Genomic DNA, 56247 nt, shown 5'->3' with positions numbered 1-56247 from the left:
CGCGCGAGGCGGATCGCGGTCATCGTCGCCTCGGTGCCGGTCGACACCAGGCGCACGCGCTCGATCGGGCGCAGACCGGTCGTCGAGCGAGCGAAATGAGACGAAACGTCGTGAACCGGCGAGTTCGCGTCGGTTCGGCGCGTTTCGTCTCGCTCGTTCCTCGCTCGCTCAACGACCGGGGGGTTGGAGGGGCGCGTTTCGTCTGGCTCGTTCGTCGCTCGCTCAACGACCGGGGGGTTGGTGGGGCGTGTTTCGTCTCGCTCGTTCCTCGCTCGCTCACCGACCGGGGGGGTGCGGGCGACACGGCCGGCGATGAGCTCGGCCAGCTCGGTCTCGCCCGGTGTGCTCGCGCCGAAGCCGAGGCCGTGGGCCGCGGCATCCTGCACCGCCTTCACGACGGCGGGATGCGCGTGCCCGAGGATCGCCGGACCCCACGAGCCGACGAGGTCGACGTACTCGCGGCCCTCGACGTCGGTCACATACGGACCCGACGCCGACACGAAGAAGCGGGGGGTCTCGTGCACGGAGCCGAACGCGCGCACCGGCGAGTTCACCCCGCCGGGCATGGCACCGCGGGCGCGGGCGAATTCCTGCGCGTTGGTCGTCATCGGATCCACTCCGCGAGTTCGAGAGCCCAGTAGGTGAGCACGGCGTCGGCACCGGCGCGGCGGATGCCGATCACCGACTCCTCGATCGCACGCCGCCGGTCGATCCAGCCGTTCGCCGCGGCGGCCTCGATCATCGCGTACTCGCCCGACACCTGGTACGCCCAGACGGGGACGGGGCTCGTGGCCGCGGCATCCGACAGCACGTCGAGGTAGCTCATCGCGGGCTTGACCATCACGATGTCGGCGCCCTCGGCGAGGTCGAGGTCGAGCTCGCGCGCGCCCTCGCGGCGGTTCGCGGGGTCCTGCTGGTACGTGCGGCGGTCGCCCTCGAGCGACGACTGCACCGCCTCGCGGAAGGGGCCGTAGAAGGCGGAGGCGTACTTGGCGGCGTAGCCCAGGATCGGGGTGTTCGCGTAGCCGGCGTCATCGAGCGCATCGCGCACGGCGGCGACCTGGCCGTCCATCATGCCCGAGAGGCCCAGCAGCTGCGAGCCCGCCTCGGCCTGCGCCACGCCCATGTCGCGGTAGCGCTCGAGCGTGGCGTCGTTGTCGACGTAGCCGTTCCCATCGAGCACGCCGCAGTGGCCGTGGTCGGTGAACTCGTCGAGGCAGAGGTCGGTCTGCACGACGAGCGCGTCGCCGGCCTCGGCGGCCGCGATGCGGGTGGCGACGTTCAGGATGCCGTCGGGATCGGTCGCACCGGAGCCCGTGGCGTCCTTGTGCTCGGGCACGCCGAACAGCATGATGCCGCCGATGCCGGCGGTCGCGGCATCCGTCACCGCCTTCTTCAGGCTCTCGGTCGTGTGCTGCACGACGCCCGGCATCGATGAGATCGGCACGGGCTCGGCAGCGCCCTCGCGCACGAACATCGGGAGGATCAGCTCGGCCGGGTGCAGCCGCGTCTCGGCGACGAGCCGCCGCATCGCCGGGGTGGCGCGCAGGCGGCGGGGGCGGTCAGTCGGGGCGTACGTCACGGGCGTTCTCCCGTCAGGCCGGCGGCGCCGGCGTCGAGCAGTTCACGGGCGACGGATGCCGCGACCTCGCGCGGCGGGTCGCCCTCGTCCTCGGGCCACGTGGTGGCATGGGAGGAGGTCAGGGCGGTGGCGCCGTCGAGGCTGTACACGCGTGCCGACAGCAGCAGGAGTCCCGCGTCGACGACGGCGCGCGCGCCGACGGGCGCGGAGCATCCGGCCTCGAGCAGGGCGAGGACCTCTCGCTCGGCCTCCACCGCAGCACGGGTCTCGGCGTGATCGAGCGCGCTGACGAGGTCCTCCTCGCCACGGCGCACCTCGATCGCGAGGGCGCCCTGGCCGGGGGCGGTCGGCCAGGAGTCGGCGTCGAGGTAGTCGGTCACGACCTCGGTGCGGCCGATGCGGCGCAGGCCCGCGGCGGCGAGGATGACGGCATCCAGCTCTCCGCCGGCCACTTTGCCGAGCCGGGTGTCGACGTTGCCGCGGATGTCGACGACCTCGAGATCAGGACGCCGGGAGCGCAGCTGGGCCATGCGCCGGGGCGAACCGGTGCCCACCCGTGCGCCGGCGGGGAGCGTGGCGAGGGTGAGCCCGTCGCGCGCGCAGAGGGCGTCGCGGGGGTCTTCCCGGGCCGGGATCGCGGCGACGACGAGCTGGTCGTGCGGCGCGGTCGGGAGGTCCTTGAGCGAGTGCACGATGACATCGCACTGCCCGGCCAGCAGCGCGTCGCGCAGCGCTCCGGTGAAGAGCCCCGTGCCGCCGGCGCGGGAGAGCGGCTCGTTCGAGCGGTCGCCGTCGGTGGTGATCGTGACGAGCTCGGTGGTCACGCCCGTCGCGTCGGCCAGGTCGTCCGCGACCATGCCCGTCTGCGCGAGCGCGAGCGTGCTGCCGCGCGTGCCGATGCGCAGGGTGGTCACGAGAGCACCTCGGAGATCTCGTCGAGTCCGATGCGGCGGCCGGTGTAGAACGGCACCTCCTCGCGCACGTGGCGGCGCGCCTCGGTCTGGCGGAGGTCACGCATGAGATCGACCAGCTCGACGAGCTCGGGAGCCTCGAGCGCGAGGATCCACTCGTAGTCGCCGAGGGCGAACGACGCCACGGTGTTGCTCAGCACGCTGCGGTGCGCCGCACCCTTACGGCCGTGGTCGGCGAGCATCTGGCGGCGCTCCTCGTCGGGCAGGATGTACCAGTCGTACGAGCGCACGAACGGGTACACGGTGAGCCACGTCGCGGGATCCTTGTCGCGCATGAACGCGGGCAGGTGGCTGGCGGTGAACTCGGCGTCGCGATGCACGCCCATCGCGTTCCACACCGGCAGGAGCGAGGCGAGCGGCTCGGCGCGGCGCAGCGTCCGCAGGGCGGACTGCAGGACTTCGGGCGCGACACCGGTGCCGGTGAGCCAGATCATGAGGTCGGCGTCGGCGCGCAGACCCGAGACGTCGTAGAACCCGCGGACGGTGACTCCGGATGCCTCGACCTCGGCGACCGCGGCCGTCAGATCGCCGGCCGGCGCAGGGCGCTGGGGATCGCGTCGGAACACAGCCCACAAGGTGTAGCCGAGGGTTTCCGTGGAGGGGCTCGCCGAGACATCGGTCATGCTCCTATCCTTTCACTCCTCGCGCGGAGCGTTTCCGGTGGCGCCGTTCCCGGCATCCATCGAGGGCTCGGCGTGCCGGCAGCCGTGAGCCCGCGCGCCGCGTGTCACGAGATCAGGTGATGCGGCGGGTGCAGGACGTTTCGCTGCGAATCGTCCTGCGCTCGTGAAATCACCTGATCCGGTGACGGCGCGGGCGGGGCCGCGGTCGACCGCCTGCGAGCAGCGGAGGGTTGCGCCGACGCGCCGCGTGTCTCGAGATCAGGTGATGCGGCGGGTGCAGGACGTTTCGCTGCGAATCGTCCTGCGCTCGTGAAATCACCTGATCCGGTGACGGCGCCAGCGGGGCGGTGGGGGCTCAGCGGGCGAGCAGGCCGGCGGCGGTGCGCTCGGCATGGGCGATCAGGCCGGCGAGGCCCGACCCGGCGACGGTCTCGCCGACGACGGTGAGCCCGGCGGACGGGGTCGCGGCGGCGGGCCGCACCCACGAGACGTGTGCGGCGTCGACGACCACCGGCAGCGGCACGCCGAGGAGCGTCTCGGCGTCGGCGCGCGCGGCGGCGACGGGATCGGCGGGGGGGGCGTCGTACGAGAGACGGAGCACGTGACGGCCGGCGGCGGCGTCCCGCAGCCACGCCCACTTCGCTGTGGCGTGGGTCAGGGCGCGCGCGCCCACCGGTGCTCCTGCGGCGACGAGCAGCCCGGTGCCGCGGGGTGCGGCATCCAGTTCGTCCTGCTCCACGACGAGGGTCACGAGGTCGATGCGTCGCCCTGGGGCGGCGGGCGCCGCGAGGCTGGGCGCCGCGACGACCACCGTGCCGTCGAGCGTCGCGAGGTCGTCGACGAGGGTGCGGAGGCGGATGTCGCCGCCGAGGCGCGCGAGATCCTCGGCGAGCGCCGGCACGATGCGGTTGACACCCCCGCGGATGCCGGCGACCGCCGCGCCCGGGGGAGCGGCGGCGCGCAGCTGAGCGACGGCGCCGCCGAGCGATCCGGCGCTCGTGAGGGCGTCGGGGAGCCCGGGATGCGCGCGGGTGACGGGCAGCTCGTCGGGATGCTGCGAGTGCACGCCGTGCACCACTGGTGCCACGAGCAGGTCGAGCATGTCGTCGCCGTAGCGCTCGCGGACGAGGGCGCCGAGTGTCGACGGCACCGTTCCCAGCGGGCGAGCGTCGAGCCCGACTGCCCGCTCCGCGGCGGGTCTGCCGATCACGCGCACCACGTCGTCGGCGAGCGGGTCGGACGGGATGCCGAGCAGCGCGGTCGCCGGCAGCGGCACCGCGTCGCCGATCGCGGGCTGGAGCCACGCCGGTCCCGGCGCGGGAGCCACGATGTCGTCGGCGAGGCCCAGCTCCGCGAGGAGGACCGCGACGACCCCGCCGCGGACGGCGAAGCTCTCGGCGCCGGCATCCAGCGCGATCCCGCCCACTTCGTGCCGCGCCACCGTCCCGCCGAGGCGATCGGATGCCTCGAACAGGGTCACCGCAGCGCCCGCGGCCGCGAGCCGGCGGGCGACGACCAGGCCCGCGACGCCGCCGCCGACGACAGAGAAGCGTCCGGGCGCCGTGGACTCAGCCATGCGCGTGGACGAACTCCACGATGCGCGTGAGCACGGTCGGGTCGGTGTCGGGCGGAACGCCGTGGCCGAGGTTCAGCACGTGGGCGCGGGCCGCACGGCCGCGTTCCAGCACGTCGAGGATGTGGGCTTCGAGCACCGGCCAGGGGGCGCGCAGGAGCGCCGGGTCGATGTTGCCCTGCACCGAGACGTCCGGGCCGAGGCGCCGGACGGCCTCGTCGAGGGGGAGGCGCCAGTCGACGCCGACCGTGTCCACGCCCACGTCGCGCATCGCGGCGAGCAGCTCGCCGGTGCCGACCCCGAAGTGCACGAGGGGCACGCCGAGGTCGCGCACCGGCTCGAGGGCGCGCGCCGAGAAGGGCGCGACGTGATGCGTGTAGTCGGAGAGGCTGAGGGAGCCCGCCCATGAGTCGAAGAGCTGCCCGGCGGACGCGCCCGCCTCGATCTGTGCGGCGAGGAACGCACCGGTGATCTCGGCGCACCACGTCAGCAGTGCCGACCACGTCGCGGGGTCGGAGTGCATGAGCGCGCGGGTCCTGAGCTGCTCCTTCGACGGCCCGCCCTCGACGAGGTACGACGCCAGCGTGTAGGGGGCGCCCGCGAAGCCGATGAGCGGCGTCGAGCCGAGTTCCGCGACGGTGAGGGCGACCGCTTCACGGATGGGCGCGAGCGCTTCGGGGTCCAGTGGAGGCAGGGCCGCGACATCCGCCGCCGTCCTCACCGGGTTCTCGAGAACCGGACCGCGCCCCGCGACGATGTGCACGTCGACGCCCGACAGGCGCACCGGGATCACGATGTCGCTGAAGAAGATGCCCGCATCCACGCCGTGGCGACGTACGGGCTGCAGCGTGATCTCGCTGGCGAGCTCGGGGTTCAGGCAGGCGTCCAGCATGTCGGTGCCCACGCGCAGCTCGCGATACTCGGGCAGGGAGCGCCCCGCCTGGCGCATGAACCACACCGGCGTCCTGGCCGGCCGCTCACCGCGATACGCACGTATCAGCGGCGGGGGATCGTTTCTCTGAAGAACGGAAGGGTGAGAGACATGCAAAGACACACGTTAAGATTAGGCTCGTGCTCCTCTGTCTGACCGCGAACCATCGGAACGCGAGCCTCGACATCCTGGAGCGTCTCTCTGTGGGAGCGCCCACGGCGACGCGCGCTCTCGTGGATGACGAGCTCTTCGTCTCCGGCGCCGTCGTGCTCGCGACGTGCAACCGGTTCGAGGCCTATCTCGACATCGACGAGCCGCTCACCGGCGGCGAGGCCGTCGCGGTCGAGTCGGTCGTCGAGGCGATGGCCGCGGCATCCGACGTCTCCGTCGACCTGCTGCGCGCGTCCGTCGCGGTGCACCAGGGAGCGGATGCCGCAGCCCACCTGTTCGCCGTCACCAGCGGACTCGAGTCGATGGTCGTCGGCGAGGACGAGATCTCGGGCCAGGTGCGCCGTGCCCTCGACGCCGCCCGCGCGGACGGCATGACCAGCAGCGAGCTCGAGCGCCTGTTCCAGAAGGCCACCCACACCAGCCGCGGCGTGCGCAACCGCACGCAGCTGCGCGGCGCGCACCGTTCGCTCGTGCGCCTCGCCCTCGAACTCGCCTCCAGCCGCATCGCCGACTGGGCCGCCGCCCGCGTCGTGCTCGTCGGCACGGGACGATATGCCTCGCGCACCGTCGACGCGCTGCGCGCCCGCGGCGCCGGCGACATCCACGTCTTCTCTCCGTCGGGTCGCGCGCCGGCGTTCGCGACGCAGCACGGGCTCATCCCGGTGTCGGACTTCGCCGCCGCCGCGGCCGAGGCCGACGTCGTCATCACCTGCACGGCCGACGCCGTGGTGCACGCCGACGCCTTCGTGCCCGGACACCGGGTGCTCGTGATCGACCTGGGTCTTCCCCGCAACGTCGACCCCGCCGTGGGCGCCGTCGAAGCCGTCGAGCTGCTCGACCTCGAGACCATTCGCCTGCACGCTCCGCTCCAGGAGTTCAGCGCTCATGCCGATGCGCGGGCGATCGTCGGCGACGCCGCGACCGAGTTCCACGCCGACCGCCTCGCCGGGCCGGCGATCAGCGCCCTGCGCGGAGACGTGCTGAAGATCGTCGACGACGAGATCGCACGGGCGCGCTCGCGCGGCGCCGGCGACGACGTCGAGGCGGCCCTTCGTCACCTGGCCGGCGTGCTGCTGCACCAGCCGTCGGTGCGGATCCGCGAACTCGCCGTCGAAGGACGCATCGACGAGGCGCGCACGGCGCTCGAACTGCTCCACGGCCTGTCGATCGACACGCCGGGTGTCGCGGACGCCGAAGACGACGACGACCTCTGGGCCAGCGCCTGATCCGACTTGTGCGGAGCGCGTGCTGCGCTTCGTCTCGCCGGCGCTCGCTCAGCGACCGGCGACTGGTGTGCGCTTCGTCTCGCCGGCGCTCGCTCAGCGACCGGGAGCGCGGTAACCGGCGAGCCGGGTGAGGACTCAGGCGAGCTCGTGGAGGAGGAAGGCGCCGAGGAACCCGATCGTCGCCCACAGCCCGGTGAGCGCGCGCTGCTCGTCGAACGCCTCGGGGATCATCGTGTTGCAGACCATCGCCAGCAGGCCGCCGGCGGCGATCGTCGTGATCAGCGCGATGACATCCGGTGACGCCGACTGGAACAGCACATACCCGGAGACCGAAGCGACCACCGTCACCAGGGCGATCCCGAGCCATAGCAGAGCGACGAACCGGCCGTGGCGGCCGCCGCGTTTCAGAGCCGCCGTCGACCCCAGACCCTCGGGGATGTTGCTGATCGCGATCGCCGCAACGATGGGGATGCTGATCCCTCCCTGCAGGACCGACAACCCCATCACGATCGACTCCGGGATGCCGTCGATCAAGGCACCGATCGCGATCACGACGCCGGCACTGCCCGCCGCCCCCGCGGCGCGCCGCGCCGCGATGTTGGCGGGCACCTCGCTGAGAGGTGCAGGACGTCGGGGCGCACCGCGCGTGATGGCATCACTCGCGAGTGCATCGGCCGCGGGCGTGCGGGTTGCGCGTGCATCGGCTGCGGGCGCACCGTCGGCGCGGGCTGCTCCCGCGGGCGCGCCGGCCGTGCGTGCACCGGCCGGGCGAGAACCCGTCTTATGCTTCCTCGGGCGAGAGACGAGCTGATCCGCGACGATGTAGAGGATCGCACCGCCGAGGAAGCCGACGGTCGTCGGGACCAGCCCGCCGTCCTCGGCCGCCTCCTCGACGAGTTCGAACGCGAGCGTCGAGATGAGCACCCCCGCGCCGAGCGCCATGATGCCTGCGACGAGGCGCTGCGGGATGTCGACGAACCAGGCGACCGCAGCGCCGACGAGGAGCGTCCCGCCACCGATGCGACCGCTGAGCGCTGCGAGCCACACGCCATCCATGGCGCCAACCTAGTCGCCGCGATCCGGGAACGAGCGAGGCGCGACGAACGCACGCGACGCGCTCGCCCGCCGATGACCCCGGACCGGCTCAGACGGTCGCGGCCTCCCGAGCTCGCAGGTCCTTGCGGAGGATCTTGCCGGAACTCGACTTGGGGATCGCCTCGGTGAACTCGACGCGACGGACCTTCTTGTGCGGGGCCACCTGCTCCGCGACGAACGCCATGACCTCCTCCTCGGTGAGCCCCGAGTCGGGCGCGGGCACGATGAAGGCCTTGGGGATCTCCTGCTTGTCCTCATCCAGGACACCGATGACCGCGGCATCCATCACCTTCGGGTGACTGAGGAGCAGTGCCTCGAGCTCGGCCGGGGCGATCTGGTAGCCCTTGTACTTGATGAGCTCCTTCACGCGATCGACGATCGAGAAGTATCCGCCGTCGTGGTACACCGCGACGTCGCCGGTGTGGAGGTAGCCGTCGGCATCGAGGGTCTCGGCCGTCGCCTCGGGCTGGTTGAGGTAGCCGAGCATCACGTTGGGTCCCTTGACCCACAGCTCGCCCGGCTTCGTCACGCCGTCGGCGCCGACCTCGGTGATCTCCTCACCCGTCTCGGGATCGACCAGCTTGTTGAGCGTGTTCGGCAGCATCACGCCGACCGAGCTCACCGGGATGTCGTAGCGATCCGTGGGCATCGCGTGCGAGACGGGGCTCAGCTCGCTCATGCCGTACCCCTGCATCATGCGGGCGTTGATGCGACGACCCGCGGTCTCGGCCGTCTCGCCGTCGAGCGGCGCAGCCCCCGAGAAGACCGTGTGCACGCTCGAGATGTCGAACTGGTCGACGATCGGGTGCTTGGCCAGCGCGACCGCGATCGGCGGCGCGATGTAGAGGTAGGTGCACTGGAACTTCTGGATGTTCGTGAGGAACTCGGCGAGGTCGAACTTCGGCATCGTCACGAGGCTTGCCCGCTGACGCAGCGCGAGATTGAGGAGCACCGTCATGCCGTAGATATGGAAGAAGGGCAGCACCGCCAGCACGCGGTCGTTCTCACTGAGATCGAGCGCCACGCGGCACTGCGCGACGTTCGCGACGAGGTTGCGATGCGAGAGCATCACGCCCTTCGGGATGCCGGTCGTGCCCGACGAGTAGGGCAGCACGGCGACATGCGTTGCGGGGTCGAACGACACCTCGGGAGCCGGCGCCGCCTCGGAGAGCAGTTGACGCAGGTTCGGGTGCCCCGCGGCGCCGTCGAGCACGATGACACGCTCGTGCGGGATGCCGACCGCCTCGGCGGCGGTCGCGGCCTGGGGGAGCAGCGGGCTGACGGTGATGAGCCACGTAGCCCCGGCATCCCTCAGCTGCTTCTCGATCTCGCCCGCCGTGTAGAGCGAGTTCACGGTCGTCACGGTCGCACCCGCACGCAGGATGCCGTGGAAGACCGTCGCGAACGCCGGAACGTTCGGGCACAACAGGCCGACCACCGTGTGGACCTCGACGCCACGGGCCGCGAGGGCGCCCGCGAACAGATCGATCTGCCCACGAAGTGCGCCATACGTGGTCTCGGCGCCCGTGGACGGATCGATGAGCGCGACGCGGCCCAGATCCTCGTCCGTCAGGCTCGCGAAGAGGTAGTCGTAGATGCTGAGCTCGGGGATCTCGACATCGGGGCGGGGGCTGGTGAACACCGGATCTCCTTTGATCGGGCGGCGTGAAGTCGCCGTGGGCGGGCCATGGCCGCGCCGTGCGACCATCATGTCACCCCGATCGCAGATCCTGGTACGCGATTCCGCGATGCGTGGAACGCAGTGTCAAGCCGGTGCACCCGACCGCCATCGCCGCGACGGCCGGGTGCCGCCTGCCTCAGTGGGCGAGAGCGGGCTGACGGCCGCCTGCGGCGAGCCGCTCGGCGGCGAGACCCTCTGCCGCCTCGAGCGGGGTGACCCCACGCGACTCGGCCTCGTCGAAGATCCGCCGCACGGTGTCGCCGATCTGGCCGACCCGCTCCATGATCTCGGTGCGGGAGCCGAGCTGCTTCGCCTCGAGGTCGAGATAGATCACACCGCCCGCATTCACCACGAAGTCGGGGGCATACAGGATGCCGCGCCCGGCCAGTCGCCCCGCACCGCTGTGGTCGGCGAGCGGGTTGTTCGCGGGTCCGCACACGGCCTTCGCGTCGAGCGCGTCGATGACCTCCTCCGTGAGCAGGCCGCCGATGCCGGCCGGTACGAACACATCGGCGGGTACGAGGTGCTCCTCGCCCGGGCTGACCCAGTCGGCGCCGAGCTCGGCCGCCAGATCGCGCTTGGCCGGATTGACATCGGTCACGGTGAGACGCGCACCCTCGGCCGACAGCCGCACGGCGAGGCGGCTGCCCACCTGACCGAGGCCCGAGATCGTGATGCGGCGGCCCTCGACGTCGGCGGTGCCGGCGACGCGCTCGAGCGTCGCGCGGAGGGATTCGTAGACCCCGAGGCTCGTAGGCCCGGCGGGCTCGCCCGAGCCGCCGACGGCGTCGGGCAGCCCGACGACGTGCTCCGTGCGCTCGCTGACGACGAGCATGTCGTCGGTCGTCGAGCCGACGTCCTCGGCGGTGCGGTACAGACCGTGCAGCGATTCGACCGCGTCGCCGAGGTCGAGGAAGGCGGCGCGACGCCGGTCGCCGTCGAGCGTCGTGCCGGGCGGAAGGGCGATGACGGACTTGCCGCCACCCGCGTCGAGACCGGCCGCGGCGTTCTTGAGCGTCATGGCGGCCGACAGCCGCAGCGCGTCGCCGAGCGCGTCGCTCCAGTGCGGATACGTCCAGAGGCGTGCGCCGCCGAGAGCCGAGCCGAGCACAGACGAGTGCAGGGCGACGGTGATGAACAGGCCGCTGCGCCGTCCGGTGATCACCTCCACCCGCTCGTGTGCGAAATCGGGCAGGGGCAGAGTGGGCACGGTGTGCGTCATCGCGATACTTCCTTCGGCGGGCCTCGTGGGCAGTGCGCTGCGGACGACGCGGCGTTGCGCCATCCACCCCCATTGGACACCGGTTCGTCGGATTGTTCAAGCCTGCCGTCGGCGAGTGGGCAGAATGCGCGGTCGGTTCGCAGCACGCTGCGCAGGTATCAGCAGAGTGCTCGCCGTCGATAGCATCGATGGATGCCCGACGCCTACACCCACGGTCATCACGAGAGCGTCCTGCGGTCGCACCGCTGGCGCACCGCGGAGAACTCCGCCGCCTACCTGCTGCCGCACCTGCGGCCCGGCGTCTCGGTGCTCGACGTGGGGAGCGGACCGGGCTCGATCACGGCGGACCTCGCGACGCGGGTGGCGCCCGGACGCGTCGTCGGGACGGATGCCTCGGCCGACGTGGTCGCGCAGGCGGCCGCCGATCACGCGGCTCCCGGCCTGTCGTTCGAGGTCGGCGACGCCTACGGCCTGCCGTATGAGGACGGCGAGTTCGACGTCGTGCACGCCCATCAGGTGCTGCAGCATGTCGACCGGCCCATCGACATGCTGCGCGAGCTCGGCCGCGTCGCCGGTGCCGACGGACTCGTCGCCGCGCGCGACGTCGACTACGAGGGCGTGATCTGGTATCCGCTCATCCCGGCGCTCGAGGAATGGCTCGCGCTCTACCTCACGACCCACCGGAGCGTCGCGGGTGAGCCCGCCGCCGGTCGTCGCCTGAAGGCGTGGGCGCGCGACGCCGGGCTCACCGACATCCGCGCCACGGCGTCGCTGTGGCTGTTCGAGGACGACTCCGACCGCGCCTGGTGGGGCGGGATGTGGGCCGACCGCGTGCTGCAGTCGGCGTTCGCCGACTCGGCGCGCGCGACGGGCGCCGACGACGCGCAGCTGCAGCGCATCTCGGACGGCTGGCGGGAGTGGGCCGCGACCGAAGACGGCTGGCTGCTCATGCCGCACGGCGAGATCCTCGCCTACGGGCCGCGTCGTTAGGCTGAGCCGATGACGACGCCCGCCTCGCTTCCTGTCCGCAGCCGTCTCGTCCACGATGCGATCCGTGCCGTCGGCATCACCGGCGACATCGTGGTGCTCCCGGATGCCGCATCCACCGCAGCCCTGGCGGCCGCGGCGCTCGGAGTCGAGGTGGGCGCGATCGCCAACAGCCTGGTGTTCTTCTGCGACGGCGCACCCCTCCTCGTCATGACCAGCGGCGCCCACCGCGTCGACACGGCCGCGCTCGCCGAGCGGCTCGGCCTCGGAAAGATCCAGCGTGCGACCCCCGAGCAGGTACGCGAGGCCACCGGTCAGGCGATCGGCGGTGTCGCTCCCACGGGGCATCCGTCGCCGCTGCGCACCATCGTCGACGAAGACCTTGCCCGCCACCCCGAGATCTGGGCGGCCGGAGGCACCCCGCACACCGTCTTCCCGATGACGTATGACGAACTCGTGCGCCTCACGGACGGGACGGTCGCCAAGGTCGACTGAGCGCGCGCCAGGCCTTCACCCCCGCAGAATCTCGCGGCAGACGATCGCCGCCGCTGCCTACGGCGTGCGGCTCACGGCATCCGTGGCGCCTTCCGTCTTCGGTGTCGGGCGATCCGCCGCGCGGGGCAGCCACAGCAGCGCGATCACGCCGCTTAGCAGGTACAGGCATCCCTGCGCCTCCAGCAGCGGAAGCAGCCCGATCGCGCCGTCGGACAGAGCTCCCAGCAGGATGCCGAGCGCCTGCCCGACGGCGCTGACCAGCCCGACCGCAGCGAACACGGCGCCTCGCTGACGGGGCTCCGACTGCTCCTGCAGCACGCTCATCAGGCCGGCGATCATGATCACCCCCGGCGCCCCGACAGCCGCGAACAGCAGGACGTAGGGCCAGATCTCGGTGGTGACCGTCGGAAGATTCCAGGTGACGAGGGAGAGGACGCCGAACGCGAACAGGCTGGCCGCGGTGAGCGCCCGCGGCGACGATCCGCGGGCGATGAACCCGAGGACGACGCCCGCGAGGACCGCGCCGACCGCCTGGATGCCGCGCAGCAGGCCCACGTCGGCATCCGACCCCCGCAACGGGCCGAGCGCGAACAGCACGAAGAGCACGAGGAACATGCCCTGGGCGACGCTCGAGACGAGGATCACCGCGAACGCGCCGCGCAGCCGCGGGATGCGCAGCGCCTCCACCAGACCGACCGGTCGCGCGCCGGCGGTGTCGGGGCGGGCGGCATCCACGGGCGCGTCGGCACTGCCGGCGTCATGCACGGCTGCCTTCACCGCGGGGAGCGTCGCGATGAGCACCGCCGAGACGATGTACGTGATGGCATCGGCGGCGACGATCAGGCCCAGGTCCCCGACGGCGAGAAGGATGCCGCCGAGCGGGCCGCCGATGAGCCTGCCGAGGTTCTGGTTCAGGCCGATCAGTGCATTGGCCGAGACCAGCCGCTCGGTGTCGACGAGATCGGGCAGCAGCGTGTTCTTCGCCGGCTCGAACAGCGTGCTGAGCGAAGCGTGCACGAAGATGACGGCGTACGCCAGCGGAAGGTCGGCGACCTCGTTCACCCAGAGGAGGGGGAGGAGCGCGAGGGCCTGGCCGATGTTGACCGCGACCATGATCCAACGGCGGTCGAACCGGCCGATGAGCCGGGCGGCGAGCGGCGCCAGCACGACCGCGGGCACGAGCTCCAGCAGGAACGCGATGGACGTGCCGAGCGCCGAGCCGGTGAGCTGGAACACGACGAGCGGAAGCGCGATGAACAGCAGCCAGTCGCCGGTGTCGGAGATGAGCCCGGCCGCCCACAGCCGGCGGAACGCGGGAATCGCGAAGGCGGTGCGGGAGGTCATTTCGCGGCCTCGCCGAAGGTCGGGCGCGGGAACGCCAGCAGCGAGAGATTCGCGATAGCGGCGTCTTCGGGAGCGTCCTGCCGCGTCGCCGCGATGTAGGGACGGACGATGGCGTCGATGCGCTCGACGATGGACCGCAGCTCGTCCGGGCTGACCTGCAGACCGTACTGGGCGTGGGCGTCGACATCTCGCCACGGACCCTCGATGCGGTCACGGCGCCGCACATGCTCGCGGGCCAGCTGGTAGTCGAGCTGGATGGAGGCCTCGAGCATCGCCGTCGCGCTGGCGACGACCGACGGGTCGTCGGAGTCGAGATCGAGGCTCAGGCCGGTGATGGTCGCACGCCACGGGCGCTCGCGGCCGTCGTCGGACTCGACCGGCTCGACCAGACCGTGCTTGGCCAGCACGCGGAGGTGATAGCTGCAGTTCGAAGGGTTGTCGTCGACCGCTCGCGCGCACTCCGAGGCGGTCGCCGCACCGTGCGACATCAGGAAGCTCAGCAGGTCGAGGCGCACCGGGTGGGCGAGGGCGTCGAGGGCCGCCGGGTCGGTGATCGTGCGTCTGATCTCGGGGTCGGCCATCATCGTCCAATCTGAAAGGTCGTTTCAGATTATGCGCTTCGGTGGAGAGATCTGCAAGAGCCTTTCAGAGTTTTGGTCTCGCGGGACGTGCGCCGCGGATCCGCCGGCCGAGTTCCGTCGCCATGGGGGCGACGAGAGCGGCGAACGCCGCCGGGTCGCGCTCGCCCTCGGCGGGATAGGTGACCGCGATCGCCGCGATCGGCCAGCCGACGTGGTCGAGTACGGCGACGCCGACCGACCCGAGCCCGAGCGTCACCTCGCCGTCCTCGAAGGCCCAGCCCTGCACCCGCACCTCGCGCAGCAGCTCGCGCAGCTCGCTGGGCCGACGAGGGCCGCGGCCGGTGCGATCGGCGAAGGCCGCGGCATCCGGGAAGAGTGCCCGCACCTGCTCGCGAGGAAGCGCCGCGAGCATCGCCCGGCCCGTCGCGGTGAGGTGCGCGGGCAGGCGGACGCCGACGTCCGTCACGAGCGCGGGCCTGCGCGGTGCGCGCTCCTCGACGATGTACAGCACGTCGCGGCCGTGCATCACGGCGAGGTGCGCGCTCTCGCCGGCGCGATCGACGAGATCGGCGAGCACCGGGCGTCCGAGACGGGCGAGCGGCTCCTGCCGCGAGTACCCTCCGGCGAGCTCGAACGCGGCAAGGCCCAGGCCCCAGCGCCGCTCCTCCGGGAGGTGCACCACGAAATGGTGCTCCTGCAGAGTGGCGAGCAGGTGATACACGCTCGAGCGCGGGATGCCGAGCGCCGTCGCGATCACGCTCGCCGGCGCCGGTCCGCGCTGACGTGCGAGGAACGTCAGGATCCGCAGCGTCTGGTCGGCGGCGGGCACCTGCGGGCGTGCGGAGGCCGCGGGCTGCCCGTCGGGCGAGGAACCTTCACTGTCTGGCATGACAGACACAGGATGACACGGTCTGCTGTCGCGCGGCAGTCCCGCGGTGTGGAATCGGAGCATGACCACCGTCACGCCCCCTCCCGCGAGCGACACCGCTGCCGTCACCCGCGTTGCGGTCACCGTCGGCGCGGCGCCCCTCAGCCCCGCGGACGTCGTCGCCGTCGCCCGGCACGGCGCGCACGTCGTCGTGTCGCCCGAAGCTCTCGCTCGCGTCGCGGCCGCCCGCGCCCTCGTGGAAGGACTCGCCGACGACCCCGAGCCGCACTACGGCATCTCGACGGGCTTCGGCGCGCTCGCCACCACTTTCATCGCCGCCGAGCGCCGCGTGCAGCTGCAGGCGAGCCTGATCCGTTCGCACGCCGCCGGCACGGGACCCGAGGTCGAGCGCGAGGTCGTGCGCGCCCTCATGCTGCTGCGGCTGCAGACCCTCGCCACCGGCCACACCGGCGTGCGCCCGGTCGTCGTCGAGACCTACGCGGGCATGCTCAACGCCGGCATCACCCCGATCGTCCGCGAGTACGGCTCGCTCGGCTGCTCGGGCGACCTCGCCCCGCTGTCCCACGTGGCACTCGCCGCGATGGGCGAGGGGCGCGTCCGCAACGCCGACGGCGACGAGGTCGACGCCGCCGACGCGCTCGCCGCGGCATCCCTCACACCACTGGTGCTCCGTGAGAAAGAGGGGCTCGCGCTCATCAACGGCACCGACGGCATGCTCGGGATGCTGCTGCTCGCGCTGCACGACATCTCGGTGCTGCTCGACACCGCCGACGTCGCTGCGGCCATGTCGGTCGAAGCGCAGCTGGGCACGGACGCTGTGTTCGCCGCCGACCTGCAGGCACTGCGCCCGCAGGTGGGCCAAGCGGTGTCGGCAGCGAATCTGCGTGCCGTCCTCGCCGGCTCGCCGATCGTGGCGTCGCACCGCGACCCGGCCGTCTGCACGCGTGTGCAGGATGCGTATTCGCTGCGGTGCTCGCCGCAGGTGCACGGCGCCGCGCGCGACACCGCCGACCACGCGCTGATGATCGCCACGCGAGAGCTCGCCGCCGCGGTCGACAACCCCGTCATCACCGACGACGGGCGCGTCGAATCCAACGGCAACTTCCACGGGGCGCCCGTGGCGTACGTGCTCGACTTCCTCGCGATCGCCGTCGCCGACGTCGCCTCGATCTCGGAGCGCCGCACCGACCGCGCCCTCGACCCGGCCCGCAGCAACGGGCTCCCGCCGTTCCTCGCGCACGAGGTGGGCGTCGACTCGGGGTTCATGATCGCCCAGTACGCGGCGGCGGGGATCGTCTCGGAGCTGAAGCGACTCGCGGTGCCGGCATCCGTCGATTCCATCCCCTCGTCGGCGATGCAGGAGGACCACGTGTCGATGGGGTGGGCCGCCGCCCGCAAGCTGCGCCGGGCGATCGACGGGCTCTCGCGCGTCCTCGCGATCGAGGTGCTGACGGCCTCCCGCGCCCTCGACCTGCGCGCACCCCTGCGGCCCGCCGCCGCCACCGGCGCCGTCCGCGACCTGGTGCGCACCGTCGCCGGGGGTCCTGGGCCCGACCGGTTCCTGTCGCCCGAGATCGAGGCGGCGACCACGCTCGTCGCGTCGGGAGCCGTCGCACAGGCCGCCTACCAGACCACCACGAAGGAGTGAGATGTCCGATTCGACAGGTTCGACGACCGGCGTGAAGGCCCCCGCAGTGCGCGCACCGCGCGGCCCGGAACGCACCGCCAAGAGCTGGGGCGCCGAGGCCGCCAAGCGCATGCTCATGAACAACCTCGACCCGGAGGTCGCCGAGCACCCCGAAGATCTCGTCGTCTACGGCGGGACCGGCCGCGCGGCGCGCAGCTGGGCGGCGTTCGACGCGATCGTGCGCACGCTCGACGAGCTCGAGCCGGATGAGACGCTGCTGGTGCAGTCCGGCAAGCCCGTAGGCGTCTTCCGCACGCACGAGTGGGCGCCGCGCGTGCTCATCGCCAACTCGAACCTCGTGGGCGACTGGGCGACGTGGCCCGAGTTCCGGCGGCTCGAAGCGCTCGGCCTCACGATGTACGGCCAGATGACGGCCGGCTCGTGGATCTACATCGGCACGCAGGGCATCCTGCAGGGCACGTACGAGACGTTCGCCGCCGTCGCGCGGTCGCTCGGCCGCGACGATCTCGCCGGCACGCTGACACTGACGGGCGGCGCGGGAGGGATGGGCGGCGCGCAGCCGCTCGCCGTGACGCTCAACGGGGGAGCGGTGCTCATCGTCGACGTCGACGAGTCGCGCCTCGCCCGCCGTGTCGAGCACGGCTACCTCGACGAGTACACGACCGACCTCGACGCCGCAGTCGCGCGGGCCGTCGCCGCGAAGGCGGCGGGCGAGCCGCTCTCGGTCGGCGTCGTCGGCAACGCCGCAGAGGTCTTCGGCGACATCCTGCTCCGCCAGCGCGCGGGCGAGGTCACCGTCGACATCGTCACCGATCAGACCAGCGCACATGATCCGCTCGCGTACCTGCCGGTCGGCGTCGCGTTCGAGGACTGGAAGGCGGAGGCGGCCCGCGATCCCGAGGCCTTCACCGCCCGCGCCCGCGGCAGCATGGCGAAGCACGTCGCCGCGATGGTCGGATTCCAGGATGCCGGCGCCGAGGTCTTCGACTACGGCAACTCGATCCGCGCCGAGGCGCAGCTCGGCGGCTTCGAGCGCGCCTTCGACTTCCCGGGCTTCGTGCCGGCGTACATCCGCCCGCAGTTCGCCGAGGGGCGCGGACCGTTCCGCTGGGTCGCCCTCTCGGGAGATCCCGAGGACATCCGCAAGACCGATGAGGCGGTCAAGGCACTCTTCCCCGACAACGCCGGGCTCGTGCGCTGGCTCGACAAGGCGAGCAACGCCGTGCACTTCGAAGGGCTGCCGGCGCGCATCTGCTGGCTCGGCTACCAGGAGCGCCACCTCGCCGGCCTCAAGTTCAACGAGATGGTGGCCTCAGGTGAGCTGTCGGCCCCGATCGTCATCGGCCGCGACCACCTCGACGCCGGCTCCGTGGCGAGTCCGTACCGCGAGACCGAGGCCATGGCCGACGGGTCCGACGCGATCGCCGACTGGCCGCTGCTCAACGCGCTCCTCAACACCGCTTCCGGCGCGGCCTGGGTGTCGATCCACCACGGCGGCGGCGTCGGCATCGGCCGCAGCATCCATGCCGGGCAGGTCACGGTCGCCGACGGAACCGCGCTCGCCGCCGAGAAGCTCGCCCGCGTGCTCACGAACGACCCGGGCACCGGCGTCATGCGCCACGTGGACGCCGGCTACGAGCGGGCAAGGGAGGTCGCGCGCGAGCGCGGGCTCCAGGTGCCGATGCTCGATGCGTAGCCTCGGACATGGACGGACGGATGCCGTGGGTACGACGCTGATCACGAACATCGCGGAGCTGACGACGAACGTCGAGCGCGACGATGACCCGTGCGGCACGCTGCACGACGCGGCAGTGGTGATCGAGGGGGACCGGATCGCATGGGTGGGCGCCGGGACCGAGGCCCACGACGTCGCGTCGCGCTTCGCTCGCTCGGAGACCGGGGCGTCGGTCGTGGATGCCGGCGGCCGAGCGGTCATCCCGGGCTTCGTCGACAGCCACACGCACCTGGTCTTCGGCGGGGATCGGGCCGACGAGTTCGAGGCGCGCATGACCGGCACGCCGTATGCCGCAGGGGGCATACGGCGCACGGTGGCGGCGACGCGGGCGGCGACGGACGATGAGCTGCGCGCCCGCCTCGCCGGGTTCGTGACCGAACTCCATGGCCAGGGCACGACGACCTTCGAGATCAAGACGGGCTACGGGCTCACTGTCGCCGACGAGGAGCGGCTGGCGCGCCTGGCCGCAGAGGTCACCCCGGAGGTAACCTTCCTCGGCGCCCACGTCGTGCCCGTCGAGTACGCCGACCGCCGCGACGCCTACGTCGACCTCGTGTGCGACGAGATGCTCCGCGCCTGCGCGCCGCACACCCGGTGGGTGGACGTGTTCTGCGAGCGCGGCGCCTTCACCCCGGAGGAGTCGCGGCGGATCCTCGCGGCCGGCGTCGCGCACGGCCTCGAGCCGCGCGTGCACGGCAACCAGCTCGGACCCGGCGAGGGCGTGCGCCTGGCGGTCTCGATGGGCGCGGCATCCGTCGACCACTGCACGTATCTCGACGACGACGATGTGACCGCGCTGGCCGGCTCGGACACGGTAGCCACGCTCCTGCCCGGCGTGGAGTTCTCGACGCGACAGCCCTACCCGGACGCGCGACGGCTGATCGACGCCGGAGTGACGGTGGCGCTCGCCAGCGACTGCAACCCCGGCTCGAGCTTCACGAGCTCGATGCCGCTCATGGTGGCCCTCGCCGTCCGCGAGATGGGCATGACGCCGTCCGAGGCGGTCTGGGCCGCGACCGCGGGCGGCGCTCGGGCCCTGCGCCGTGACGACGTCGGCGCGCTCGCCCCCGGCATGCGCGCCGACCTCGTGATGATCGACGCGCCGACGCGCGTGCACCTCGCCTACCGTCCCGGTGTGCCGCTCGTGCACGCCGTGTGGACGGGTGGCGTGCAGCTGTGAGACGACCGCTCGCCTGTCACGATCTGGGGGGCGCAGCGACAAATCGTGACAGGCGGGCGGACGGCCGTCGAGTCGTCAGCGCTCGGCGAACTCCGCGCCGTACCTCGTGTGGAGCAGGCGCGGCGGACCCTGGTCAGCGGGGGGCGTCGAACGTCCAGTTGTCGGGATCGACGGCGGCCGCGACATCCCAGTCGTCCTGGGCCCAGATGAAGGTCGCGACAGCGCACGTCGGCATGTGGGCGATGTCGTCGTCCGAGAGGCGCGCGGTCAGTGCGCTCATTCCGGGGTCGTGCGCGACGACCATGACCGCCGGAGCACGCGTCGCCGCGGCCGACTCGAGGATCTTCGACGCCGGGGCGCCGTACAGCTCGGGGTCGAGTGAGACCGCCGCACCCAGCTCGGCGGCGAAGGCCTCGGCCGTCGTCCGCGCCCGCAGTGCCGTGCTCGACAGGATGATGTCGGGTCTGAACCCGCTCGCCGCGAGCCGGGCCGCCATGCGCGGCGCGTCCCGCATGCCGCGGTCGTTCAGCGGACGGTCGTGATCGTCGAGGCTGGAGTCCCCCCAGTCCGACTTGGCATGCCGCACCAGCACGAGACGGATCATGACGCCACCTTTCGCAGGGCCTTTCCGGCGAGGAGTTCGAGCACGCACAGCGCCGCCAGCCGCACCGTGCGCCCGTCCGGCGCATCCGCCGTCGCATCGACCTCGGCGATGTCGGCGCTGTGCACGCGCGCATCCGAGGCGACGGCGCGCACCAGCGCACGCAGCTCCCACGCGGCGAGCCCGCCGGGAACGGATGCCGGGCACCCGGGCGCGACGGAGCGGTCGCACACGTCGACGTCGATGTCGAGATGCACGCCGGCGCCCTCGGCGCCCGCGATCTCCAGCGCCTCGGCGACGACGTCGGCCGCGCCCCGGCGTCGCAGATCGTCCATCGTCACGACGGTGATCCCGAGGTCGGCCGCGCGCTGCGCGTACGCCACGGAGTTCGCGAAGTCGGCGATGCCGAGCTGGACGACGCGCCGGGGGTCGAGGCCGTCCTCCACGAGCCGCCGCACCGGCGACCCGTTGGAGACGCCGTCGCGCAGGTCGAAGTGCGCATCGATGGTGATGAGTCCGCCGGCCGCAGCGCCCTGCGTGACGGCGTACGTGATCGAGTTGTCGCCGCCGAGCGCGACGACGAGGTCGGCGCGCTCCCGCAGCGCCGCCACCGCGGAGCGGACGGATACCTCGCCCGCGGGCCCGTCGGGCTCGTCGACGTCGCCGGCGTCGGCGATGCGCAGCACCTCGCCGAGGTCCAGCGGGGGCGGACCGAGGAGCGTCGGACTGTACCGGTGCAGAGCCTCTCGGATCGCGCCGGGCGTGGCGTGCGCGCCGGTCGGGGAGAGCGAGGTGCGGAACGCGGGGACACCGAGGATCGCGGCATCCCAGCCGCCGTCGTCGATGGCAGGCCACGCGCCGGCGCGGGGCCAGAGTGGGTCATGGGCGAGCGTCACGCCTCGACGCTACCGGCCCGGTCAGGCCGCGACGTAGACCCACGCGGAACGACCGCTCGCGAGCACGACCGCGATGCGGCGGTACAGTGCCACCTCGTACTCGTCGGACGCGTCGAGCTCGTCCGCGGTGACGACGAGAGCCTTGCCCACGACCTTGTCGAGCGGGTTGCCGGTTTCGCGGACGATGGGGTGCACCGACAGGCCCGAGAGGTCCACCACCCGGGTGTCCTCGATCTCGGCGTAGTCCACGGTGTAGCCGGGGAGCGCGTCGTCCTCGCTCTCGACCAGGCGCCCGAACGTGTCGAGCTGGACGTCGGGGTGCTGCAGGGTCCCGTAGCTGAACAGGTACTCGAGGGGCTCGTCCACCGACACGGCATCAGGCTAACGCGCGGCGTCGCCGCGCTCCTGGGTCTTCACGCAGTGTTTACACGCGACCGCGCACGCCGGTCAGCCCCGCAGAGCGTGCGCGATCAGCCCAGCACCGCGTGCGCGATCAGCCCAGCACCGCGTGCGCGATGGAGAAGATCGCGAGGCCCGCCAGCGCCCCCACGATCGTGCCGTTGAGACGGATGTACTGCAGGTCGCGTCCGACCATGAGCTCGATCTTCTCCGTCGTCTCGGCGGGGTCCCATCGTTCCACGGTGTCGGTGATGATCGACGCGATGTCATGGCGATAGCGGTCGACGAGGAAGACGGCGGCATCGGTGACCCAGGAGTCCACGCGGCGCTGGAGGGAGGCATCCGTCATCAGCCGCCCGCCGATCTCGACCAGCGCCTCGACGCTGCGCCGTCGGAGCCCGCTCTCGGGGTCGGCGAGGGAGCGCAGCAGCCCGGCCTTCGCGGTGGTCCACACCTCGCCGGCCAGGTCGCGCACGCGAGGGCTGTCGAAGACCGCGAGCTTCGCGTCCTCGAAGCGCCCGATCGTCGCCGGGTCGTGCTGCAGGTTCGCCGCGAGGCGGTCGAGGTAGGCGTCGATCGCGACGCGCGCGGGATGGCTCGGGTCGGCGCGCACGGCGGCCACGAACTTGACGGCTTCGTTGTAGACGGTGTCGTCGACGAACCGGTGCGCGATCGACGGCACCCATCCCGGCAGGCGCCGCGAGATGACGCCGGAGAAGGATGCCTGGTTGGCGGCGAGCCACGCCGCGATGCTGTCGGCGGCGAGATCGACGGCGCCGCGGTGCGCGCCGGCCTCGACGATGCGGCCGAGCCACTCGCCGAGCGGCGGCCCCCACTCCGGCGTGATGAGGTGCTCGCGGGCGAGTTCCTCGATGACGTCGCGCACGTCGTCGTCGCTCAGCGCCCGCAGGACGCTGCTCGCCATGACGGACCCCTCGGCCGCGACCCGTTCCGCGTGCGCCGGCGAGCTCAGCCACTCGCCGAGCCGGGCGGCGATCGCGGTCTGATCGAGCTTGGTGCGCACCACCTCGGCGCGGAGGAACTCGGTCTCGACGAACTCGCCGAGCGTGCGGCCGATCTCGTCTTTGCGGCTGGGGATGATCGCGGTGTGCGGGATGGGGATGCCGAGCGGATGCCGGAACAGTGCGGTCACCGCGAACCAGTCGGCCAGCGCACCGACCATGCCGCCCTCGGCGGCTGCGCGGACGTACGCGAGCGCGGGGATGTCCTGCTGGAAGGCGAACGAGAACGCGAACAGCACCGCCATGAACACCAGCGCCCCGAGGGCGACGCCCTTCATGGTGCGCAGGCCCCGTCGGCGCTCCTGGTCGGCCGGGCTCAGCAGATGGGTCGGGGTCCGCGCCATGGGGTCATCCTCGCACGCGCTGAGTTCGCGGGCGCCTTACGCATCGAGGCTTGCGGCGAGCTCGTCGCACCAGGTAAGGGCGAGGAGATTCGACCGGATGCCGTAATCCAGCGTCGCGCGCTGGAAGGCGAACACGTCGGCGAACTCCGCGGGGATCTCCGCCGCGTCGACGCCGCGTGCGACGGCTTCGAGCTCGGCGAGGTCGGACTCCACGCGGGCACGGATCGCGCCGACCACCTGCCGGCGTTCGCTCCGCTCGTCGAGGAGGCCGACGAAGAATGTGCGCGCGAGCGCCGTGGTCTCGACGTCTCCGCCGGTGACCGGGGAGAGCATCCACTCCCGCCAGGCGCGGCGGCCGGCATCGGTCACCGTGTACGGCTTGCTGCCGCGGGCGTCGGCGGCATCCGAGACCGTTGCGAGTCCCTGCTCGGCGAGCTGCTTCAAGGCGCGCTGGATGCTGCCGAAGCTCGCGCTGTAGAAGAGCGACACGCCCTGCTGGAATTGGCGCTGCACCGCGTAGAGCGAGAGCGGGCCGTGGAGGATCAGCAGTCCGAGGATGACCTGTTGCATCGACGCTCCTTGTTGCGGTATATCTAACAGATATATCTAGGAGGTATATCCGTGAGCGATGTCGAGACCGATCTTGCCACGCACGACGTCTCCGAGCCCGACCGCCTGGCTGCGGCGATGGCGCGCGTCGTCGCCGGGGCTGACCGAGCGCGTGCCCGGCGCGGCCTGCCGGCGGCGCAGGTGCTGGTGCAAGGGCGAGGCTTCGAGTTCACTTCGGGCGAGCGGGCCCGGCGCTTCCATGCGGCGAGCGTCGGCAAGTCCATGACGGCGACACGCGCCTTCCAGCTCGCCGAGGCGGGTGCTCTCGACCTCGACGCGCCGATCACCGAGGTGCTGCCCGCGGACGACCGGCGCGGCCTCTTCGTGCGCGACGGTCGCGACCACGCCGCTGCGGTGACCACACGGCAGCTGCTGACCCACACCAGCGGAGTCGCGGACTACTTCGCGGGGAGGGTGACCGGCGGCCTCCGGTTCGGGCAGCTCCTCGTCCGCGAGCCCGACCGGCTGTGGACGCCTGCCGATCTCCTGGCGTTCAGTCGCGACCACCAGAGCCCCGTCGCCGAGCCGGGACGCCGTTTCTCGTACTCCGACACCGGCTACGTCCTGCTCGGTCGTGTGATCGAGCACGTCGGCGGCGCGACGCTCGGCTCGCAGCTGCATGAGCGGATCTTCGCGCCGGCCGGGATGACCGACTCGTGCCTGCTGTTCCACACGCTGCCCGGCGGCGCCCCGTCTGCGGCGGCGGACCCGGCCGCCCAGCTCGACATCGCCCCTCTCCGGCTCGGCCGCGACGAGCTGAGCCGGGCCCGCAGCCTCAGCTGCGACTGGGGCGGCGGTGGGGTCGTCACGACGCTCGATGACCTCGCACGGTTCTGGACGTCGTGGGACGGGGGCGTTCTCGTGGGCGAGCGGTCGCGTCACGCGATGGCCGACATCCGGAGCAGCTTCCGCCCCGGCATCCGCTACGGCGCAGGTCTCATGCGCCTGCACTACGAGGGATTCTCCCCATTCCTGCGCGGGCTGCCGCGGCCGGTGGGCCACCTCGGGGTGACGGGCGCTCACGCCTTCACGGTGCCCGAGCGGGGCATTCGCATCGTCCTGAACTTCCACTCCACCCGCGAGATGCTGCGGAGCTTCCGCGTGCACATCCGCCTCATGCAGCTGCTGACGCGGGCGCTGCCCGGCTGAGGGGGATCGGCTCAGTCCTCGAGCGGCCCCAGCCACGCGGTCGCGACCGTCGCATGCGCGGATTCGGGGTCGGACGGGTGGAAGAGGCCCGCGAGGACATCGCGGTAGAGCCGGCTCAGCTCGTTGGCGGAGAAGTACGACGAGCCGCCACCGACCAGCATCGCGTCGTCGACGATCGACTTCGCGGCCGTGACCGCACGATGCTTGACGCCCGCGAGCAGCGAGAACCAGCGTGCCCCGTGGTCGGCGAGCTCGTCGACGTCGCGCGCGAGCGCCTCGATCTGCGACGGCAGCGCGTCGTACGCGAGCGCCATGCCGGCGATGCGCCGGCGGATGTCGGGATCCTGGCTGTACGCCTTGCCGGTGCGTTTGGAGGTGCGCTTGCCGGCGGCCGCCACCGCGAGGTCGAGCGCCCGCCGTGCGACGCCGGTGTACACGGATGCGAGCAGCAGTTCGAAGACACTGAAGATGCCGAAGACCAGCGGGTCGGCGTTGGGTCCCGGGGCGAGCCGGCGGACCACCCGGTCGGCCGGTGCCACGGCATCCCGCAGCTCGGTCGTCCGGGACTGCGTGCCGCGCATGCCGAGCGTGTCCCAGTCGTCGCGCACCACGACGCGGCCGACCTCGACCTCCGAGCGCGGCACGAACGCGTAGACCATGCGCGGCGCGTCCTCCGACGAGGTGTCGAGGCCGTGCAGCCCCAGCTGCGTCCACACCGGGGCGAGCGAGGTGAAGATCTTGGTGCCGGTGAACGAGTACCCGCCATCGGGCAGGGGAGCGGCATCCGTCCCGCTGCCGAACAGCACGAGGTCGTTGCCGGCCTCGCTGATCCCGAAGGCGAACACCTCGCCGGCCGCCGCACCCTCCTGCACGAACCGCAGCGCGTCGATGCCACGATCCGCGAGCACCTTCGCGACCCCGGTCCACACCAGATGCATGTTGATCGCGAGTGCCGTCGCCGGCGCCGCGCTCGCGAGGCGCTGCTGGAGCACGGATGCCTCGGCGAGGCCCAGCCCCGCACCGCCGAGCTCTTCGGGCACGAGGATCGCGAGGTAGCCGGCATCCTTCAGATCCGCCAGATCGTCGTCGGGGAAGGTGTTCTCGCGGTCGTGCACCGCAGCCCGGGCGCGGAAGCGCTCGAGGAGTTCGTCCGAAAGGAGGTCGGCGGCATCGTTGGGGGTCACCCCGCCATTCTTACGCCATGATGTGCGCATGGCGACGCTCTCAGAGATGATGCAGGCGCTCATCCCCGCCACGCAGCGGCAGACGGCGGCGGAGGTCACCGAGGCGCTCGACCTGGGGTCCGGGGACCGCGCGGGCAAGCGCAGCGGATTCCTCATCATGCTGACGCTCGCCGGGATCATCGCGATCGCGGGCGTGCTGACCGACTCCACGGCGACGGTGATCGGCGCCATGATCATCGCGCCGCTGGGCACGCCGATCCTCGGCATCGGCCTCGGCATCGTCCGAGGCCACCTCAGCCTCGTGGTGCGGTCGATCCTGTGGGTGCTGCTCGGGGTCGCCATCGTGGTCGTGCTGGGACTCGCGTTCTCGGTCTTCGTCTCCACGCCCGAGAGCCTGGAGACCAACTCCCAGGTCGTGGGCCGCACCTCGCCGAGCTTCATGGATCTCGTGGCGGCGCTCGCCACCGGCTTCGCGGGCGGCTTCGCCATGTGCCGCAAGGACCTGAGCGCCATCCTCCCGGGAGTGGCGATAGCGATCTCTCTCGTCCCGCCGCTCGGCGTGGTCGGCGTCTGTGCGGGCCAGGGTCTCTGGACGGACGCCGTCGGTGCGCTGTGGCTCTTCCTCTCCAACGTCGTCGCACTCGTCATCGCCGGGAGCATCGTCTTCACCCTCGCCGGGTACGCACGCGATCCCGGGTCGTCGCTCGTCGCCAACCGCCGCCGCGCCTACATCATCGTCACGGTGCTGGCGGTCGTCATCACGATCCCGCTCGTCGTCAACTCGGTCGTCTCGGTGGCGCTCGCGAGGTGGTCGGTCGGCATCCAGGATGCCGCCACGCAGTGGCTCGACGACGAGGAGGGCGCCCGCGTCTACGGCGTGGACTGGTCGGGCGCGGCCGCGACGATCGAGGTCACCACCGAGGACGGCGAGACCCCGCCGCTCGACGAGCTCCAGAAGGCGGTTGCCGCAGTGGTCCCGTCGTTCGTGGGTGTCGTGGTCGACGTCGGGCAGGGCGTAGAGATCCCCGTCCAGTAGCCGGCCGGGCGACGGGCGGCGGGGCGCCCGGCGTCAGCCGAGCGCGCCGCGCAGCGCCTCGATCGTCGCCTCGGGCCGATCGCGATGGGGCGAGTGTCCCGCTTCCGCCACCACCGAGACGGTGAACACCGGGTTGCGGGCGACGGCGGCCTCGGCGGGCTTGCCGCGGAAGATCGAGTAGACGTGCGGATCGGACGCGATGACGTGGGTGGGCACCGAGACGCGGAGGGCGGCATCCGTCACGTCCCACTGCACGTTCTGCGCACTCGTCTGCTCGACCGCCCAGCGGCTGGCCTGCTGGGCCGACAGCGCCTTCAGCTCGATGTCCTGCGGGTGCCAGTACGGGTGCTCCTCGCGCACGGCCTCTTCGGACGGGTCGTCGAACGCCCGGGTCTGGCTGTTGCGCACGATGTCGCGGTCGCGATCGGTGAGCATGATCGCCGGGTCGATGAGGATGAGCCGGCGCGTCCACGACGGATCCTCGGCGGCGGCGAGCACGGATGCGGCACCGCCGAGCGAGTGCCCGATCACGAGGTCCCACGGCCGGTCGGCGCCCGCCCTGGTGCCGACCACGTCGGCCCCGTACGCGGCCAGCGTGTAGTCGAGCGCGCGCGGCGCCGTGCCGTGTCCACGCAGGTCGACGGCATCCGCCCGCCAGCCGGCGTCCGCCAGTGCGACGCCGTAGCGCCACATCAGCGCGCCGTTCGAACCGAGGCCGTGGATGAGCAGTGCGCGGCGCTCGGCCGCGGGCGAGCCCCACGACAGGCGGGGGAGGATGACGCGACTGGGCATACGCTCAGCCTAGGAGCGCGGCCCCGGCCGTCCCGACGCACGGCAGGATAGATGCGGGGGTTGGCGTGATCTCGACGGAAATGGCTGTGGCGCTGCGCGAAGCAGGGCTGGTGTGGCACCCGCGCTCGGGCGACCGGTTCCAGCTCGACGAGCCCGAGTTCGAGGCCGACGTCTTCACGGTCAGCGAGATGACCATCGAGCCGCGCGAGTACCCGACCGGCCGCATCCTCGCTTTCAACGGCACCACCGAGTGGGCACTGGACTCCGTCGCGCTCGAGGACGCGCTGTGGCTGCCGCACGAGCACCAGCTGCGCGAGCTGCTGCGCGGCGCCTTCCGGGGCCTGCGGCGCCTGCCCGACACGCATGAGGTCGAGATCGTGCTCGGCGGCGAGCGCCTGGCGTTCGAGCATCCCGAGCCCGCGGATGCCTATGCCCTGGCGCTGCTGGAGATGCTGCGGCGCCTCGCGTGAGATCCGGCGGGAGACCTCAGCCGATCGTCGCGATCGGCTCGGTGTCGGGGATCGGGCTCGCGCCCCGCACCCGCAGGTCGGGCAGGCCACGCGCGAACACGATCGCGACGACCAGCCCGAGCGCGCAGAACGCCGCCGCGGCGGTGTAGGCGGCCGTCACCCCGCCCGGACCGTCGATGAGCAGCCCCGCCACGGCCGAGCCGGCGGCGGCGCCGATGAGCTGGCCGGTGCCCACCCACCCGAACGCCTCGGCGGTGTCGCTGAACTTGACGCTGGCGGTCGTGACCGCCGAGAGCACGGCCAGCGCCGGCGCGATGCCGATGCCGGCCACGAACAGGGTGCCGCCGATCCACCACACGTTGATCCACAGCGCGGTCAGCGCCAGACCGATGGTGACCACGGTGAGTCGCCGGGCCATCGCCCAGCTGCCCATCGGCAGGTGCCCGAACGCGAGGCCGCCGGCGAGGCTGCCGATCGCGAACACGGCGAGCACGAGCCCCGCCTCGAGGCCGCCGTGGTCGAAGGTCGCCACCACGCTCGCCTCCACGGCGGCGAACGAGCCCACGAGCAGGAAGCCGATGACCGTCGCCAGCAGGATGGGCGGACGCGTCAGCACGGTGCCGAAGGAGCGCTTGCTGCGCGGGATGCGCACCCGGCCGACCTCGGGGGAGAGGATGAACCACGCCCCGCCGCCCACCAGGAACACCACGACGAGCACGAGGCCGGTGACGGTCCCCGCCTGCGTCGCGACGAAGGTGATGAGCACCGGGGCGAGGATCCAGATGACCTCCTGCAGCGACGCGTCCAGCGAGTACAGCGCCGTGAGCTGCGTCGAGTTGACCATCTTCGCGTAAATGGTGCGGACCGCCGCCACGATGGGCGGCGTCGCCGCGCCGGCGATGAACCCCAGCACGATGTAGACCGGCACGGGGACGACGAGGAACGCGATCGCCAGCAGGGAGGCCGCCGACACGGCCGTCGTGAGCGTGAGCACGCGGCGCATGCCCCAGCGGCCCATCCACCGGCTCGTGACCGGGCCCGCGAGCGCCTGTCCGATCGACACCGCGGCCAGCACGATGCCCGCCGCGCCGTAGGAGCCGGTGATCCCCTCGATGTGCAGGAGGATCACGAGACTGATCATCCCGTTCGGGAAGCGCGCGGTCAGCTGCGCCGCGATGATGCGGGCGACCCCGGGGGTGCGCAGAAGATCCCGGTAGCCGGCCACCTGTCAACGTTACGACACGCGCCGACGCGCACGACACGATCGCGACACGCCCGCGACACGCCGGAGGACTTCTCCACAGGCCGATCCGATGTCGGAGCCCGGATCTACCGTCTGGCTGTGGAGAGATGCCGCCGAGGCTCGCGAAAGCACCGTGATCCTGGCCTTTTCCACCGCCCCCAGGCTGTGGATGAATCCGTGGAGAACCTGTGTTGTACATGGGGAGAACGGTGGAAAATCACACGGATGTAACTACTAGCCCTTGTGGTGCTATCGGATGTCGGTACCCATATGTAGTATTGGACTCCCGGTGGGGGGACTACCGGGAAGAGCACCGGATGCCACCGGGGGAAGCACTGAGGAGACGGAATCGACATGGCGATCACGGTTTACACGAAGCCCGCGTGCGTGCAGTGCACGGCGACGTATCGAGCACTGGATTCCAAGGGGATCGAGTACGAAATCCACGACCTCTCGCAGGACCCTTCGGCCCTCGAGCAGGTCAAGGCGCTGGGGTACCTCCAGGCGCCGGTCGTCATCACCGATGAGGACCACTGGTCGGGCTTTCGTCCCGACAAGATCGACGAACTCGCAGCGCGGCTGGCGTAGTTCGACGCAGCCCACCCGTTTCGACGGAGCTCAACGACCGCCGTCGGGTGTGTCCGAGCAAGGGGCGTCATGGGCGTCGTAGCAACTGAGACACCGCTGCTGGTCTACTTCTCGAGCGTGTCGGGCAACACCGCGCGCTTCATCGAGAAGCTCGGAGCGCGAGCGCTCCGGATTCCGCTGCATGCGACGGATCCGGAACTCGTGGTCGACGAGCCGTACGTCCTCGTGACCCCCACCTATGGCGGAGGCCAGGGGCGGGGCGTCGAGAAGGGCGCCGTTCCCAAGCAGGTGATCCGGTTCCTCAATGACGAACGGAACCGGCGCCACATCCGCGGGGTCATCTCCGCGGGGAACACCAACTTCGGCGAGCACTTCTGTCTCGCCGGCGACATCATCAGCCGCAAGTGCAACGTGCCGCACTTGTATCGGCTCGAGGTATTCGGCACGCCTGAAGATGTGGAACGCGTGAACGCGGGATTGGAACGATGGTGGGAACTCTGACGCAGACCGACTTCAAGACGGAGGCACGCTTCGAGGGCATGGATTATCACGCCCTCAACGCGATGCTGAACCTCTATGACGCCGATGGAAAGATCCAGTTCGACGCCGACAAGCGCGCTGCGCGGGAATACTTCCTGCAGCACGTGAACCAGAACACGGTGTTCTTCCACTCGCTCAAGGAGCGCCTGGACTACCTGGTCGAGAAGGAGTACTACGAGCCCGAGGTGCTCGCCAAGTACCCGTTCGAGTTCATCCAGAAGATCAACGACCACGCCTACGGCAAGAAGTTCCGCTTCGAGACGTTCCTGGGCGCGTTCAAGTACTACACGAGTTACACGCTGAAGACGTTCGACGGCAAGCGGTACCTCGAGCGCTTCGAGGACCGCGTGGTTATGACCGCCCTCGGCCTCGCCGACGGCGACCAGACGCTCGCGCTCGAACTCGTCGACGAGATCGTCTCGGGCCGGTTCCAGCCGGCGACGCCGACGTTCCTCAACACGGGCAAGGCCCAGCGCGGCGAGCTCGTCTCGTGCTTCCTGCTGCGCATCGAAGACAACATGGAGTCGATCGCCCGCGGCATCAACTCGGCGCTCCAGCTGTCCAAGCGCGGCGGCGGCGTGGCGCTGCTGCTGTCGAACATCCGCGAGTCGGGTGCGCCGATCAAGCAGATCGAGAACCAGTCCAGCGGCATCATCCCCGTGATGAAGCTGCTCGAAGACTCGTTCTCGTACGCCAACCAGCTGGGCGCGCGTCAGGGCGCGGGCGCGGTGTACCTCAACGCGCACCACCCCGACATCCTGCGCTTCCTCGACACCAAGCGCGAGAACGCCGACGAGAAGATCCGCATCAAGACGCTCTCGCTCGGCGTCGTCATCCCCGACGTCACGTTCGAGCTCGCCAAGAACGGCGAGGACATGTACCTGTTCTCGCCGTACGACGTGGAGCGCGTCTACGGCGTGCCGTTCGGCGACATCTCGGTCACCGAGAAGTACCGCGAGATGGTCGACGACCCGCGCATCAAGAAGACCAAGATCAACGCGCGCGAGTTCTTCCAGACCCTCGCCGAGATCCAGTTCGAGTCGGGCTACCCGTACATCATGTTCGAGGACACGGTGAACAAGGCCAACCCGATCAAGGGCCGGATCAACATGTCCAACCTCTGCTCGGAGATCCTCCAGGTCAACACCCCGACCACGTACAACGAGGACCTCTCGTACGCCGAGATCGGCAAGGACATCTCGTGCAACCTCGGGTCGATGAACATCGCGCTCGCGATGGACGGGCGCAACCTCGGCCGCACCGTCGAGACGGCGATCCGTGCGCTGACCGCGGTGAGCGACCAGAGCCACATCACCTCGGTGCGCTCCATCGAGGACGGCAACGACCGCTCGCACGCCATCGGCCTCGGTCAGATGAACCTGCACGGCTACCTCGCCCGCGAGCACGTCCACTACGGCTCGGAAGAGGGCCTGGACTTCACGAACATCTACTTCTACACGGTCGTCTTCCACGCGCTGCGGGCCTCGAACCTCATCGCGATCGAGCGCGGCGAGGTGTTCGACGGGTTCTGGGACTCGACCTACGCGTCGGGCGAGTTCTTCGACAAGTACACCCACCAGGCGTGGGTTCCCCAGACCGAGAAGGTGAAGGAGCTGTTCGCCGGCATCCCGATCCCGACCCAGGAGGACTGGACGGCGCTGAAGGCCTCGATCCAGCAGCACGGCATCTACAACCAGAACCTGCAGGCGGTGCCGCCGACCGGCTCGATCTCGTACATCAACAACTCGACGAGCTCCATCCACCCGATCGCGTCCAAGATCGAGATCCGCAAGGAAGGCAAGCTCGGTCGCGTCTACTACCCGGCTCCGTTCATGACGAATGAGAACCTGGACTACTACGAGGACGCGTACGAGATCGGCTACGAGAAGGTCATCGACACCTACGCGGCCGCGACGCAGCACGTGGACCAGGGCCTGTCGCTCACGCTGTTCTTCAAGGACACCGTGACCACTCGCGACATCAACAAGGCGCAGATCTACGCGTGGAAGAAGGGCATCAAGACCATCTACTACATCCGTCTGCGGCAGATGGCCCTCGAAGGCACCGAGCTCGACATGTGCGTGAGCTGCACGCTGTAGCCCTGCGACATCCTCAGGGACCGAAAGAAGAATGAAATGACTCCCGAACCGCTCAAGCTGCTCTCGCACGTGCAGGCGATCAACTGGAACCGCATCGAGGACGACAAGGACCTCGAGGTCTGGAACCGCCTCGTGAACAACTTCTGGCTGCCCGAGAAGGTGCCGCTGTCGAACGACATCCAGTCGTGGAACACGCTCACCCCCGACGAGCAGACCCTCACGATGCGCGTGTTCACGGGGCTCACGCTCCTCGACACGATCCAGGGCACCGTCGGCGCCGTCTCGCTGATCCCTGATGCGATCACCCCGCACGAGGAGGCCGTATACACGAACATCGCGTTCATGGAGTCGGTGCACGCCAAGTCGTACTCGTCGATCTTCTCCACGCTGTGCTCGACGAAGGAGATCGACGAGGCCTTCCGCTGGTCGGTCGAGAACCCGAACCTTCAGAAGAAGGCTCAGATCGTCATGGAGTACTACCGCGGCGACGAGCCCCTCAAGCGCAAGGTCGCCTCTACCCTGCTCGAGAGCTTCCTGTTCTACTCGGGCTTCTACCTGCCGATGCACTGGTCGAGCCGCGCCAAGCTCACCAACACCGCCGACCTCATTCGCCTCATCATCCGCGACGAGGCCGTGCACGGGTACTACATCGGCTACAAGTTCCAGAAGGGACTCGAGAAGGTCGACGAGGCCACGCGCAACGACATCAAGGACTACACGTTCTCGCTGCTCTACGAGCTCTACGACAATGAGATCCAGTACACGCAGGACCTCTACGACGGCGTCGGGCTCACCGAGGACGTCAAGAAGTTCCTGCACTACAACGCCAACAAGGCCCTCATGAACCTGGGCTACGAGGCGATGTTCCCCTCGACGGTCACCGACGTGAACCCGGCGATCCTGTCGGCCCTGTCGCCGAACGCCGACGAGAACCACGACTTCTTCTCGGGGTCGGGCTCCTCGTACGTCATCGGCAAGGCCGAGGCCACCGAAGACGAGGACTGGGACTTCTGACGCAGTTCTGATGTCAACCGGGAGGACGGATGCCGCGGATCGCGGCATCCGTCCTCTCCTTCGTGGCCGGCTCGGCGTCGGTGAGAATGGCGCGCGAAGTCGCGTAATAGACGGCCGTCGATGCTGTCTCTTGAGTGGGGGATGCGCCGGAGCCCCGGTCCGGCACCCCGGCCGTGGGTCCCGAGCTCGCGGCTACCGGGGGTGCCGGCATTCTCGCGTCGGCCCCCCCGGTCAACTCCCCGGGCTGCGGCTCCCTGCCGCGAAACGCTTCGTGTGAGGCCAATTCCGCCGGAACAGGTGACACCGGGCGCCCGCGTTCCTACAGTTATGACAGCGCGCCCGGTGATGGGGATCGGCTGCAGGCCGTACGCGCGGTGGAAGGGGAACGTGCCGTGGACGATGATGAGGGTTCGACAGAGGCCCCCGCCCCCGCAGTCGCGGCCGCGCCGACAGTGGTTCCGGTGACGCGCAGCACGCTCGTGTGGTTCGGAATCGGCTTCGTGCTGCTGTCGTTCTTCGCCGCGTTCCTCGGGTCCTGGCTGGCACGATCGGTGGATACCGCCGCGCCCGCGCCCGCGCCGTCCGCCTCGGTGACAGCCGCCCCCGAGTATGAGGAGGCGCTCGCCGAGATCCTCCCTGCCGGTTCGGCCGTTCGGGCGGGTTCCGGAGCGCCCGAGGCGGGCAAGGGTTACGAGGGCGACGTCTACATCGACATCCTCACGGCCGACGTCTATCTGTTTCAGGACGACTGGACCTTTGTCGGCAACATCCGAGCCTCGGCCGCCGAGAACCTCACCGGCGAGCAGGGACCTGCCGGTGAACAGGGACCTGCCGGTGAGCAGGGGGCGCCGGGCGCGGAAGGTGCCCAGGGGCCGAGCGGAGCGCCGGGAGCGCCGGGGACTCAGGTCACGCTCGGCACCGCAGCACCCGACGACGAGGACTGCACCGCCGACGGCGACGTGTTCATCGACACGGCCGCCGTGCAGTTCTACGAGTGCTCTGGCGACACCTGGGTGCTGTTCGGCCCGACGCCCGATGCGACACCGGAGCCCTCGCCCGAGCCGAGTGAGTAACCGTCAGCGGTGCGTCGACACTGTCACCGTGAATTTGGTGTTGCGGGCGACCTGCCGTGTCGGTCCGACCACGCGTTCCAGCGCGGGCCGGTAGCCCAGGCCCGAGTTCCACACGGTCCACAGCTCGCCGCCGGGCCGCAGGACGCGCGCCGCGTCGGCGAACATGCGCGGAGCGATGCCCTCATGCACCGCGCCGCCGGAGTGGAAGGGCGGGTTGAGTGCGATGAACGACGCACTGGCGTCCGGCTGTGCCCCGAGCATGTCGTCGCGGATGACCTCCACGCGATCCCCGATGCCGTTCGCCTCCGCCGTGGCGACCGCCGATGCGACGGCGGCGGCCGATTGATCGGAGGCGATGACGCGCAGGCCGGGGTTCCGCAGCGCCAGCGCGGCCGCGACCACTCCCGTGCCGCACGCGAAGTCGATCACCGTCCCGCCGTCGACGGACACGGCGGGGAGCTGCTCGAGCAGGAATCTGGTGCCGATGTCGATCGAGGTGCCCGCGAACGCGCCGCCGAACGCGCAGACGACGATGTCGTCGTGCCGCTCCCGACCCGGCGACGGGTCGCGGCCGTCGTGGGGCTCACGCGCCGTCAGCACGCGCGACTTCTGGCGCGCGTGGCTGACGTCGAGCCGCGCGAAGCTCTCGCGCAGCACGTCGTTCATGGTGAGCGTCATGTGCTTCACACGCCCGCCGGCGAAGACGACGACGTCGGGCGCCGCGTGCGCAGCGATGAGGCCAGCGATGTCGCGCAGCGCCTCGAGTGATCGCGGCAGACGCACCAGCACGACCCGCGCGCCGCGCACCACGCTGGGCGAGAGCGACAGCGATGCGAAGGTGCCGCCGAACCCGAATCGCTCGGCGTTCGCAGCGAGGGCCCGCTCGCCGGTGAGCGGGTCCTGGTGGACACGGATGCCGCGCCCGCCGTCCGCCGCCGCGGCCAGGGTGAGCGCGCCGTAGCCGTCACCGATCACCGCGAGGTCGCCGTCACCGAGGCCGGCCCGGGCGGACGCCGATTCATCGAGGAGCAGCCGGTCCGCGGCATCCGTCGCCACGAGGCCCGGTGCCTCGACGTCGGGCCATCGGCGCAGTCCGTCGAGCGAGAACGTCACCGTACCCACGGTAGCGGGCCTCGCCTCGTTCGCGCGGTCGGCGAATGCGCCCCGTCGCGCGACAGCAGGGCTAACATTCAACGGTGCCAGACCGTGCGTTCAGTCCCGTCATCTCGCTGCTGACTGTGGCCGCCGTGTGGGATGCGCGCCTGGGGGCAGAACTGCGCGACCTGGGCCTCACGACGCGCAAGTACGCGCTGCTCGCGCACATCGAGGCGACGCCGGGCATCTCGTTCAGCGAGCTCGCCCGTCGATCGCAGATCACGGTGCAGTCCGCGCACACCGCCGTGCAGACGCTCGTCGCCGACGGACTCGTCGCCGATGCGACGAAGCACGCGGGTTCGGCGTCCGACCTGCGGGTCACCGCGCGGGGGAGCGACGTGCTGGAGTCGGCGCAGCAGCGGCTCACGGCGCTCGACGGCGCGCTCGGCGAGGGCGCCCCCGCCCTCGCGACAGCCCTGGAAGGGCTGCACGAGCAGCCTTTCGGTGCGGAGGCAGGACCATCGGACGGGTGAACCTTCAGGTTCACTGAAGATCTTTCAGTTAGGCTGAAGGTGTGTTCCGAACTCCTCACACCCTCTTCCGCGCGCTCGCGATCGCCGAGGCGATCTCGTGGACCCTGCTCATCGTCGGCCTCCTCCTCCGCGCCACCACCGGCTGGGCGCTCGGCGTCACGATCGGCGGCGGCATCCACGGCTTCGTCTTCCTGTCGTACGGCGCAACGGCGATCCTCGTCGCACTGAACAACCGGTGGCGCGCATGGCCGACCGTGATCGCGCTCCTCAGCGCCGTCATCCCCTACGCCACGATCCCGGCAGAGCTGTGGCTGCAGCGCACCGGCCGGCTGGCGGGATCGTGGCGGCTCGAGCCGTCCGACGACCCGCGCGACGGTGCCTGGTACGACCGCCTCATGCGGTGGTTCCTGCGGCGCCCCTGGGTGCTCGCCTCCTTGATCGCCGTCGCCGTCGTCGCGCTCTTCGTGGTGCTGCTGATCGTCGGTCCGCCCGGAGGTCGCGACTGACGCAGCCGGCGCTCGGGCGGCGGATGGCTCAGTCGCGCGGCGGGAGCTGCTGCAGCGTCCAGGTGTTGCCGTCCGGGTCGTCGAACTGCACGAACCGGCCCCACCCCTGCTCGTCGACGCCTCGTGCCTCCACGTCGAGGCCGCGCAGGTGCGCCAGGGCCTCGTCCGCATCGGGGACGACGACCTGGATCGTGTTCTGGCGGCCCGGCTCGAGATCGTTGCCGAGGCCGGTGCCGAACGCGATGGAGCAGGCCGACCCGGGCGGCGTCATCTGCACGAAGCGGAGACCCTCGAAGGGGACCTGGTCGTGGTCGGCGTGGAATCCGATCCGCTCGTAGAACTCCTTCGCCCTGTCGACGTCGGTGACGGGCACGAAGATGAGCTCGATCTTCCAGTCCATGGTTCTCTCCTCTGAGACGGGTTTCCCCCCGGCTGATGAGGCTACGCCGCACCACCGACGCCGGTACGGGCTCCGGCCGGAGTCATGTCCGAAACAGGAGGGAATACTCGCGCGCAGGTGCCGTTGAACTTGACAATGCGTGTATCAAGTTCAAAACTTGATGCTCGATCACTCAAGTTTCAGGAGAGACGGAATGCCCGAAGACTTCACGCCCCAGGCCGGCGACGACGGGAGCTCGTTCGACGAGTTCCTGGCACGCTACCTCGCGGGGGAGCGCGCGCGTGCCGAGCGGTCGATCGACCTGAGCCGCTACCTCGGCGCTCGCACCCAGGAACTGCTCCAGCGTGCCGGCAAGTACGCGCTGGACCGCGGCCAGCAGGAACTCGACGCCCTGCACGTCCTGCGGATCCTCGTCGCCGAGGCCCCGGCCCGTGACGCGGTGCGCCGCGTCGGCGCCGACCCCGACGAGATCTCGCGCGCGACCGAGGAGCGGCTGCCCGCAGCCTCCGTCGCGGCGGACGTCGACGGCGCCGTGGTCACGGCGTCCGTGCAGCGTGCGCTGTTCCACGCCTTCCAGGTCGCCCGTTCGTCGGGCTCGACGTACGTGGACCCCGAGCACCTCTTCTTCGCGCTCGTGCTCGCGCAGGACACGCCCGCCGGCCAGGTGCTGGCACGCGCCGGTGTGACCGCTGAGGCGCTGATGCAGGGCGCCCGCGAGACGGTGACGCCGGGCGAGGCCGCCGCGGCGGAGGCGGGAACGGATGCCGCGGCATCCGACACCCCCCTGCTCGACACCTACGGCACCGACCTCACCGCCCGCGCGGTCGCCGGTGACCTCGACCCGGTCATCGGGCGCGCCGACGAGATCGAGCAGACCATCGAGATCCTCAGCCGCCGCACCAAGAACAACCCGGTGCTGGTCGGCGAGGCCGGCGTCGGCAAGACCGCGATCGTCGAGGGACTCGCGCAGGCGATCGTGGACGGGGGCGTGCCCGAGCAGCTGCTCGGCAAGCGGGTCGTCGCGCTCGACCTTCCCGCGATGCTGGCCGGAACACGCTACCGCGGCGACTTCGAGGAGCGCCTCACGAAGACGATGGACGAGATCGCCGCCCACAAGGGCGAGCTGATCGTCTTCATCGACGAGGTGCACACCGTGGTCGGCGCCGGCGGCGCCGGCGACGGCGGCATGGACGCCGGTAACATCCTGAAGCCCCGCCTCGCCCGCGGCGAGCTGCACCTCGTGGGTGCGACGACGCTCAAGGAGTACCGCGTCATCGAGAAGGACCCTGCGCTCGAGCGCCGCTTTCAGCCGGTGCGCGTGGGCGAGCCGTCCGTCGAGGACGCCGTGCTCATCCTGCGGGGCCTGAAGCCCGCGTACGAGGAGCACCACGGTATCGCGTACACCGACGAGGCCCTCCGCGCCGCCGTCGAGCTCAGCGATCGCTACCTCACCGAGCGGGTGCTGCCCGACAAGGCCATCGACCTCATCGATCAGGCCGGTGCGCGGCTGCGTCTGCGCCTCGGCGCGAAGGTGGACGTGAGCGGCCTGATCGAGCGTCTGGCGACCCTCGAGGCCGACAAGAACGCCGCTGTGTCGGCCGAGCACTACGAGGAGGCGTCGCGGATCCGCGACCAGATCGCCGAGGTGCAGGCCAAGCTCGACCAGGCCACGGCGTCCGGCGTCGCCGCCGCGCGTGTCGACGCGATCGTCGGCGAGCCCGAGATCGCGGCCGTCATCAGCCGGGCCACCGGCATCCCGGTCAACCGTCTCACCGAGACCGAGCGCGAGCGGCTGGCGTCCCTCGAGGACGAGCTGCACGACCGCGTGATCGGGCAGGACGACGCCGTGGTTGCGGTCGCCAAGGCCGTGCGCCGCAACAGGACCGGCATGGGAGACGCACGCCGCCCGGTGGGCTCGTTCCTCTTCCTCGGCCCGACCGGCGTCGGGAAGACGGAGCTCGCCAAGGCGCTCGCCCCGAGCCTGTTCGACGATGAGAGCGCCGTGATCCGCTTCGACATGAGCGAGTTCGGCGAGCGGCACACCGTGTCGCGCCTGGTCGGCGCTCCTCCTGGATATGTCGGCTACGACGAGGCGGGGCAGCTCACCGAGCGCGTGCGGCGCAACCCGTACTCGATCGTGCTGTTCGACGAGATCGAGAAGGCGCACCCCGACGTGTTCAACCTGCTGCTGCAGGTGCTCGACGACGGCCGGCTCACCGACGGCCAGGGGCGCACGGTCGACTTCCGCAACACCGTGGTGGTCATGACTTCGAACCTGGGCTCGGAGTTCCTGGCCTCGCGGGGCGGTGCCATCGGCTTCCTTCCCGACGGGGGAGGAGAGACCGGCTTCGGCTCGGAGAAGGACCTGCGCGATCGCGTGTTCGGCAAGCTCCGCGAGGCGATGCGGCCCGAGTTCCTCAACCGCATCGACGAGATCGTACTGTTCCGCAAGCTCGACAAGCCGCAGCTGCAGAGCATCGTGCGACTGCTGCTCGGCGCGTCCGAGGCGCGGCTGGCCAAGCGCGAGGTCGACTTCGTCGTCACCGACGGCGCCGTCGCCTGGCTCGCCGAGCACGGCTACGAGCCCGAGTACGGCGCCCGGCCGCTGCGTCGCCTGATCCAGCGCGAGGTGGACGACCGCATCGCCGACCTGTTCGTGACGGGTGCGCTCGTCGACGGCGGGGTCGTGACGGTGGATGCCGTGGGCGACCGGCTGTCGGTGGTCGCGGGCGAGTCGTTCGCGGTCGCCGCGTGAGCTGAGCACCTCCTCGGCGAGAGGCGCCGTGCCTTCGGGCACGGCGCCTCTCGCCATGTCCAGGGCGGTCGCGCCGAAGGACGCCGCCCCGGCGAAGCGTCAGGTCCCCAGCATCCGCTTCAGGGTGCAGGCGTTGCGGACGGCGTTCCCTTCGCCGTCGTTGTTGAAGTAGGCGTGCACCTCGTGCCCGGCGGATTCCCACTCCCGGATGCGCTCGGCCCACCAGGCAAGGTCGTCGTCGGAGTACGAGCCGCCGTACAGGTGATCCGGGTCGGGCCCGTGCAGGCGCACGTACACGAGGTGGGCGGTGGCGCGGAGGATGCAGGGCAGCCGCGCCCCGCTCATGACGCAGTAGGCAGCGCCGTGACGCTCGAGCATCCCGAACACCGCCTCGTCCGCCCACGACGGATGCCGGAACTCGCCGGCCGGATCCACTCGGGCAGGGCGCTCAGGAAGTGGTCCAGGCGCGCGTCGTCCCGCTCCGTGCCCGGGTGGAGCTGGACGATCAGCGGCCCGCGGCGACCGCGGAGCTCATGCAGCCCGCGGGTCACGCGCTCGATCCAGACCTCGGGTTCGCGCAGTCGCCGCGCGTGCGTCAGGCCGCGGGGCGCCTTGACGGCCATCTCGAATCCCTCCGGCAGCCGCTCCCGCCATGCCGCGAACCTCGCATCGGCCGGCCAGCGGTAGAAGCTGCCGTTGAGCTCGACCGCATCGAACACCGCGGTGTATTGCGAGAGCCAGTCGCGCTGAGGGCCCTGGTAGAGCACGCCCCGCCAATGCGAGTAGACCCATCCCGACGTCCCGATGCGTGCCATCGCTCCAGCGTGCCGGGCCAGAACCGCCTCGGGCACGGGGGTTGCATCAGCGGGCCGGCCGCGTTAGCCACCGCGCGAGATGCGCGTGTCGGCCACCGCTGACAGAGTGGGGGCATGACCCGCATCGGCGCGATCTTCAACCCCTACACCCACACTCCCGACGAGTTTCGCGACGCCGTCCTTGCGGCCGAGTCGTCGGGTCTTCCGGAGCTGTGGATCTGGGAGGACTGCTTCCGGCAGTCCGCCTTCGCGACGGTGGGCGCGGCACTCGCCTGGACCGAGGCCCTGCGGATCGGGATCGGCATCGCGCCCATGCCGCTGCGCAACGTCGCGGCGACCGCCATGGAGCTCGCCACCGTCGAGCGGCTCTTCCCCGGCCGACTGCTGCCGGGGGTCGGGCACGGCGTGCTGGACTGGATGGGGCAGGTCGGCGCGCGGGTCGCATCGCCCCTGACGCTCATGCGCGAGTACGTGCCGGCGCTGCGGAGCCTGCTGGCCGGCGACGAGGTCACCGCGGCAGGGCGCTACGTGACGCTCGACGGCGTGCGGCTCGACTACGCGCCGACGACCCCGCCCCGCGTCTACGCGGCGGCGGAAGGCCCCAAGACCCTCCGGCTGAGCGGCGAAGTGGCCGACGGGACGGTTCTCGACAGCGGCCACACCGCAGAGGAGTACGCGACGGCGACCGCGTCGATCCGCGAGGCGCGCGAACTCGCCGGGCGCGGCGGCCATCACGACGTGGTCGCCTACGTCGTCACGGCGTTCGGCGCGGAATCCGAGGCCCGCGCGATCGCCGACGTGGGGGACAAGCCCGACCCCGCCCAGCGCGCGCTCTGGGGCGACCCCGCACAGGTCGCCGCCGGCGCGCAGCGGTTCTTTGACGCCGGTGTCGACGACCTCGTGCTCCTGCCCTCCTCCCGCGGCGACATCGCCGAGTTCTACCGGGCAGCCGCCGAGGTCGCCCGCCTGGTCGGGACGGACGCCGCGTGACGGCGCAGCTCTCGCTCGGGATCGCGGCCGCGGCCGGCCCGGCCCTCGCAGAGCGGATCGCACCCGCCGCGGAAGCGGCCGGCTTCCACGGCCTCTGGGTGAACGACACGCCCGGGCACGACGCCCTGGCCGTTCTCGCCGCGGCAGCTGCCGTCACCGAGCACCTCGTGCTCGCCACCGGCGTGATCCCCGTCGACCGCCGCACGCCCGGCGACATCGCGGCCGCGGCGTCCGGTCTGCCCACCGCCCGCCTGGTGCTCGGCATCGGCTCCGGTCAGGTGCGCACCGGCGCGGTGGAGCTGGTGACGGATGCCGCGACCGAGCTGCGCACGCGCACCGATGCGCGCGTCGTCGTCGGAGCGCTCGGCCCGAGGATGCGGCGGGCCGGGGCTGCGGCATCCGACGGCGTCCTGCTGAGCTGGCTGACCCCGGCGGCCGCGACCGCGCAGGCCGCACAGGCGCACGCGATCGCCCCCGGAACCCATGTCGCGCTGTACGTGCGGACGGCCGCCGACGCCGCCGCGGTCGCCGCACTCGACGAGGAGACCTCGCGCTACGCCGGATACCCGGCGTACGCCGCCAACTTCGCCCGCCTGGGCATCGCCGCCGCCGACACCGTCATCCGCCCGACCGACCTGGGAGACCGCGTCGGCACCTACCGCGCCGGGGTCGACGAGGTCGTGCTGCGCGCGATCACACCGACGGGCAGCGCGGACGACCACCTGCGGTTCATCGACGCGGTCGCCGAGGCCGTCGCGTGACGCGGGTGGTCGCCCGCTGGGCGCTCGCCGCGCTCCTCGTCGTCGCGGGCGCCTCGCATCTGACCTGGGGTCGCCGCGGCTACCGGATCGTCGTGCCGGACTGGGCGACGCGCCTGCTGCACACCGACAAAGACACGATCGTGCTCGCCTCAGGCGTCGTCGAGCTGATGCTCGGTGGCGCGCTGGTCGCGCTCCCCGCCGAACGCCGCCGGATCGGCTGGGCCGTGGCGGCGTTCTTCGTGGCGGTGTTTCCGGGGAACGTCCATCAGTGGCGCACGGGTCGCCCGGCCCCGATGCTGCGCACCGACCGCTCCCGCTTCGTGCGACTGCTGCTGCAGCCGCTGCTCGTGGTCTGGGCGCTCTGGAGCAGCGAGGCCGCGGCGGGCAGGCGCGGATGAGCCGGCCGGTCGCCGTCATCGCGGGCGCGTCGGGGTTCGTCGGCCGGGCGCTCGCGCGTGCGTTGGCCGACGACGGCTACGACGTGCGCACCATCGGCCGTGCCGGCGCCGACGCGTCCTGGACCGACAGAGACGGCATCCGCGCGCTCGTCGATGGCGCGGCGATCGTGGTGAACCTCGCCGGGAAATCAGTGAACTGCCGCTACACCGACGCGAACCGCGACGAGATCCTGCGGTCGCGCCTGCATACGACGCGGGCACTGCGCACCGCGATCGGCGACGCAGGCACGCCGCCACCGCTGTGGCTCAACGCGAGCACGGCGACCATCTACCGTTACGCGCTCGACCGGCCGCAGACGGAGCGGGACGGCGAAGTGGGCACCGGCTTCTCGGTGGACGTCGCACGCGGGTGGGAGGACGAGTTCTTCGCGGGGAGCCTCCCCTCCACGCGGCGCGTCGCGCTGCGCATGGCGATCGTCCTCGGCGACGGGCCTGCGACGCGCAGTCTGGTGCGGCTTGCCCGCCTCGGACTCGGCGGGCCCCAGTACGACGGCTGGTGGTTCCCGCATCGGCGCTATCGCGGAATCGGCCCGCATCCCACCGGCGACGGCCGCGCGCCCCGCCACCGTTCCCGCGGCCGTCAGCGTTTCAGCTGGATCCACCTCGACGACGTCGTCGGGGCGGTGAGGTTCGTGCGGGACGACCCGAGGATCTCCGGGCCCGTCAATCTCGCGGCGCCGGGCACCTCCGACAACCGAGGGCTCATGGCGGCGCTCCGCCGCGTCGTGGGCGCGCCGATCGGGCTGCCCGCCTGGCGCTTCATGCTGGAACCGGCGATGTGGGTGCTGCGAACCGAGCCCGAGCTCGTGCTCAAGAGCAGATGGGCGGCTCCCGAGACTCTGACCGGGGCGGGCTACGAGTTCACCTACCCCGAACTGGAGCCGGCCCTGCGTGACGTCGTGGGGTCTCTCAGCGGGCGGCGGCACTGAGACCGGACGGCGCCACCGCGTGCGTGTCGGGGCCGGATGGGAGAATGCGGGAATGCTGCTCCACGAGCTCGTGACGGCGACGGATGCCGTGGCCTCCACGTCGTCGCGACTGGCCAAGGTCGCCGCGCTGTCCGACGCCCTGCGCCTGCTCGATCCCGATGAGGTCGGGCCGGCCATCGGGTTCCTGACCGCGAGCCCCCGCCAGGGTCGCCTCGGCGTCGGGTGGCGGAGCCTGTCGAACCTGGCCGTGACGCACGCCGACGAGCCGACGCTCACCGTGGGCGACGTCGATGCGGCGCTCGATCGTCTCGCGGGGGCGGACGGCCCCGGTTCGGTCGCCGCACGTGCTGCCGCGCTCGACGCGCTGGCCCGTTCGGCCACGGCGGAGGAGTGGGACTTCCTCGCCCGCGTCATGCTCGGCGAACTGCGCACCGGGGCGCTCGAGGGGGTCCTGCTCGACGCCGTCGCGAAGGCGTCGGAACGCGACGCCGCCACCGTCCGCCGGGCCGCGATGCTGTCGGGCGACCTCGGCGCCACGGCGCGCGTCGCCCTCACCGGCACGCCCGAAGAGCTCGCCGCGATCGGGCTCGAGGTGGGGCGCGGCGTGCTGCCGATGCTCGCCTCGACGGCGGGCTCGGCGACCGAGGCGCTCGAGACGCTCGGAGGAGCGGCATCCGTCGAATACAAGCTCGACGGGGCGCGGATCCAGGTGCACCGCGACGGCGAGGACGTGCGCGTGTTCACCCGGAGCCTCGCCGACATCACCCACCGTGTGCCCGAGATCGTCCAGGCCGTGCGGGAGCTGCCGGCCGACCGGGTGATCCTCGACGGCGAGACACTGTCACTCGACGAGGACGGCGGGCCGCGCCCGTTCCAGGACACCATGGCCCGCTTCGGGTCGCTGGGCGCTGACGACGCGGCCGCGGTGGTGCTCCGCCCGTGGTTCTTCGACATCCTGCACCTCGACGGCCGCGACCTCATCGACGAGCCGCTGTCGACGCGCCTCGCGCTCCTCGACAGCGCCGTCGGCGACGCCCGCATGCCCGGCATCGTCACCGAGGACGCGACGCGCGCCGAGGAGTTCTCCCGCGCGGCCCTCGCCGCCGGGCACGAGGGCGTGATGGTGAAGGCGCTCGACGCGCCCTACGCCGCCGGGCGACGCGGCAAGAGCTGGCTCAAGGTGAAGCCCGTGCTCACCTACGACCTCGTGGTGCTCGCCGTCGAGTGGGGGTCGGGCCGGCGCACCGGCCAGCTCTCGAATCTGCACCTGGGTGCGCGCGACCCCGAAGGGGCGTTCGGCGAGCCCGGGGGCTTCGTGATGGTGGGCAAGACCTTCAAGGGGCTCACCGACGCGACCCTGCGCTGGCAGACCGAGCACTTCCCGACCATCGAGACTCATCGCTCGTCGTACGCCGTGCATGTGCGGCCCGAGACCGTCGTCGAGATCGCGATCGACGGCGTGCAGCGCTCCAGGCGCTACCCCGGCGGTGTCGCGCTGCGCTTCGCGCGCGTGAAGGGATACCGCCCCGACAAGCGCGCCGACGAGGCCGACACCATCGAGACCCTGCGCGGACTGCTGCGGGGCTGAGCGGGAGCGGCACCGAGGTCAGCGGCGTACGGCGAGGTACCGGTGCTCGGGCCTGCCGGTCGTTCCGTAGCGCAGGCGCACCTCGACCAGGCCGCGGCTGGCGAGGCCCGCGAGGTGCCGCTGGGCCGTCGCCCGCGAGATGCCGACGCGGTCGGCGATCTGCGCGGCGGACGCCTCGTCGTCGCCGAGCCCCTCGAGGATCAGCTGCTCGGTCGCCGAGCGCGCCACGGTGGCCGGCTCCGCACCGCCGTGCATGATCGCGAGGGCGCGGTCGATCTGCTCCTGCTCCAAGGGTCGGTCGGTGACCAGCAGGTTCCGCATCCGCGCGTAGCGATCGAGCCGCTCGGCGAGCACCCGGGCGTCGAAGGGCTTCGTCAGGTAGGCGAGCGCCCCCGCCTGCATGGCGCGGCGCACCGTGGCGGCATCGGTCGCGGCCGACAGCACGAATGCGTCGATGCCGGCCGCGGCGACGAACTCGACGCCGTCGCCGTCGGGAAGGAACGCGTCGACGAGCAGCAGATCGGGGGCGTGCGCCCGCACCGCCTGCCGTGCCGCGCCGAGCGATTGCACGGCCTCGAGGGCGGTGAACCCGGTGCGCGACGCCACGATGTCGCGGTGCAGGCCGGCGACGCGGAAGTCGTCGTCGACGACCAGCACGCGGATGGGACGGTTCATGCCTTCCTCTCCTCGGGGTTCCCGTCAGCGGGGCGGAGCGCCCCGGGCAGCCGGGCGCCGAACACGGCGCCCGCCGCCGCGCCGCCGGGATCGATCAGCCAGACGTCGCCGCCGCGGCGGCGCGCGAGGTCGCGGGAGAGCGGGAGCCCGAAGCCGTGCCCGTGCACGGTGTCATTCCTGCTCGCCTCGGTCTCGCGCGCGGCGGCGACGCGCGCGAACGGGTCCGCCCCCGGCGGCCGGATGCCGCCGCCGGAGTCGGCCACCGTGATCACCAGTTCGTCGCCGTCTCCCAGCAGCGCGACCTCGACCCAGCCCGGCCGCGGGCCGCCCACCGCCGCGGTGACCGCGTTGCCGACCAGGTTGCCGAGCACCGCCGCGACGTCCTCCGCCGCGGCCACCTCGCTCAGCAGCAGGGTGTCCTCCGAGATGCGGACCGTGACGCCCCGCTCGCGCGCCGTCGCGGCGGTCGCGCCGAGAAGCGACGTCAGGAACGCGTCGGGGACGCGCTCGAGCCCCGCGACGCCGAAGTCCACGGCGCCGCGCTCGGTCAGGTCGCCGAGGAACGCGCGGGCCTCGTCGACGCGTTCGGCGTCGATCAAGCCGGACGCGACGTGCAGGCGGTTGGCGAACTCGTGACGCTGCACGCGCAGCGCCTCGGTCATGGCGCGCACCGTCTCGAGCCGGCCGGCGAGGGCCTCGACATCGGTGCGGTCCCGCACGACCACGATCTGGCCCAGTGCCCGCGCGTCCCGCTGCACCGGTCGGGTGTCGAGGTACAGCACGCGGTCGCCGACGACGGCCTCGACGCCGGAGGCCCCGTCCCGCACGGCGGCGCGCACCGTGTCGGGCAGCGCGAGCTCGTCGAAGCGGCGCCCGAGCGGTGCGTCGATCCCCAGCATCCGTTCGGCCGCCTCATTGCACACCCGCACGACGCCGTCGGGATCGAGTGCCACGACGCCGTCGCCGACCCCCTCGAGCACCGCCGCCTGGTTCTGCACGAGGGTCACGAGCTCCTCCGGCTGGAGCCCGAGGGTGAGTCGTTCGAACCGTCGTCGGAGCACCAGCGTGGCCACCGCGGCGAGAGCCAGCCCGCCGATCGCGGCGATCGCGATCGTCGCGACGAGCGCGGGAAGGTCGTCGAAGACGCTCGCCCGCTCGAACCCGACACTGACCTCGCCGACGGGATCGCCGCCGTCCTCCGGGTAGACGGGCACCTTGGCGCGGGCGGACTCGCCGAGCGTGCCCACCTCCCAGTCGACGACCTCATTGCCCTCGAGCACCTCGGCGAACGGAGTCGAGACGACCTGACCGAGAAGCTCCTCCGTCGGGTGGGCGAGACGGATGCCGTGGTCGTCGGTGATGACGACGAACAGCGCGTCCGTGCGATCCGCGACGTCGGCCGCGATCTGCTGGAGCGCGCCGGTGCGCAGCTGGGCGGCATCCGGCGTTCCCGGGTCGGCGGAGAACTCAGCCACCAGCGCCTTCACGTCGGGGTCCTCCGCGACCGTGCGGGCGATGTTGAGGGCGGCGGACTCCGACTCGGCACGGAGCTGGCGCACGCCCAGCCACCCGAAGACGAGCGCGCACACGGCGACGACGGCAGTCACCGTCGCCAGCTGCATCAGCAGCAGCCGCGTCGCGAAGCGCATCCCACCTCCCGGAGCCGATGAGGGCTGGGGCCGGTGAGAGGCACCGGCCGTGCACGCACGTGAGCACAATGCGCAGAAGACACGCTACGCGCACAACCTGCAGGAATGCGACTTAGCGCGCGACGCGTCGCGGCGGGCGCCTAGCCTCGCGGAAACGCACCGCCACCGGTGCGACGCCACCACCCGCACGACACGACGAAGGAGTCGAGATGAACGCGGCAGTTCCGTTCCTGTTCCACGCCGCCGAGGCCGACGAAGGCTACGCCACGGCCTTCGTCCCGTCCGACGGCGTGCTCGTCGCCCTGGGCTTCACGATGGTGCTCGTCTTCATGGCGCTCATCATGACGCGCAGGCTGACCCCGATGGTCGCGCTCATCATCGTGCCGACCGTCTTCGGGCTGTTCGCCGGCGCCGGCCTGGGACTCGGCGACATGATCCTCGACGCGATCGGCAGCATGGCCCCGACGGCAGCCCTGCTGATGTTCGCCATCATGTACTTCGGCATCATGATCGACGTCGGCCTGTTCGATCCGCTCATCCGCGCGATCACGCGCCTGCTCGGTGACGATCCGGCCAAGGTCGTGCTGGGCACGGCCGTGCTGGCGGGCGCGGTGTCGCTCGACGGCGACGGGTCGACGACCTTCATCATCACGACCTCCGCGATGCTGCCGATCTACCTGCGCCTCGGCATGAGCCCCGTCGTGCTCACCTGCGTCGCGGGCCTCATGAACGGCACGCTGAACATCGTGCCGTGGGGTGGCCCCACCGTGCGGGCGGCGACTGCGCTGGGCCTGCAGCCCACCGACATCTTCGTGCCGATGCTGCCCTCGCTCGCCGCCGGCATCGTCATCTCGCTGGCCTTCGCCTGGTTCCTCGGACTGTCGGAGCGCAAGCGCATCGGCAGCATCGACGAGTCGCGCCTCGACGGCGGGGGAGTGCTCGCCGGATCCCGCATCTTCCGCGGCGCCGACACGAAGCCGGGCGCCCGTGCGACGCTGCGCACCGGCAACATCGTGACGCTCGCCGGCGGCCGGGGCAGCCTGCCCGTCGCCACCGCGGTCGTCGACCGGGAAGACACCGCGATGGCCGACACCATGCTCGACCCGAACCGTGCGACGCTGCGGCCGAAGCTCATCTGGTTCAACCTGGCGCTCACCCTCGCGGTGATGGTGCTGCTGGTGCTCGACGTCTTCCCCCTCGCCTACGTCTTCATGGTCGGCGCGGCGATCGCGCTGTTCGTGAACTTCCCGAAGCTCAAGAGCCAGGCCGACGAGATCGTCGCCCACGCGCCGAGCATCGTGGGCGTCGTCTCGATGGTCCTGGCGGCCGGCGTGCTGGTCGGCGTGCTGAACGGCACCGGCATGGTCGACGCGATGGCGACGTGGATCACGACCGTGATCCCGGCCTCGCTCGGACCCTTCCTGGCCGTGATCACCGGCATCCTGTCGATCCCGTTCACGTTCTTCATGTCGAACGATGCGTTCTACTACGGCATCCTGCCCGTGCTGGCGCAGAGCGCCGAGCACTTCGGGATCGCGCCGGTCGAGATGGCCCGCGCCTCGATCACCGGCCAGCCGGTGCACCTGCAGAGCCCGCTCGTGCCGGCGATCCTGCTGCTCGTCTCACTGGCGAGCGTCAACCTCGGCGACCACCACAGGAAGGTGCTCTGGCGGGCGTGCGTCGTGTCGCTCGCGATGCTCGCCGTCGGCGTGCTGGTGGGCGCGATCCCGCTCATGGCCTGAGCGGACCGGCTGCCGGCTGGTTCTCCCCGGCGGCGTCCACGGCTCGTAGGCTTTGGCCATGACCAGAGCAGCCGCACCCGACGCCGCCTACGAGCACCGCAGCTTCGGGGCACCCGGCGCGGAGCGCGCCGTGTTCCTGCTCCGCGGGGGCGTCTCGACGCTGTCGGATCCGCTGCCCGACGCGACGACACGACGGGACGCGCGGGTCGTGGCGATCGGGCTCACGGTGGACGACATCGACGACCCGGTGGCCTACCGCGGCACGACGCCCGCGGAGGCCACCGCCCGGCGGATCGCGCAGTTCGTCACCGAGGAGCGCGGCGATCGGCCCGTCGGCCTCGTGGGCGTCGCCACCGCCGGCGAAGTGGCCATCCAGGTCGCCGCCCTCCTCGGCGCCGGCGTCGACCGGCTCGCCCTCCTGGCGGTGCCGCCACCCGAGTCCGAGCTCGGCCGCCACGAGGTCGCGGAGCTGCTGGAGAGGATTCCGGCCAAGACGCTGCTGATGAACGCGCGGGAGGACCCGGATGCCGCGAACGCCGCAGCACGCTGGTTCGCCGAGAGGCTCGCCTCCGCCCGCGTCGAGATGGTGCCGCAGACATCGGACCCCGAGTCGCGCCTCGTCCTGGGCGAGGTCTGGGAGCGCGTGCTGTCGCACGTCGCCCCCGGAACCATCCGATGACCCGGATCGTCGTCCTGACCGGCGCCGGCATCTCCGCGGAGAGCGGTGTTCCCACGTTCCGCGGCGCGGACGGCTTGTGGGAGGGGCACCTCATCGAGGACGTCGCCACACCGGAGGCATACGAGCGCGACCCCGACACCGTCCTCGCCTTCTACGATGCGCGCCGCCGGGCGCTCGGAACCGTCGTGCCCAACGCCGCCCACCGCGCACTCGCACGACTGGAGGGTGCGATCGGCGGCGACCTGCTCGTCGTCACGCAGAACGTCGACGACCTGCACGAGCGCGCCGGCAGCCGCAACCTCGTCCACATGCACGGCGAGCTGCGCCGGGCGCTGTGCCTCGCGTGCGGCTCCCGGCCTGCGTGGCACGAAGACCTCATCGATCGCCCGGCCTGTCCCGAATGCGGAGAGCGGATGCTGCGCCCCGACGTCGTCTGGTTCGGGGAGATGCCGTACGAGCTCGACCGCATCGAGAACGCCGTCGTCGCCGCCGACGTCTTCGTGTCGATCGGCACGTCGGGCGCGGTGTACCCGGCTGCCGGTTACGTGGCGCTCGCGGCCGCCTTCGGAGCGCGCACCGTCGAGCTCAATCTCGAGCCGAGCGACGCGGCCGTGCCGTTCGATGACGCCCGAGCGGGTCGTGCCAGCGAACTGGTGCCCGCCTGGGTGGAGGAGGTCCTGACGACGCGTCGCGCGGGCGTCGAGCGGAGCTGAGCGCGTCGCGCAAGGTCGAGGGCGCCGCGCAGCACGAAGGCGCCGGGCGGATTGCTCCGCCCGGCGCCTTCGTATCGGGTGCTGCGGCTATGCCCTGCCGCCGCCCGACCGCACGCGCGACAGTGCGTCCACGGTCGCGGCGAGGATCAGCACGCCGCCGGTCACCAGCAGGTTGACACCCGCGGGCAGGTTGAGCAGGCCCAGGCCGTTCGTGATCGTCGCGATGACGAGCGCGCCGATCGCAGCGTGCATGAGGCGCCCCTTGCCGCCGAACAGGCTGACACCGCCGACGACCGCCGCAGCGACGCCCGACAGCACGATGTCGCGGCCGACGGTGGCGTCGACGGAACCGACGCGCGCGACGCTCAGCAGCGCCGAGAACACCGCGAGGCTCGAGCAGATCACGAACGCCCACCACTTGATCCACCGCACCTTGACGCCGGAACGGCGCGCGGCTTCGGCGTTGCCGCCGATGGCGTAGATGTAGCGGCCGAACTTGGTGCGGTCCAGCAGGAACGTGCCCAGCCAGAGGATCGTCAGCACGACCGGCACGACGATGGGGACCCCGGCCACCTCGACCACGGACTGGCCGCGGTTCTGGTTGAGGACGAAGACCACCGCGCCGCCGATCACGGCGATCGCCGCGAGCTTGATCCACACCATCGACAGGGCACGGTTCGGAACACCGGCACGCGTGCGGCGCGCCCGGTCCCAGAACGACGTTCCCCCCGAGATCGCGAGCATGATCACGAGCATCGCCCATCCGCCCCACACGGGCAGATTTCCGTTCTGGAGGGCGATGAGCTCGGGAACCTCGAGGCGGAACAGGCCGCCGGGGCCGATGATGACGAGCGCGAGGCCCTGGAACCCGAGGAACAACCCCAACGTGACGACGAACGATGGGATGCCCACCCTCGCCACGAAGAAGCCGATGAAGGCCCCCGTGAGGAACCCGAAGCCGAACCCGATCAGGAGCGCGAGCGGCCAGGGGATGCCGAACTGGGCGTTCAGCACGACGAACAGCGCCATGCCGACACCGCCGGTCACACCGGCGGACAGGTCGATCTCGCCGAGGAGCAGCACGAACACGAGCGCCATGCCGAGCACGACGAGCGTCGCCGCCTGGTTCAGCAGGTTGGCGAAGTTGCGCTCGGTGAGGAAGAACGGGCTCATGATCGAGAACAGCGCGCCGAGCACGATGAGGCCGCCGAGCGCGGGGAGAGCGCCCATGTCGCCGCCGCGTACACGCTGCCACCACGCCCGGAGCTGGTCGCCGACGCCGCCCTCCACGCCGCTGCCGATCAGGTCGCTCGCGATGGGATCGGGAGCGGCCTCGGTCCGGGTGGCATTGCTGCTCATTCCGCGCCTCCTTCGGTGCGAACGGTCGACGTATCGAGGATCGTGACACCGGCGGGCGCCTTGGTTCCGGTGATGTATCCCACGACGTCGTCGCGGGTCGTCGAGGACGCCGGGATCTGGGCGACCATCTGACCGAGGTACAGGACGGCTATGTCGTCGGCGACCTCGAAGACGTCCACCAGGTTGTGGCTGATGAGGATCACGGCGACGCCCTGCTCCGACAGGCGCTTCACCAGGTTCAGCACCTGCTCGGTCTGGGCGACGCCGAGGGCGGCCGTCGGCTCGTCGAGGATGACTACTCGGGCCTTCTTCAGCACGGCACGAGCGATCGCCACGGTCTGCCGCTGGCCACCGGACAGGCTCGACACCTTCTGGCGGACGGACTTCACGGTGCGCACCGAGAGGGAGCGCAGCGTGTCGGACGCCTCCTTCTCCATGCGGCCCTCGTCGAAGGTGCCGAACGTCAGCTCCTCGCGGCCGAGGAACATGTTCTGGACGATGTCGAGGTTGTCGCACAGGGCCAGGTCCTGGTAGACGACCTCGATGCCCAGGTGCCCCGCGTCGCGGGGCGCGTGCAGGTCGCGGTGCACGCCGTCGATGAGGACTTCGCCCTCGTCGTAAGGCTGCACGCCGGCCAGACCCTTGATGAGCGTGGACTTGCCGGCGCCGTTGTCGCCGACGAGGGCGGTGACCTTGCCGGGGTGGACTTTGAGGTCCACGCCCTTCAGGACGCTGACGGGGCCGAAGGACTTCTTGACCCCGACCAGCTGGATGATCGGCTCTGCGCCGACCGGGGCGGGAGTGGTGGTGGATGTATCTGACATGCTCGCTTCCTTGGGAGTGCCCGTGGTCCGGCGAGAAGGGGCGTCACGCCGATCGGCGCGACGCCCCCTCGCGGGTTCAGCCGTAGCCGATCCGCTACTCGGCGGTGACCCCATACTGCTCGCAGGCGGCCATCACGTCAGGGGTGCAGACATCGTCGTACTCGGCGTCGCCGGCCGCGATGACGTCCTTGACCTGGTCGGGACCGACCAGGATCGGCGTGACCTGGATGTAGGGCGTGCCGTCCTCGAGCTCGGCGTCGGCCTCGGGAGTCTCGCCCTTCAGGAGCGCGACGGCCGTGTCGACGGCAGCAGTGGCCTCGTCCTTGACCGGCTTGTAGACCGTGGCGGTCTGCCAGCCGAGCAGGATGTTCTGCAGGCCCGCGACGTTCGCGTCCTGGCCCGACACCGCAACGCCCGTGAGGTTGTTGTCCTGCAGGACCTTGATGACGCCCGCGGCGTTGGTGTCGTTCGCGACCCACACGCCGTCGACCTGGCCGCCGAGGCCCGTCAGCGCCTGCTCGAAGTTGGTCTGCGACTTGGCCTGGTCCCAGATCCCGGGGGGCTCGGCCGCCGGCGTGATGCCCGCGGCCTCCATCACCTCGACGGCGCCGTCGTGGAACATCGCCGCGTTGCCGTCGGTCGGGTCTCCGCCCATGTACACGACGACCGCGGTCGCCGGGTCCTTGCCGGCGGCTTCGAGGCCGTCGAGGACGGTCTGACCCTCCATGCGGCCCACCTCGGTGTTGTCGAACGACACGTAGTAGTCGGCGCCCTCGAACGGGCGGTCGTAGGCGATCACGGGGATGCCTTCGGCCTTCGCCTTGGTCGCGACGGCCTCCGCAGCGCCCTGATAGTCGACGAGCAGCATGACGCCGCAGCCCTGAGTGAGCTGCTGGTCGGCGATCGTCGAGTACTTGTTGACGTCCGCCTGCGCGTTCTGGATGTCGACGTCGAAGCCGGCCCCCTCCAGCCCCTCCTGGAGGTACTTGCGGTCGAAGTTCTCCCAGCGCGGCGAGGACGCCGCATCAGGCAGGATCACACAGGCACGGTCCGCGGCTTCGCCGCCGCCATCCCCGCCGTCCCCGCTGTCGCCGTTGCCGCCGGCACAGCCGGCCAGCATCACCGCGGCCGCGCCCGTGAGGGCGGCCACGGCGAGGATCGAAGACTTCTTCATCATTCGCCTTTCGTCGTTGAAGCGAGCGCGTTCCAGGAGCGTCCCTGGTTTCTTCACGCTGATGCGATCATCGATGACCGGCGTTCTTGGCGTCAAGTCTTGAACGTAACGCTTTGGCAACGCACCCGACGTTGGAGCGGGAATGCGGCAAGCTCGGGACAGCAGAGAGCGCTTACCGTGCAGAGTGCACCGATTCAGGCTGCAAAAGAGGCATAATGCGCCCTGGTCGCAACCGGTCGCCCGAAGCCATCCTCCGGAGTGTTCGCCAAGTGAAGCCAGTGCGCCACGGGCGTTGTGCGAAGCTCAGGCGCGCCCGGTGGCGGCACGTGTGCGGCGCGAGAGCGAGTCGACGATCACCGCGAGCACGAGCACGACGCCGGTGACCATGAACTGCACCGACGAATCGAGGTTCATGAGGGTCAGGCCCGACGAGATCGACTGGATCACCACGATGCCGACGAGAGCCGAGAACGCGGATCCTCGGCCGCCGAAGAGGCTCGTGCCGCCGATGACGGCCGCGGCGATCGCGTTGAGGTTCACGTCGCCCGTGCCCGAGCTCTGGTTCGCCGACGCCAGCCGCGCGGCGGCGAGGATGCCTCCCACGGCGGCCAAGGCCGAGCACATCGCGAACACCGACAGGTAGATGCGGTCGACACGGATGCCGGCGCGCCGGGCGGCCTCGACCGATCCGCCGACCGCATAGACGGCCCGCCCCCAGCGGGTGCGGGTCAGGACGAAGTTCATGGCGACGATGAGCGCGAGGAAGAAAAGGAACATCACGCCGACGCCGCGATACAGGTTCAGGTACCACGTCGCCACGAGCAGGAAGGCGAGCAGGACGCCGCTGCGCACCGCGATCTCTGTGTAGCTCTGGCTCACCAGGTTCGCCGCCGCGCGCCGTCTCGCGCGCCTGAGGAGCGACCACGCGAACGCCGCCACGGCCAGCACGGCCACGACGTACGACGCCCAGGCCGGCAGGAACATCTGCTGGGCGAACTGGACGAGCCACGAGTCGAACGGGATCGCGATGGATCCCGTCTCGCCGAGCACCCACAGCTGCAGTCCGAGGAAGCCGAGGAGGCCGGCCAGCGTGATGACGAAGCTGGGCAGCCCGAAACGCGTGAACAGGTAGCCGTACAGCAGACCCACCAGGCACCCGACGGCGATCGCGGCCACCAGCGACAGGACCAGGTTCCACTGCAGCTGCACGAACGTCACGGCGAGCACCGCCGCCGCGAGCCCCGACACCGACCCCACCGAGAGGTCGATCTCGCCCACGAGCAGCACCAGCACCACACCGAGTGCGATCGTGCCGATGGCGGCGCACTGCATCGTGAGGTTCACCAGGTTCTCGCTGGAGAGGAAGACCGGGTTCAGCAGCTGGAAGACGGTCCAGATGACCGCGATCCCGAGGACGACGGGGAGCGCGCCGAGGTCTCCGCCCCGGATACGGGTCACGAAGCCCTCCAGGGCGAGGCGGATGCCGCTTCCGCTCAGGAGCCGTTCGCCGCCGGTCGGCTCGGTCAGGCGCTCGTCGCCGCGGGCGCTCATCGGCTCCCGTCCCCGCGGGGTCGGGAGGTGCGGCGCGACCCGCCGCGCGGCATGCGGA

General features: G+C 71.2%; 53 protein-coding genes and 1 pseudogene (1 of these 54 only partly in view). 25 read left to right on the top strand and 29 right to left on the bottom strand.

Annotated features, from left to right (window positions below):
• From ACI3KX_RS00270 to hemE, 6 genes are all read right to left on the bottom strand, one after another.
• Positions 1-608 carry the 5' portion of a glutamate-1-semialdehyde 2,1-aminomutase gene (locus ACI3KX_RS00270; RefSeq protein WP_404906965.1) on the bottom strand. 919 nt of this gene lie to the left of the window's left edge, so only the first 608 of its 1527 coding nucleotides appear in the window; it begins with the start codon at positions 606-608; its stop codon lies beyond the left edge, outside the window.
• Positions 605-1531, bottom strand: a complete 927-nt coding sequence (gene hemB, locus ACI3KX_RS00265; RefSeq protein ID WP_404907260.1) for a porphobilinogen synthase — start codon at positions 1529-1531, stop codon at positions 605-607. The genes ACI3KX_RS00270 and hemB overlap by 4 nt, the downstream gene beginning before the upstream one ends.
• A gap of 47 nt (positions 1532-1578) precedes the next feature.
• Positions 1579-2496, bottom strand: a complete 918-nt coding sequence (gene hemC / locus ACI3KX_RS00260) for a hydroxymethylbilane synthase (RefSeq protein WP_363353157.1) — start codon at positions 2494-2496, stop codon at positions 1579-1581.
• A complete protein-coding gene (hemQ, locus tag ACI3KX_RS00255) occupies positions 2493-3176 on the bottom strand; it encodes a hydrogen peroxide-dependent heme synthase (protein ID WP_404906963.1) in 684 nt (227 codons plus the stop codon). The genes hemC and hemQ overlap by 4 nt, the downstream gene beginning before the upstream one ends.
• A gap of 355 nt (positions 3177-3531) precedes the next feature.
• Positions 3532-4752, bottom strand: a complete 1221-nt coding sequence (locus ACI3KX_RS00250) for a protoporphyrinogen/coproporphyrinogen oxidase (protein ID WP_404906961.1) — start codon at positions 4750-4752, stop codon at positions 3532-3534.
• Positions 4745-5803 (bottom strand): uroporphyrinogen decarboxylase, encoded by a 1059-nt coding sequence (gene hemE / locus ACI3KX_RS00245; RefSeq protein WP_404906959.1) that lies wholly within the window; start codon positions 5801-5803, stop codon positions 4745-4747. Before hemE ends, ACI3KX_RS00250 begins: the two co-directional genes overlap by 8 nt.
• A 17-nt stretch (positions 5804-5820) precedes the next feature.
• Here hemE and ACI3KX_RS00240 point away from each other — a divergent pair, with 17 nt between their 5' ends.
• The gene (locus tag ACI3KX_RS00240) at positions 5821-7077 is read left to right on the top strand and encodes a glutamyl-tRNA reductase (protein WP_404906957.1); all 1257 of its coding nucleotides are present in this window, start codon (positions 5821-5823) and stop codon (positions 7075-7077) included.
• A gap of 135 nt (positions 7078-7212) precedes the next feature.
• Here the strand turns inward: ACI3KX_RS00240 and ACI3KX_RS00235 are convergent, their stop codons facing one another.
• The 3 genes from ACI3KX_RS00235 to ACI3KX_RS00225 all read right to left on the bottom strand — a co-directional run bounded on the left by ACI3KX_RS00235 (position 7213) and on the right by ACI3KX_RS00225 (position 11075).
• Entirely contained in the window at positions 7213-8133 is a 921-nt protein-coding gene (locus ACI3KX_RS00235; RefSeq protein ID WP_404906955.1) for a ZIP family metal transporter, read from the bottom strand.
• A gap of 88 nt (positions 8134-8221) precedes the next feature.
• Positions 8222-9814, bottom strand: coding sequence for an AMP-binding protein (locus ACI3KX_RS00230; protein ID WP_404906954.1), 1593 nt, complete (start codon positions 9812-9814; stop codon positions 8222-8224).
• A 175-nt stretch (positions 9815-9989) separates the two neighbouring features.
• Positions 9990-11075 (bottom strand): Glu/Leu/Phe/Val dehydrogenase dimerization domain-containing protein, encoded by a 1086-nt coding sequence (locus ACI3KX_RS00225; RefSeq protein ID WP_404906952.1) that lies wholly within the window; start codon positions 11073-11075, stop codon positions 9990-9992.
• A gap of 192 nt (positions 11076-11267) precedes the next feature.
• Between ACI3KX_RS00225 and ACI3KX_RS00220 the strand changes: the two genes are divergently transcribed.
• Both ACI3KX_RS00220 and ACI3KX_RS00215 read left to right on the top strand, forming a co-directional pair.
• Positions 11268-12065, top strand: coding sequence for a methyltransferase domain-containing protein (locus ACI3KX_RS00220; protein ID WP_404906950.1), 798 nt, complete (start codon positions 11268-11270; stop codon positions 12063-12065).
• A 9-nt stretch (positions 12066-12074) separates the two neighbouring features.
• Positions 12075-12557, top strand: coding sequence for a YbaK/EbsC family protein (locus ACI3KX_RS00215; RefSeq protein WP_404906948.1), 483 nt, complete (start codon positions 12075-12077; stop codon positions 12555-12557).
• A 57-nt stretch (positions 12558-12614) separates the two neighbouring features.
• On the opposite strand, the gene ACI3KX_RS00210 is transcribed toward ACI3KX_RS00215, so the two are convergent.
• From ACI3KX_RS00210 to ACI3KX_RS00200, 3 genes are all read right to left on the bottom strand, one after another.
• The gene (locus ACI3KX_RS00210; protein ID WP_404906947.1) at positions 12615-13901 is read right to left on the bottom strand and encodes an MFS transporter; all 1287 of its coding nucleotides are present in this window, start codon (positions 13899-13901) and stop codon (positions 12615-12617) included.
• Positions 13898-14485: a helix-turn-helix domain-containing protein gene (locus ACI3KX_RS00205; RefSeq protein WP_363353135.1), complete on the bottom strand. Its 588-nt coding sequence runs from the start codon at positions 14483-14485 to the stop codon at positions 13898-13900. The genes ACI3KX_RS00210 and ACI3KX_RS00205 overlap by 4 nt, the downstream gene beginning before the upstream one ends.
• 61 nt (positions 14486-14546) lie before the next feature.
• Positions 14547-15371 carry an IclR family transcriptional regulator gene (locus ACI3KX_RS00200; protein ID WP_404906945.1) on the bottom strand — a complete coding sequence of 275 codons (825 nt, stop codon included), beginning with the start codon at positions 15369-15371 and terminating at the stop codon, positions 14547-14549.
• A gap of 61 nt (positions 15372-15432) precedes the next feature.
• Here ACI3KX_RS00200 and hutH point away from each other — a divergent pair, with 61 nt between their 5' ends.
• The 3 genes from hutH to hutI are packed head-to-tail and all read left to right on the top strand — an operon-like array spanning position 15433 to position 19934.
• A complete protein-coding gene (gene hutH / locus ACI3KX_RS00195) occupies positions 15433-17019 on the top strand; it encodes a histidine ammonia-lyase (RefSeq protein WP_404906943.1) in 1587 nt (528 codons plus the stop codon).
• 1 nt (position 17020) lies between these two features.
• Complete coding sequence (gene hutU, locus ACI3KX_RS00190) at positions 17021-18715, top strand: urocanate hydratase (RefSeq protein WP_404906941.1); 1695 nt, start codon at positions 17021-17023, stop codon at positions 18713-18715.
• Entirely contained in the window at positions 18708-19934 is a 1227-nt protein-coding gene (gene hutI, locus ACI3KX_RS00185) for an imidazolonepropionase (protein ID WP_404906939.1), read from the top strand. Before hutU ends, hutI begins: the two co-directional genes overlap by 8 nt.
• 133 nt (positions 19935-20067) lie before the next feature.
• Here hutI and ACI3KX_RS00180 read toward each other — a convergent pair whose 3' ends face one another.
• The 5 genes from ACI3KX_RS00180 to ACI3KX_RS00160 all read right to left on the bottom strand — a co-directional run bounded on the left by ACI3KX_RS00180 (position 20068) and on the right by ACI3KX_RS00160 (position 23766).
• Entirely contained in the window at positions 20068-20538 is a 471-nt protein-coding gene (locus ACI3KX_RS00180) for a histidine phosphatase family protein (protein ID WP_363353126.1), read from the bottom strand.
• A complete protein-coding gene (locus tag ACI3KX_RS00175) occupies positions 20535-21431 on the bottom strand; it encodes an agmatinase family protein (RefSeq protein ID WP_363353125.1) in 897 nt (298 codons plus the stop codon). The genes ACI3KX_RS00180 and ACI3KX_RS00175 overlap by 4 nt, the downstream gene beginning before the upstream one ends.
• Before the next feature lie 21 nt (positions 21432-21452).
• Complete coding sequence (locus tag ACI3KX_RS00170; protein ID WP_363353124.1) at positions 21453-21803, bottom strand: gamma-glutamylcyclotransferase family protein; 351 nt, start codon at positions 21801-21803, stop codon at positions 21453-21455.
• Positions 21804-21924: 121 nt separating this feature from the next.
• Positions 21925-23196: a DUF445 domain-containing protein gene (locus ACI3KX_RS00165; RefSeq protein ID WP_363353123.1), complete on the bottom strand. Its 1272-nt coding sequence runs from the start codon at positions 23194-23196 to the stop codon at positions 21925-21927.
• A 36-nt stretch (positions 23197-23232) separates the two neighbouring features.
• Positions 23233-23766 carry a PadR family transcriptional regulator gene (locus ACI3KX_RS00160; protein WP_404906936.1) on the bottom strand — a complete coding sequence of 178 codons (534 nt, stop codon included), beginning with the start codon at positions 23764-23766 and terminating at the stop codon, positions 23233-23235.
• Between the two features lie 51 nt (positions 23767-23817).
• Between ACI3KX_RS00160 and ACI3KX_RS00155 the strand changes: the two genes are divergently transcribed.
• Positions 23818-24954, top strand: coding sequence for a serine hydrolase domain-containing protein (locus ACI3KX_RS00155; protein WP_404906934.1), 1137 nt, complete (start codon positions 23818-23820; stop codon positions 24952-24954).
• Between the two features lie 11 nt (positions 24955-24965).
• Here ACI3KX_RS00155 and ACI3KX_RS00150 read toward each other — a convergent pair whose 3' ends face one another.
• The gene (locus ACI3KX_RS00150) at positions 24966-26168 is read right to left on the bottom strand and encodes an acyl-CoA dehydrogenase family protein (protein ID WP_404906932.1); all 1203 of its coding nucleotides are present in this window, start codon (positions 26166-26168) and stop codon (positions 24966-24968) included.
• On the opposite strand from ACI3KX_RS00150, the gene ACI3KX_RS00145 reads away from it, so the two are divergent.
• Positions 26167-27174: a TIGR00341 family protein gene (locus tag ACI3KX_RS00145; protein ID WP_404906931.1), complete on the top strand. Its 1008-nt coding sequence runs from the start codon at positions 26167-26169 to the stop codon at positions 27172-27174. The genes ACI3KX_RS00150 and ACI3KX_RS00145 overlap by 2 nt on opposite strands.
• A gap of 33 nt (positions 27175-27207) precedes the next feature.
• On the opposite strand, the gene ACI3KX_RS00140 is transcribed toward ACI3KX_RS00145, so the two are convergent.
• Positions 27208-27966 (bottom strand): alpha/beta fold hydrolase, encoded by a 759-nt coding sequence (locus ACI3KX_RS00140; RefSeq protein ID WP_404906929.1) that lies wholly within the window; start codon positions 27964-27966, stop codon positions 27208-27210.
• A 65-nt stretch (positions 27967-28031) separates the two neighbouring features.
• On the opposite strand from ACI3KX_RS00140, the gene ACI3KX_RS00135 reads away from it, so the two are divergent.
• Positions 28032-28436 (top strand): pilus assembly protein CpaE, encoded by a 405-nt coding sequence (locus ACI3KX_RS00135; RefSeq protein ID WP_308869672.1) that lies wholly within the window; start codon positions 28032-28034, stop codon positions 28434-28436.
• A 16-nt stretch (positions 28437-28452) separates the two neighbouring features.
• On the opposite strand, the gene ACI3KX_RS00130 is transcribed toward ACI3KX_RS00135, so the two are convergent.
• Positions 28453-29661, bottom strand: coding sequence for an MFS transporter (locus ACI3KX_RS00130; protein WP_363353110.1), 1209 nt, complete (start codon positions 29659-29661; stop codon positions 28453-28455).
• 372 nt (positions 29662-30033) lie between these two features.
• On the opposite strand from ACI3KX_RS00130, the gene nrdH reads away from it, so the two are divergent.
• From nrdH to ACI3KX_RS00105, 5 genes are all read left to right on the top strand, one after another.
• Complete coding sequence (gene nrdH, locus ACI3KX_RS00125; RefSeq protein ID WP_194413491.1) at positions 30034-30267, top strand: glutaredoxin-like protein NrdH; 234 nt, start codon at positions 30034-30036, stop codon at positions 30265-30267.
• Between the two features lie 69 nt (positions 30268-30336).
• Positions 30337-30768 carry a class Ib ribonucleoside-diphosphate reductase assembly flavoprotein NrdI gene (nrdI, locus tag ACI3KX_RS00120; RefSeq protein ID WP_308869670.1) on the top strand — a complete coding sequence of 144 codons (432 nt, stop codon included), beginning with the start codon at positions 30337-30339 and terminating at the stop codon, positions 30766-30768.
• Positions 30753-32906: a class 1b ribonucleoside-diphosphate reductase subunit alpha gene (nrdE, locus tag ACI3KX_RS00115; RefSeq protein ID WP_404906926.1), complete on the top strand. Its 2154-nt coding sequence runs from the start codon at positions 30753-30755 to the stop codon at positions 32904-32906. The genes nrdI and nrdE overlap by 16 nt, the downstream gene beginning before the upstream one ends.
• Before the next feature lie 36 nt (positions 32907-32942).
• The gene (gene nrdF / locus ACI3KX_RS00110) at positions 32943-33920 is read left to right on the top strand and encodes a class 1b ribonucleoside-diphosphate reductase subunit beta (protein WP_349428039.1); all 978 of its coding nucleotides are present in this window, start codon (positions 32943-32945) and stop codon (positions 33918-33920) included.
• A 461-nt stretch (positions 33921-34381) separates the two neighbouring features.
• On the top strand, positions 34382-34993 hold the full coding sequence (locus ACI3KX_RS00105) for a hypothetical protein (protein WP_404906924.1): 612 nt from the start codon (positions 34382-34384) through the stop codon (positions 34991-34993).
• 3 nt (positions 34994-34996) lie between these two features.
• Here the strand turns inward: ACI3KX_RS00105 and ACI3KX_RS00100 are convergent, their stop codons facing one another.
• On the bottom strand, positions 34997-36106 hold the full coding sequence (locus tag ACI3KX_RS00100) for a class I SAM-dependent methyltransferase (protein WP_404906923.1): 1110 nt from the start codon (positions 36104-36106) through the stop codon (positions 34997-34999).
• A gap of 83 nt (positions 36107-36189) precedes the next feature.
• On the opposite strand from ACI3KX_RS00100, the gene ACI3KX_RS00095 reads away from it, so the two are divergent.
• Both ACI3KX_RS00095 and ACI3KX_RS00090 read left to right on the top strand, forming a co-directional pair.
• Positions 36190-36621 (top strand): MarR family winged helix-turn-helix transcriptional regulator, encoded by a 432-nt coding sequence (locus tag ACI3KX_RS00095; protein WP_404906921.1) that lies wholly within the window; start codon positions 36190-36192, stop codon positions 36619-36621.
• A 41-nt stretch (positions 36622-36662) separates the two neighbouring features.
• Entirely contained in the window at positions 36663-37127 is a 465-nt protein-coding gene (locus tag ACI3KX_RS00090) for a DUF3817 domain-containing protein (RefSeq protein WP_404906919.1), read from the top strand.
• Between the two features lie 28 nt (positions 37128-37155).
• Here the strand turns inward: ACI3KX_RS00090 and ACI3KX_RS00085 are convergent, their stop codons facing one another.
• A complete protein-coding gene (locus ACI3KX_RS00085) occupies positions 37156-37527 on the bottom strand; it encodes a GNAT family N-acetyltransferase (protein WP_349428034.1) in 372 nt (123 codons plus the stop codon).
• Positions 37528-37720: 193 nt separating this feature from the next.
• Here ACI3KX_RS00085 and ACI3KX_RS00080 point away from each other — a divergent pair, with 193 nt between their 5' ends.
• Positions 37721-40282 (top strand): ATP-dependent Clp protease ATP-binding subunit, encoded by a 2562-nt coding sequence (locus tag ACI3KX_RS00080; protein WP_404906917.1) that lies wholly within the window; start codon positions 37721-37723, stop codon positions 40280-40282.
• A gap of 99 nt (positions 40283-40381) precedes the next feature.
• Here the strand turns inward: ACI3KX_RS00080 and ACI3KX_RS00075 are convergent.
• Positions 40382-41097: pseudogene (locus ACI3KX_RS00075) on the bottom strand (DUF72 domain-containing protein).
• A gap of 114 nt (positions 41098-41211) precedes the next feature.
• Between ACI3KX_RS00075 and ACI3KX_RS00070 the strand changes: the two are divergent.
• The 5 genes from ACI3KX_RS00070 to ACI3KX_RS00050 are packed head-to-tail and all read left to right on the top strand — an operon-like array spanning position 41212 to position 45823.
• Complete coding sequence (locus ACI3KX_RS00070; RefSeq protein WP_404906915.1) at positions 41212-42087, top strand: LLM class flavin-dependent oxidoreductase; 876 nt, start codon at positions 41212-41214, stop codon at positions 42085-42087.
• On the top strand, positions 42084-42848 hold the full coding sequence (locus ACI3KX_RS00065) for an LLM class flavin-dependent oxidoreductase (RefSeq protein ID WP_404906914.1): 765 nt from the start codon (positions 42084-42086) through the stop codon (positions 42846-42848). Before ACI3KX_RS00070 ends, ACI3KX_RS00065 begins: the two co-directional genes overlap by 4 nt.
• Positions 42845-43246, top strand: a complete 402-nt coding sequence (locus tag ACI3KX_RS00060) for a hypothetical protein (protein ID WP_404906913.1) — start codon at positions 42845-42847, stop codon at positions 43244-43246. Before ACI3KX_RS00065 ends, ACI3KX_RS00060 begins: the two co-directional genes overlap by 4 nt.
• Positions 43243-44235 carry an epimerase gene (locus ACI3KX_RS00055; protein WP_404906911.1) on the top strand — a complete coding sequence of 331 codons (993 nt, stop codon included), beginning with the start codon at positions 43243-43245 and terminating at the stop codon, positions 44233-44235. Before ACI3KX_RS00060 ends, ACI3KX_RS00055 begins: the two co-directional genes overlap by 4 nt.
• Before the next feature lie 52 nt (positions 44236-44287).
• Positions 44288-45823 carry an ATP-dependent DNA ligase gene (locus ACI3KX_RS00050; protein ID WP_404906909.1) on the top strand — a complete coding sequence of 512 codons (1536 nt, stop codon included), beginning with the start codon at positions 44288-44290 and terminating at the stop codon, positions 45821-45823.
• 18 nt (positions 45824-45841) lie between these two features.
• On the opposite strand, the gene ACI3KX_RS00045 is transcribed toward ACI3KX_RS00050, so the two are convergent.
• Positions 45842-46498, bottom strand: a complete 657-nt coding sequence (locus ACI3KX_RS00045) for a response regulator (protein ID WP_404906907.1) — start codon at positions 46496-46498, stop codon at positions 45842-45844.
• Positions 46495-48147, bottom strand: a complete 1653-nt coding sequence (locus ACI3KX_RS00040) for an ATP-binding protein (protein WP_404906905.1) — start codon at positions 48145-48147, stop codon at positions 46495-46497. Before ACI3KX_RS00040 ends, ACI3KX_RS00045 begins: the two co-directional genes overlap by 4 nt.
• A 209-nt stretch (positions 48148-48356) precedes the next feature.
• On the opposite strand from ACI3KX_RS00040, the gene ACI3KX_RS00035 reads away from it, so the two are divergent.
• The 3 genes from ACI3KX_RS00035 to ACI3KX_RS00025 are packed head-to-tail and all read left to right on the top strand — an operon-like array spanning position 48357 to position 51281.
• A complete protein-coding gene (locus ACI3KX_RS00035) occupies positions 48357-49889 on the top strand; it encodes a CitMHS family transporter (RefSeq protein WP_363353082.1) in 1533 nt (510 codons plus the stop codon).
• 58 nt (positions 49890-49947) lie between these two features.
• Positions 49948-50568 (top strand): hypothetical protein, encoded by a 621-nt coding sequence (locus ACI3KX_RS00030; RefSeq protein ID WP_363353080.1) that lies wholly within the window; start codon positions 49948-49950, stop codon positions 50566-50568.
• On the top strand, positions 50565-51281 hold the full coding sequence (locus ACI3KX_RS00025) for an NAD-dependent deacylase (RefSeq protein WP_404906902.1): 717 nt from the start codon (positions 50565-50567) through the stop codon (positions 51279-51281). The genes ACI3KX_RS00030 and ACI3KX_RS00025 overlap by 4 nt, the downstream gene beginning before the upstream one ends.
• Before the next feature lie 87 nt (positions 51282-51368).
• Here the strand turns inward: ACI3KX_RS00025 and ACI3KX_RS00020 are convergent, their stop codons facing one another.
• The 4 genes from ACI3KX_RS00020 to ACI3KX_RS00005 all read right to left on the bottom strand — a co-directional run bounded on the left by ACI3KX_RS00020 (position 51369) and on the right by ACI3KX_RS00005 (position 56189).
• Positions 51369-52640 carry an ABC transporter permease subunit gene (locus ACI3KX_RS00020; RefSeq protein WP_349428022.1) on the bottom strand — a complete coding sequence of 424 codons (1272 nt, stop codon included), beginning with the start codon at positions 52638-52640 and terminating at the stop codon, positions 51369-51371.
• A complete protein-coding gene (locus tag ACI3KX_RS00015; protein ID WP_349428021.1) occupies positions 52637-53464 on the bottom strand; it encodes an ATP-binding cassette domain-containing protein in 828 nt (275 codons plus the stop codon). Before ACI3KX_RS00015 ends, ACI3KX_RS00020 begins: the two co-directional genes overlap by 4 nt.
• A gap of 94 nt (positions 53465-53558) precedes the next feature.
• On the bottom strand, positions 53559-54638 hold the full coding sequence (locus ACI3KX_RS00010; protein WP_404906899.1) for a sugar ABC transporter substrate-binding protein: 1080 nt from the start codon (positions 54636-54638) through the stop codon (positions 53559-53561).
• Positions 54639-54941: 303 nt separating this feature from the next.
• Positions 54942-56189 (bottom strand): ABC transporter permease subunit, encoded by a 1248-nt coding sequence (locus ACI3KX_RS00005; protein WP_363353073.1) that lies wholly within the window; start codon positions 56187-56189, stop codon positions 54942-54944.
• Positions 56190-56247 lie beyond the last annotated feature (58 nt).

The sequence above is a fragment of the Microbacterium sp. ZW CA_36 genome, from assembly GCF_044987475.1.
Taxonomy (GTDB): domain Bacteria; phylum Actinomycetota; class Actinomycetes; order Actinomycetales; family Microbacteriaceae; genus Microbacterium.
This window is presented reverse-complemented; position numbering and strand designations above follow the sequence as displayed.

Bases quoted from the DNA above. Each gene is read 5' to 3' on its own strand.
- hemB (WP_404907260.1), bottom strand. From the start codon at position 1,531: ATGCGGCGGCTCGTCGCCGAGACGCGGCTGCACCCGGCCGAGCTGATC.
- hemQ (WP_404906963.1), bottom strand. From the start codon at position 3,176: ATGACCGATGTCTCGGCGAGCCCCTCCACGGAAACCCTCGGCTACACC.
- ACI3KX_RS00250 (WP_404906961.1), bottom strand. From the start codon at position 4,752: ATGGCTGAGTCCACGGCGCCCGGACGCTTCTCTGTCGTCGGCGGCGGC.
- ACI3KX_RS00235 (WP_404906955.1), bottom strand. From the start codon at position 8,133: ATGGATGGCGTGTGGCTCGCAGCGCTCAGCGGTCGCATCGGTGGCGGG.
- ACI3KX_RS00225 (WP_404906952.1), bottom strand. From the start codon at position 11,075: ATGACGCACACCGTGCCCACTCTGCCCCTGCCCGATTTCGCACACGAG.
- ACI3KX_RS00220 (WP_404906950.1), top strand. From the start codon at position 11,268: ATGCCCGACGCCTACACCCACGGTCATCACGAGAGCGTCCTGCGGTCG.
- ACI3KX_RS00215 (WP_404906948.1), top strand. From the start codon at position 12,075: ATGACGACGCCCGCCTCGCTTCCTGTCCGCAGCCGTCTCGTCCACGAT.
- ACI3KX_RS00210 (WP_404906947.1), bottom strand. From the start codon at position 13,901: ATGACCTCCCGCACCGCCTTCGCGATTCCCGCGTTCCGCCGGCTGTGG.
- ACI3KX_RS00205 (WP_363353135.1), bottom strand. From the start codon at position 14,485: ATGATGGCCGACCCCGAGATCAGACGCACGATCACCGACCCGGCGGCC.
- ACI3KX_RS00200 (WP_404906945.1), bottom strand. From the start codon at position 15,371: ATGCCAGACAGTGAAGGTTCCTCGCCCGACGGGCAGCCCGCGGCCTCC.
- hutH (WP_404906943.1), top strand. From the start codon at position 15,433: ATGACCACCGTCACGCCCCCTCCCGCGAGCGACACCGCTGCCGTCACC.
- hutU (WP_404906941.1), top strand. From the start codon at position 17,021: ATGTCCGATTCGACAGGTTCGACGACCGGCGTGAAGGCCCCCGCAGTG.
- hutI (WP_404906939.1), top strand. From the start codon at position 18,708: ATGCGTAGCCTCGGACATGGACGGACGGATGCCGTGGGTACGACGCTG.
- ACI3KX_RS00180 (WP_363353126.1), bottom strand. From the start codon at position 20,538: ATGATCCGTCTCGTGCTGGTGCGGCATGCCAAGTCGGACTGGGGGGAC.
- ACI3KX_RS00165 (WP_363353123.1), bottom strand. From the start codon at position 23,196: ATGGCGCGGACCCCGACCCATCTGCTGAGCCCGGCCGACCAGGAGCGC.
- ACI3KX_RS00160 (WP_404906936.1), bottom strand. From the start codon at position 23,766: ATGCAACAGGTCATCCTCGGACTGCTGATCCTCCACGGCCCGCTCTCG.
- ACI3KX_RS00145 (WP_404906931.1), top strand. From the start codon at position 26,167: ATGGCGACGCTCTCAGAGATGATGCAGGCGCTCATCCCCGCCACGCAG.
- ACI3KX_RS00150 (WP_404906932.1), bottom strand. From the start codon at position 26,168: ATGCGCACATCATGGCGTAAGAATGGCGGGGTGACCCCCAACGATGCC.
- ACI3KX_RS00140 (WP_404906929.1), bottom strand. From the start codon at position 27,966: ATGCCCAGTCGCGTCATCCTCCCCCGCCTGTCGTGGGGCTCGCCCGCG.
- nrdH (WP_194413491.1), top strand. From the start codon at position 30,034: ATGGCGATCACGGTTTACACGAAGCCCGCGTGCGTGCAGTGCACGGCG.
- nrdI (WP_308869670.1), top strand. From the start codon at position 30,337: ATGGGCGTCGTAGCAACTGAGACACCGCTGCTGGTCTACTTCTCGAGC.
- nrdE (WP_404906926.1), top strand. From the start codon at position 30,753: ATGGTGGGAACTCTGACGCAGACCGACTTCAAGACGGAGGCACGCTTC.
- nrdF (WP_349428039.1), top strand. From the start codon at position 32,943: ATGACTCCCGAACCGCTCAAGCTGCTCTCGCACGTGCAGGCGATCAAC.
- ACI3KX_RS00085 (WP_349428034.1), bottom strand. From the start codon at position 37,527: ATGGACTGGAAGATCGAGCTCATCTTCGTGCCCGTCACCGACGTCGAC.
- ACI3KX_RS00080 (WP_404906917.1), top strand. From the start codon at position 37,721: ATGCCCGAAGACTTCACGCCCCAGGCCGGCGACGACGGGAGCTCGTTC.
- ACI3KX_RS00070 (WP_404906915.1), top strand. From the start codon at position 41,212: ATGACCCGCATCGGCGCGATCTTCAACCCCTACACCCACACTCCCGAC.
- ACI3KX_RS00055 (WP_404906911.1), top strand. From the start codon at position 43,243: ATGAGCCGGCCGGTCGCCGTCATCGCGGGCGCGTCGGGGTTCGTCGGC.
- ACI3KX_RS00050 (WP_404906909.1), top strand. From the start codon at position 44,288: ATGCTGCTCCACGAGCTCGTGACGGCGACGGATGCCGTGGCCTCCACG.
- ACI3KX_RS00045 (WP_404906907.1), bottom strand. From the start codon at position 46,498: ATGAACCGTCCCATCCGCGTGCTGGTCGTCGACGACGACTTCCGCGTC.
- ACI3KX_RS00040 (WP_404906905.1), bottom strand. From the start codon at position 48,147: ATGCGCTTCGCGACGCGGCTGCTGCTGATGCAGCTGGCGACGGTGACT.
- ACI3KX_RS00035 (WP_363353082.1), top strand. From the start codon at position 48,357: ATGAACGCGGCAGTTCCGTTCCTGTTCCACGCCGCCGAGGCCGACGAA.
- ACI3KX_RS00030 (WP_363353080.1), top strand. From the start codon at position 49,948: ATGACCAGAGCAGCCGCACCCGACGCCGCCTACGAGCACCGCAGCTTC.
- ACI3KX_RS00025 (WP_404906902.1), top strand. From the start codon at position 50,565: ATGACCCGGATCGTCGTCCTGACCGGCGCCGGCATCTCCGCGGAGAGC.
- ACI3KX_RS00020 (WP_349428022.1), bottom strand. From the start codon at position 52,640: ATGAGCAGCAATGCCACCCGGACCGAGGCCGCTCCCGATCCCATCGCG.
- ACI3KX_RS00015 (WP_349428021.1), bottom strand. From the start codon at position 53,464: ATGTCAGATACATCCACCACCACTCCCGCCCCGGTCGGCGCAGAGCCG.
- ACI3KX_RS00010 (WP_404906899.1), bottom strand. From the start codon at position 54,638: ATGAAGAAGTCTTCGATCCTCGCCGTGGCCGCCCTCACGGGCGCGGCC.
- ACI3KX_RS00005 (WP_363353073.1), bottom strand. From the start codon at position 56,189: ATGAGCGCCCGCGGCGACGAGCGCCTGACCGAGCCGACCGGCGGCGAA.